Raw genomic sequence first — 57,671 nt, forward strand, 5'->3', positions numbered from 1 at the left:
GGTACTGCACTCGTGAGGGTGTGGGAGAGTAGGACACCGCCGGACAATCTTCCAGTCGAGGGGCGCCCCATCCGGGTCGGCCCTCGACTGCGTAGCGCCATTGGTGGCGCAATCAGGAAGGATGTACCTGTGAGTTCAGGACCGCAGGGCGGAGACCGTCCCCGTCGTTACGAAGACCGCACCGACGGCCCGGCTGGACGCGACCGTGGTGCGCGCCGCGACGACCGGCCCCCGTACCGGGGAGACCGGGACAACGCTGGCGGCGCCCGAGGCGGATACGCCGGCGGTCGTGATGGCGGTTCCCGTGGTGGCGACCGTGCTGGTGCGCCGCGTGACGGCGGTTTCCGCGGCGGCGATCGCGAGGGCGGCTTCCGCGGTGGTGACCGCCGCGAGGGTGGCGGCTTCCGTGGCGGCGACCGTGACGGATCGCGCTCGGGTGCGCCGCGTGAGGGCGGTTTCCGTGGCGGTGACCGCGAGGGCGGTTTCCGTGGTGGCGAGCGTCGTGAGGGTGGTTACCAGGGCGGTGGCGACCGTGGCCGTTCCGGCGCCCCCCGCGAGGGTGGTTTCCGTGGTGGCGACCGTGATGGGTCGCGTTCGGGTGCGCCGCGTGAGGGTGGCTTCCGTGGTGGCGACCGTGATGGGTCGCGTTCGGGTGCGCCGCGCGAGGGCGGCGGCGACCGCGATGGGTCGCGTTCGGGTGCGCCGCGTGAGGGCGGTTTCCGTGGTGGCGACCGCGAGGGCGGTTTCCGTGGTGGCGAGCGTCGTGAGGGTGGTTACCAGGGCGGTGGCGACCGTGGCCGTTCCGGCCCGCCCCGCGAGGGTGGCTTCCGCGGCGGAGACCGCGAGGGCTTCCGGGGCGGCGACCGTCGTGAGGGCGGCTTCCGTGGTGGCGACCGTTCTGAGGGCGGCTTCCGTGGCGGCGACCGTCGTGAAGGCGGTTTCCGTGGCGGCGATCGCGATGCCCCGCGTTCCGGCGCGCCGCGTGAGGGTGGTTTCCGTGGCGGTGACCGCGACGGTGGTTTCCGTGGCGGCGACCGCCGCGAGGGTGGCGGCTTCCGTGGCGGCGACCGTGATGGGTCGCGCTCGGGTGCGCCGCGTGAGGGTGGCTTCCGTGGCGGTGACCGCGAGGGCGGTTTCCGTGGTGGTGAGCGTCGTGAGGGTGGTTACCAGGGCGGTGGCGGCCGTGGCCGTTCCGGCCCGCCCCGCGAGGGTGGCTTCCGTGGCGGCGACCGCGAAGGTGGCTTCCGTGGCGGCGACCGTCGTGAGGGCGGTTTCCGGGGCGGTGACCGTGACGGCGGTTTCCGTGGCGGCGAGCGCCGCGAGGGCGGCTTCCGCGATGGCTCCCGCTCCGGTGCGCCGCGCGAGGGCGGCTTCCGTGGCGGCGACCGCGATGGGTCGCGCTCGGGTGCGCCGCGTGAGGGTGGTTTCCGTGGCGGCGACCGCGATGCCCCGCGTTCCGGTACGCCGCGCGAGGGTGGTTACCAGGGCGGTGGCGACCGTGGCCGTTCCGGCCCGCCCCGTGAGGGTGGCTTCCGCAGTGGTGACCGCGAGGGCTTCCGTGGCGGAGACCGTCGTGAGGGTGGCTTCCGTGGCGGCGACCGCGACGGCTCCCGTACGCCGCGTGAGGGTGGCTTCCGCGGTGGTGACCGTCGTGAGGGTGGTTACCAGGGTGGCGGCGACCGTGGCCGTTCCGGCCCGCCCCGCGAGGGTGGCTTCCGTGGCGGAGACCGCGAAGGTGGCTTCCGTGGCGGCGAGCGTGGTGGCTCGCGCCCGGGCGCACCGCGTGAGGGCGGCGACCGCGACGGCGGCTTCCGGGGCGGTGACCGTCGTGAGGGCGGCGCACCCCGCGAGGGCGGCTTCCGAGGCGGTGACCGTCGTGAGGGTGGCTTCCGCGGTGGGGACCGTGACGGTGGCTTCCGGGCCGACGAGCGGCCCCGTCGCGAGGGCGACTTCCGGCGCGACGACCGTGGCGCGGCCTCCGAGTCGTCCGAGGGTGGGCGCAGCCTGGCCCCGGCGTTGCCGGACGACATCGTCGCGACCGACCTGGACAAGGACGTCCGTGCCGAGCTGCTCTCGCTGAACAAGCCGGTTGCCGAGACGGTGGCCCGGCACCTGGTCGCCACCGGTCAGCTGATCGACGAGGACCCGGCCGAGGCGTTGGCGCACGCGCTGGCCGCCCGACGGCTCGCGTCGCGCATCTCCGCGGTCCGTGAGGCGGTCGGCCTGGCCGCGTACCACGCGGGGGAGTGGCAGACGGCGATCGCCGAGCTGCGGACGTACCACCGGATGACCGGCCTGCAGAGTCACCTGGCCGTGCTCGCCGACTGCGAGCGTGCCCTGGGCCGGCCGGAGCGGGCCATCGACCTGTTCCGCGGCGCCGACCAGGCGAAGCTGGACCAGGCCGTCGCGATCGAGCTGCTGATCGTCGCGGCCGGGGCACGGGGCGATCTCGGCCAGAAGGACGCCGCTGTCGCGATGCTCCAGGTGCCGGACCTCACCAGCGAGGCGACGGTGCCGTGGACGGCGCGACTGCGGTACGCGTACGCCGACGCGCTGCTCGCGGTGGGCCGACGTGAGGAGGCCCGCGAGTGGTTCTCCCGCGCCGCCGACGTGGACACCGAGGGCGAGACCGACGCCGCGGAGCGGTTGCTGGAACTCGACGGCGTCGTCATCGAAGGTGATGACGAGGACGAGGCCGAGGAGATCGCCGCTGGCCCGGGTGCGCCCGGCGCGGTGCCGGCCCAGCCGGACGCCGACCTGACCGCCGGCGACGTCCTCGACGCCGACGACCTCGAGGACGAGGACGACCTCGACGACGAGGACGACCTCGAGGACGACGACGACCTCGAGGACGACGACGACCTCGAGGACGACGACGAGGACGACGAGGACTACGACGACGACGAGGAGGACGGCGTCGCCGGCCGCTCGGACGAGCACGAGGGCGGCGAGGACGTCGCGGGCGACGACGAAGACGAAGACGTCGACGACCGCCACCCGGACGCGGGCGACGTCGCCCCGGCAGCCACCACGGACCGGAGCACGCCCGCCAGCGACGACAGCCGCGCAGGCGGCGCGGTGAACGGCGACGGGACCGCCCCCACCCGGGGTGACGAGCCGGAGTCGACGCAGCGGTGAGCGCGGACGCCGGGAAGCGGCTGATCGACGGGTACACCCTGGTGGTCTTCGACCTGGACGGGGTGATCTACCTGATCGACCGGCCGATTCCCGGCGCGGTCGACGCGGTGGCTCGGCTGCACGCCGAGGGGCGGGCGGTGGCGTACGCCACCAACAACGCCTCCCGCCGCTCCAGCGACGTCGCCGACCTGCTGACCGGGATGGGCGTGCCGGCGCGGCCGGAGGAGGTGCTCACTTCCGCCGCCGCGTCGGCCGAGCTGCTGCGCGAGCGCCTGCCTGCCGGAGCGCCGGTGCTGGTGGTCGGCGCGGAGGCGCTGCGCGCCGAGCTGCGCGCGGTCGGACTGACCCCGGTCACCCGCGCCGACGAGAAGCCGGCCGCGGTGGTGCAGGGCTACGGTCCGCAGGTCGGCTGGGCCGAGCTGGCCGAGGCGTCGATCGCCGTACGGGCCGGGGCGATCTGGGTCGCCACCAACACCGACCGGACGCTGCCCAGCGCCCGGGGCCCCCTGCCCGGCAACGGGTCGCTGGTCGCGGTGCTGCGAACCGCGTTGGAGCGGGACCCCGACCTGGTGGTCGGCAAGCCGGAGTCGGCGCTGTTCGAGACCGCCGCCCGGCGCGGCGACGGCGGCCGAGCCCTGGTCGTCGGGGACCGGTTGGACACCGACATCGAGGGCGCCCGCCGAGCGGGACTGGACAGCCTGCTCGTGCTCACCGGCGTCAGCGGCGTACCCGAGCTGCTCGCGGCCGAGCCACGACGGCGGCCCACGTACGTCGCGCGGGACCTGGCGGGGCTCTTCGACCCGGCGGCGGCCGTGCAGGTCCCGGGCTCGACGAACGGCGGCGGCTGGTCCGTCACCGACCGCGACGGGACGCTGGAACTGGCCGGCGCCGGCCGGGATCTGGACGCCCTCGCCGCGCTCTGCGCGGCGGCGTGGTCGGCTCCGGAGCTGCCGGCGATCCGCGCGGTGGGCCCGGACGCGGCTGCCGCGCTGGAGAGCTTCGGGTTGGCCACCGACGGGTGACGCCGTCGAGCGCGCTCGTCAGAGCAGCTTGCGCAGCTTCATCAGGTCGAACGGGTTGGCCTTGATCGACACCCGGCGGGAGGTGACCGCCTTGGTGACGTCCAGGTCACCTCGGACCAGGGCGAGCAGATCGTCGCTGGACGTGCTCAGCGCGATCTTGGCCTTCGGGTCGTCGCCGTCGGTCAGCTCGACCAGCCGGCCACCGCTGATCTTGCCGTGGAACGCCGTGTCCAGGTCGGTGATCCGGCAGGCCAACGTCCGGTCCAGGTCGATCCGGTCGCGGACCGTCTCGGCGTTGCGGTCCAACCGGGCGGCCAGCTCCTGCAACGCCTGCCGGCACTCGTCCACGCTGGCCACATCTCCCCCTCGCCGATCGCCACGCCGTCCCCGGCACCGTACCGCACGAGACAGTCCGGGGTGCCCGGTAGCGTGACACCTGCAGACCCCGCCCCATGGAAGGACTCAGGCATGCAGGACGCGTGGCGCGCCTACCTCGAACTGGCCCTGGGCCTGGCGGAGGCGCCCCGGAAGAAGGCCCAGGACGCGGTGCGTCGCCTCGTCGGCTCGGGCGGCGCGACCGCCGCCCAGCTGCAGGCCCTCGGCGAGGAGCTGGTCACCACCGGCGCCGCCAACCGGGAGGCGCTGACCAAGCTGGTCCGCTTCGAGGTCGACCGGGCCCTGGGCGCGGTCGGTCTGGCCACCGCCGACGAGGTGGCCGAGCTGACCCGACGCGTGCGCGACCTGGAACGGCAACTGCGCGAGGCGCGCGCCACCGAAATGGCCGCCGGGCCCGCCCCACAGCCGTCCGCGCCCTCGACCGGGCCCGCGCCGCAGCCGGATCCGACCCGCGCGGCGCAGCCCGGCAGCGGCCCGGTGCCGTCGGACGGCCCCGCCGGAGCGCCGGTCTCGGCGCCGGTGGCCAGGAAGGCCTCGGACGGCCCCGCCGCAGCGCCGGTCTCCGCGGTGGCCAAGAAGGCCGTCGCCAAGAAGGCGCTGGCCAAGAAGGCTGTCGCCAAGAAGGCCATCGTGAAGAAGCCGCCCGCGACGATCAGCCGGACCGACGACGACACCCCGCCGCCGGTCGTGCAGGACGACACCCCGACACCGGCGGTCATGCCGGCGAAGAAGGCCGCCCGTAAGCGCCGTCCGGACGGTGACTCGTGAGCGACGGCGCGCGTCCGGGCCCGCCGCCCGGCATCCGCCCCGGCCCGCCGGGAGGCTTCCGGCCCGGCCCGCCGCCGGCCGGGTCGTTCGCCGCCCGGCCCAGCCCGCCGGTGGGCGCCCGCCCCGGCCCGCTGCCCGAGGGCGTCGACGTCGGCGACGACACGGCCCGCCACCCGGCGGTGGACGCGGCCGTGCGGGCCATGGACAACGCGGCGACGCTCGCCCCGGCCGACCAGATCGCGCAGTACGAGGCGGCCTACGAGACGCTGCGCGAAACGCTCGCCACCATCGACCAGACCTGAGCAGGACGACCAGGTCGGACAGACCGGAGAACCACCCATGGCACGTCGCAACCGGCTGGACGCCGAACTCGTCCGCCGCGGGCTGGCCCGCTCGCGTGAGCAGGCCGCCGCGCTGGTCGAGGCCGGCCGGGTCCAGCTGCGCGGAGTGCTCGCGCGCAAGGCCGCCGCGATGGTCGACCCCGCCGATCCGCTGCTGGTCACCGGCGAGGACCCGACCGAGGAGTACGTCTCCCGGGGCGGGCACAAGCTCGCGGGCGCGTTGGCGGCGTTCGAGACCGGTGGGCTACGCGTCGCCGGCCGGCGCTGCCTGGACGCCGGCGCGTCGACCGGGGGCTTCACCGACGTGCTGCTGCGCGCCGGCGCCGCCGAGGTGGTGGCCGTGGACGTCGGCTACGGGCAGCTCGCCTGGTCGCTGCGCACCGACGAGCGCGTCCGCGTCCTGGAACGCACCAACGTCCGTACCCTCGTCGCGGACGCGATCGGCGGGCCGGTCGATCTGACGGTGGCCGACCTGTCGTTCATCTCGTTGCGGTTGGTGCTGCCGGCCCTGGCCGGCTGCACCCGCGACGACGGCGACCTGGCGCTGATGGTGAAGCCGCAGTTCGAGGTGGGCAAGGAGCGGGTCGGCGCCGGCGGCGTCGTCCGCGACCCGGCGCTGCGCGCCGAGGCGGTGCTCGACGTGGCCGCCGCAGCGGCTCAGCTCGGCCTCGGGTTGACCGACGTGGCGGCCAGCCCGCTGCCCGGGCCCAGCGGCAACGTCGAGTTCTTCGTATGGTTGCGCCGGGGCGCACCACCGGCCGACCCGCAGCGCGTGCGGGCCGTGGTGGAGGCCGGGCCGGACGGCCCGACGACGGCCGGCGACGTGCCGGGCGTGGCGGCGGAGGAGGTCGCAGGGTGAACGCGTACAGCGAGCGGCGCACGACGGCACGCGGCCGTGCCGGGGCGGCGGCGACGGCAGTGTGCCGTCCGATGGCGGACGGGCGGCCGCTCCGATGAGCCGCACGGCGCTGCTGGTGACCCACACCGGCCGTCGACGCAGCACCCAGCACGCCCGGTCGGTCGCCGCCGACCTCATCGCCGCGGGCTTCGAGGTGCGGGTCATCGCCGAGGAGGCCGACGACCTCGACCTGCCCGGGATGGTTCCGGTCACCGGCCCGGAGGCCGCCGAGGGCGCCGAGATCGTCTTCGCGCTCGGTGGGGACGGCACCTTCCTGCGCGCGGCCGAGCTGGCCCGCCCGGCGAAGGCGCCGCTGCTCGGCATCAACCTCGGCAAGGTGGGCTTCCTCGCCGAGGCGGAGATCAACGATCTGGACACCGCGGTCCGGGACGTCGTCGAGCGCAACTACACCGTGCACGAGCGGCTCACGCTCGACGTCACGGCCGAGTTCGACGGTGGCCCGACCATCGAGTCCTGGGCGCTCAACGAGATCAGCGTCGAAAAGGGGGAGCGGGCGCAGATGCTCGAACTCCTCGTCGACGTGGACGGCCGCCCGCTGTCCCGCTACGGGTGCGACGGCGTGGTCTGCGCCACCCCCACCGGCTCCACCGCCTACGCGTTCTCCGGCGGCGGTCCGGTGGTCTGGCCGGAGGTGGAGGCCCTGCTGCTGGTGCCGATCAGCGCGCACGCGTTGTTCAGCCGCCCCCTGGTCACCGCACCCACGTCGACGTTCATCATCACCGTCGACCCGTTCACCACCCTCGCCGTGCTCGCCTGCGACGGCCGGCGGGTCTACGACCTGCCGCCCGGCGCCCGGGTGACGGTGCGTCGAGGCGCCCTGCCGGTGCGCATCGTCCGGCTGCGCGCCCGTCCGTTCACCGACCGGCTGGTCGCCAAGTTCGGTCTGCCGGTGCACGGGTGGCGGGGCAGCCGCCGGTGACTGTGGGGCACACCGTCGGTGTCCGGCGGTTGTCCACCTGACGACATGTCGCCGCTGCGGCGGCGCAAGGCTAGTGACCTGGTTGTGCGCTGCGTCGCAGACTCCGATCGGTCCTCATCTACGGATGGCGGGCCCACCGGAGTTTAAGGAGCGCATCGCATGCACTGGTCCCCCCGCTGGCTCAGCGCCGGCGCGGTCGGCGCGCTGGTGGTCGGCCTCGCCGCACCGGCGTCCGCCGAGCCGCCCGTCCCGCCCACCGGCCCGAGCCTGGGCACGTCCGCCCCGGGCGCCGCGCCCGTCCGCATCACCCTCATCACCGGCGACCAGGTCGAGCTGGCGCCGGCCGCGCCGGGCCGGGTCGCCGCCACCGTACGCCCGGGACCCGGGCGTGAGCGGGTCATCTTCCAGACCCTGGAGGTCGACGGCGGGCTGCGGGTGCTGCCCAGCGACGCCCTGCCCTACGTCTCCAGCGGCGTCCTCGACGCCAACCTGTTCGACGTGCAGGAGTTGGCCGCCGACGGCTACGGCGACGCCGCGCAGGGCGCCCTGCCGCTGATCGTGCGCTACCAGGAGCAGGCGGCCGGCCGGGTCCGGCCGCTCGGCGGCGTCACCGACGCCCGCCCCCTGGAGAGCATCAACGGCGCCGCGTTGCGGGTCGGCAAGGCCAACCTCGGTGGACTGTGGAGCACCCTCGCCGGCACGCCGACGAGCCGGACCACGGCCGCCGCGCCCCGCCTGGGCGGCGGTATCGCTTACGTCTGGCTGGACGGGCGGGTGCACCCGACGCTGGAGCACAGCGTCCCGCAGATCGGCGCCCCGACGGCCTGGGCGGCCGGCCGCGACGGCAGCGGCGTGAAGGTGGCCGTACTCGACACCGGCGTCGACGCCACCCACCCCGACCTGGCCGGACGGATCGCCGAGGCGCGGGACTTCTCCGGCAGCGGCAGCGCCCGCGACGGCCACGGCCACGGCACGCACGTCGCGGCCACCATCGCGGGCAGCGGCGCCGCGTCGGCGGGGCTGCGCAAGGGCGTCGCGCCGGGCGCGCGACTGCTGGTCGGCAAGGTGCTCGACGACGCCGGCTCGGGCTACGACTCGGCCATCATCGCCGGCATGGAGTGGGCCGCCCACTCCGGCGCGAAGGTCGTCAGCATGAGCCTCGGCGGCGACCCGACCGACGGCACCGACCCGATGAGCCAGGCGGTGAACGACCTGACCGCCGAGACCGGCGCGCTCTTCGTGGTCGCCGCCGGCAACGCGGGCGCGGCGCGTACCGTCGGCTCGCCGGGCGCGGCCGCGGCGGCCCTCACCGTCGGCGCGGTGGACCGCGACGACAACCTGGCCGAGTTTTCCAGCCGTGGGCCGCGCCTGGGCGACAACGGCCTGAAGCCGGAGATCACCGCGCCGGGCGTCGGCATCGTCGCCGCGCGGGCCGCCGGCACCACCATGGGTACGCCGGTGGGCGACGCCTACACGACCGCGTCCGGCACCTCGATGGCCACCCCGCACGTGGCGGGCGCGGCGGCGATCCTCGCGCAGGACCACCCGGACTGGTCCGCCGGCAAGCTGAAGGACGCGCTGGTCAGCACCACCAAGGCGAACCCGGCGCTGACCGTCTTCGAGCAGGGCGGCGGTCGGGTCGACGTGGCGCGGGCGCTCACGCAGCGGGTGTACGCCTCGGCCACCGCCGACTTCGGCCGGATCACCACCGGTGGCGCGGCGGTGCAGCGCACCGTGACGTACACCAACGACACGACGGGCGCGCAGACCCTGCGGCTGGCCCTGGACCTGCGCAACCTGGACAGCGGCGCGGCCGAGAACGACGGGGTCGCCGTCGCGTCCGGCGAGGTGACCGTGCCGGCGGGCGGCAGCGTGGCGGTGCCGCTGCGCGCCGACCCGGCGAAACTGGCCCGGGGCCCGCACGGGGGATGGCTGGTGGCGACCGGCGCGGACGGCGTCGCCGTGCGCACGCCGGTGGGCCTCACCGTCAGCGGTCCGATCCACGACGTCACGATCAAGGTGCTGGGCCGGCAGGGTCAGTTGACCCTCTCGCCTGCGCTGACCCTCTTCGGTGAGCAGCCCGAGTCGGACTACTGGGGCTGGTGGCCGGGCGAGGGCACCCTGCGGGTCGAGGAGGGCACGTACCTGCTGACCGCGCTGGTCGAGCACGGTGCTCCCCTGGACGAGCAGCTGACCGAGGCCGTCGAGCCGGAGCTGACCGTCGACCGGGACCTGACCGTGGTGCTCGACGCCCGCAAGGGCACGCCGGTGCGGATCGAGACGCCGAAGCCCAGCGAGCAGCGGGCCACGCTCAGCTTCTACGTGCACCGGGTGTTGGGCAACGGCCGGCAGATCGACCACGGCGTCATGGCCTACAGCACCATTCAGGAGGTCAATGTCACGCCGACCCGCCAGGTACGCCAGGGCGAGTTCGAGTTCGCCTCCCGCTGGCAGCTCGTCGCGCCCATGGTGGACGCCACGATCAGCGGGGTGTCCGGCCCGTCGGACATCAACCTGCTGGGCACGTCCCCGGCGCCGACCGGTCGACGGAAGCTGCCGCTGGTCTGGGCCGGCACCGGAACCCCGGCCGAGCTGGCCCGGGTGCGGGGCGCGGCGGCGCTGTTCGCCGCCGACCCGAACCGTAACGAGAATGAGCAGGTGGCCGCGGCGGCGGCGGCCGGCGCCGCGGCGGTACTGATCGTCCGGCCCGAGGACCAGAGCCCGTGGACGGTCTGGCGGCCGGCGGGGGAGCGGCTGCCCATCCCGGCGATGGTCGTCGCGTACGACGACGGGCAGCGGCTGATCGCGGCGGCGCGCAAGGGCCGGGCGACGCTGGACCTGACGCTGACCGTGGACAGCCCGTACCTGTACGACGTGTGGCAGGTGTCGAAGGGCCGGGTGCCGGAGCGGATCGTGCACAGGGTGACCGCGAAGAACACCGCCGAGGTGACCGCCCGCTACGGCGACACGGGCGCGGGCTGGGCCACCGAGGAGCGGTTCGGCTGGCGTCCGTGGCAGGAGTACTCCTGGAACGACGACCAGCGCCTGGTCCGCAACGGGACCACCCGGCAGGAGTTCGTCAGCGCCGGGGACTCCTGGTGGCAGCACCGGGTGCTGCACAAGCAGATGTACATGCAGTGGGGGCAGCTGACCGGTGGGCTGACCCAGGAGCCCCGGCGGTACGCCGCCGACGACCGGGAGACCGAGACCTGGCACGCGCCGGTGGTCCGTCCGGCCGTGCCGGCCAGCGGGGCGCCGGTGCCCACCCGGACGGGCGACAGCCTGGACGTGCGGGTCCCCGAGTTCGTCGACGCCGACGGGCACTACAGCGTGGCCGGCAACAGCGAGGAGGCGGACACCGTCGAGGCTCGCCTCAGCCGCGACGGTCAGCAGATCGCCGACCTGTCCGGCGGCTGGGCGCCGGTGCCGACCACCGCCGGGGTGGCCCGCTACCGCCTCGACGTGACGACGCGCCGGGCCTCGAACGAGTGGCGTTACGCCACCCGCACCGACACGGCGTGGCAGTTCAGCTCGGCCCGGCCGGCGGGTGACGCCGCCGTGCCGCTGTCGCTGCTGCAGGTGGACTACCGGGTGCCGGCCGACCTGCTCGGCACCGTACCCGGCAACCGACCGCACCAGCTGGGGCTGACCCTGCGCCAGCCGACCGGAGTCGCCGCGCCGACGGGCACCAGCCTGACGGTGCAGGTCTCCTTCGACGAGGGCGTCACCTGGCGGTCCGCGCCGACCAGAGGGTCGGGGACCCGCTGGACCGCGACCGTGCCGGCCGGGCGCGCAACCGTGTCGCTGCGGGTGCACGCCACCGACCGCAACGGGAACTCCGTCGACCAGACGGTGCTGCGCGCGTACGGGTTGCGCTGACTCCGAGCGTGTCCGGCCGGGCCCGCCGTCGCTTCGGACGGCGGGCCCGGCCGCGTTCAGAGCCAGCCGCGCCGGGCGACCTGGAACGCCAGCCCGGGTCGGGTGTCCACGCCAGCGGCGTCCATCAGGTCGGCGAGGCGCCGCTGCACCGTCCGGCGGCTCACCCCGAGCTGGGAGGCGATGGACTTGTCCGGTACGCCGGCCACGAACAGCGACAGCAGCCGGGCCTCGTCGGCGTCGGGCTGGTAGCCGTCGACCTGACGGTCGTCGGCCTCGTCGCGCCGGCTCTCGGTCGCGGCGAGCGGGTCGTCGAGTCGCAGCCGGGTGGCCACCCGCCAGTGGCTCTCGAAGAGGGCGAGCAGCGCGTCGAGCAGTTGGCTGCGGCCGATCACCGCGGCGCTCGGCTCGCCGCCGTCGCGGTCGGCCACCAGCGGGCAGATGGCGGTACGCGCGTCCACGATGGCCAGTCGGACCGGCAGCCGGTCCAGCACGCGGGCCTGCTCGCCGGCGGCCACCCCCTTGGCCAGGTCGGCCAGCGCGCCCGGCTCCAGCAGCAGGTCCCGTTCGTAGATGGCCCGGTAGCTCACCCCGCGGGCCAGCGCGTCGAACTCCTCGACGTTCTCCGGGCCGGCCATGGCGAGGGGGTTCGCCCGGCAGAACCACAGCACCTCGTCGCGGGCCGAGTTCTGCAGGTCGCGCAGCCGGTCGCGCAGCACCCGACCGCCCCGGATCACCTCGACCAGGTGGTCCACGTGGTGGCGGCGCAGCCCGGAGCGGTACTCCTCGGCCAGTTGGGTGACCCGGCGCCGGGCCGCCTCCAGGTCCTCCTGGCGGCGCAGCAGCGTCGCGCCGAGGGCGACGTCCGGGGCGGTCGGGCGCAGCGGGGCGTCCGGGTCGTTGTCGGTGGGCTGCACCAGCCCCTTGGCCCGCAGCGCCTCGACCTGCTCGACGACCTGCGCCCGGGGCCGTCGCAGCCGGCGGACCAGCTCGTCGACGCGGGCCGTGGTGAGTTGGAGCAGGCAGCGGTAGAGCTCCTCCTCGGCGGGGGTCAGGCCGATCACGTCCGACACGGGGCAAGACTGTACGTCGGTAAGGTGCGGGCCGTGCCGGGGCCCGGCCGTGGGGCCCGTCGGCTGGTCAAGTGTCGGGCCTCGCGTCTACTGTCGGTGGCTGTGCTGGAAGAGCTGCGCATCACCGGGCTGGGCGTCATCGAGGACACCACGCTGCCGTTGACCGGCGGCATGAACGTCATCACCGGCGAGACCGGTGCGGGCAAGACGATGGTGGTGACCGGCCTCGGCCTGCTCTTCGGCGGCCGGGCCGACGCCGGGCGGGTCCGCGCCCAACCCGGTCGGGCGGTGGTGGAGGGGCGGCTGCGGCTGCACGGGCGGGTCGCCGACTCCGTGCACGCGCGGATCACCGAGGCCGGCGGCGAGCCCGACGAGGACGGCTCGGTGCTGCTGAGCCGCACGGTGACGGTGGAGGGGCGCTCGCGCGCCCACGTCGGCGGCCGGAGCATGCCGGTGTCGATGCTCGGTGAGGTCGGCGAGCAGGCGGTGGCCGTGCACGGCCAGTCCGACCAGCTGCGGCTGCTGCGCCCGGCCGAGCAGCGGGCCGCACTGGACCGGTTCGCCGGCCCCGCCCACGAGAAGCTGCTCGACGCGCTGCGCGAGGCGTACACGGGGTGGCGTCGGGTGGTCGACGACCTGGCCGACCGGCGGCGCAACGCCCGCGAGCGCAGCCAGGAGGCCGACCTGCTGCGGCTGGGCCTCGACGAGATCACCCGGGTCGATCCGCAGCCCGGTGAGGACGACGAGCTGAAGACCGAGGCGCAACGGCTGGAGCACGCCGAGGGCCTGCGGACAGCCGCGCAGATCGCCCAGCAGTGCGTGGCCGGTGGCGTGGAGGTTGCCGACGAGACTCCGGACGCGGCGGCGCTGCTCGGCACCGCCCGGCGGACCCTGGAGGCGCAGTCCGGCACCGATCCGGCGCTCGGTGAACTGGCCGCCCGCCTGGAGGAGGCGGCCACGCTGGTCACCGACGTGTCCGCGGAGCTGTCGACGTACCTGGCGGCGCTGGACGCGGACCCGGCCCGGTTGCAGCACGTCTACGAGCGGCGGGCGGCGCTGCGCGCGTTGACCCGTAAGTACGCCGACGACGTCGACGGGGTGATCGCCTGGGCCGATCGGGCGCGCACCCGACTGTCCGACCTGGACATGTCCGACGACGTGCTCGACGAGTTGGAGCGGGAGGGTCAGCGACTCGCCGTCGAGGTGGCCGACCTCGCCGGCCGGGTGTCCGCTTCCCGGCAGGAGGCGGCGGTCCGCTTCGCCGACCAGGTCACCGTCGAGTTGGCCGGTCTGGCCATGCCGCACGCGCGGATCGAGGTGGCGGTGCTGCCCCGTCCGGCCGGGCGGGCCGAGCCGACGCTCTCGGTCAACGGCGTCGAGGTGGGTGTCACCCCGGACGGTGGTGACGAGGTGGAGCTGCGGTTGCTGGCCCACCCGGGCGCGCCGTCGCTGCCGTTGCAGCGCGGCGCCTCCGGCGGTGAGCTGTCCCGGGTGATGCTCGCCATCGAGGTGGTGTTCGCCGGCTCGGGCGGCCCGCCGACGTTGGTCTTCGACGAGGTCGACGCGGGGGTCGGCGGGCAGGCGGCGGTGGAGATCGGCCGCCGGCTGGCCCGGTTGGCCCGCAGCCACCAGGTGCTGGTCGTCACGCACCTGCCGCAGGTGGCCGCGTTCGCCGACCGGCACCTGGTGGTGGCGAAGGACACCGGCGGCGCGGTGACCACCAGCGGGGTGCGGGTCGTGGAGGACACCGAACGCGCCCGCGAGCTGGCCCGGATGCTCGCCGGTTTGCCCGATTCGGATCTGGGTATCGCCCACGCCGAGGAGCTGCTGGCCGTGGCCGCCAAGGAAAGGCGGTTGTGACGCCGCGTATTGTGAGCGCAAGCACACCGGCTTGTGCCGACGTGTGCTTCCCTGGGTAGGCGGCCCTGCTCAGGCATGTCGCGACAGAAAAGCCTGCCTCACATGCCAGGATGGTCACGATGCGTCTACCCACGTTGCGCCGGAACCGAAACGCGGAGCCGGGCAGAGTCCTCGGCACCGCGCGCCTTGATCGCCGGACGAAACGGCTGGTCGGCCGGCTGCGCCCCGGTGACATCGCGGTCATCGACCACGTCGACCTGGACCGGGTGGCGGCCGACTCGTTGGTCGCTGTCGGTGTCGCGGCGGTGCTCAACGCCAAGCCGTCGGTCTCCGGCCGCTACCCCAACCTCGGGCCGGAGGTGCTGATCGCCGCCGGCATCCCGCTCCTGGACGATCTCGGGGAGGGCGTCTTCGAGCGGATCCGCGAGGGCGACCAGGTCCGGATCGAGGGCAACACCGTCTTCGCCGGCGAGGAGCCGGTGGCGCACGGCACCCTGCAGGACGCCGAGTCGGTCGCCAAGGCGATGTCCGACGCCCGGGAGGGGCTGTCGGTGCAGTTGGAGGCGTTCGCCGCCAACACGATGGACTACCTGCGCCAGGAACGCGACCTGCTGCTCGACGGCGTCGGCGTTCCGGACATCCAGACTCAGATCCAGGGTCGGCACTGCCTGATCGTGGTGCGCGGCTACGACTACAAGGCCGACCTGGACGTGCTGCGCCCGTACATCCGGGAGTTCAAGCCGGTGCTGATCGGCGTGGACGGCGGCGCGGACGCGCTGGTCGAGGCCGGGTACACCCCTGACATGATCATCGGTGACATGGATTCGGTCACCGACGACGTGCTGCGCTGCGGCGCCGAGGTGATCGTGCACGCCTACCCCGACGGGCGGGCGCCCGGCCTGCCCCGGGTCAACGGCCTCGGCGTCCCGGCCATCACCTTCCCGGCCGCGGCGACCAGCGAGGACCTGGCGATGCTGCTGGCCGACGAAAAGGGCGCGTCCCTGCTCGTCGCGGTCGGCACCCACGCCACGCTCGTCGAGTTCCTGGACAAGGGGCGCGGCGGAATGGCCTCCACGTTCCTGACCCGGTTGAAGGTCGGGGGCAAGCTGGTCGACGCCAAGGGGGTGAGCCGGCTCTACCGGCAGAGCATCTCCGGCTCGTCGCTGCTGCTGCTGGTGCTCTCGGCGATCGCGGCGATGGCCTCCGCGGTGGCCGTCTCCACCGTCGGGAAGGCGTACCTGGGTGTGGTCGCCGAGTGGTGGGACAATTTCGTGTTCCAGCTGTACCGGCTCTTCTAGTTCCCGACCGATCAAGAGGCTGCAAGCGTGATCAACTTCCGCTACCACGTGGTGTCCCTCACCGCGGTGTTCCTGGCTCTGGCGATCGGTCTGGTGGTCGGCACAGCCGCCCTCAACGGCCCGGTCGCCGACTCGCTCAAGGAGCAGGTCACCGGTCTGCGCAAGGACAACCAGCAGTTGCGTCAGCAGGTCAACAGCATGGAGAAGCAGCTCGGTCTGGAGGAGGAGTTCGCCGAGCAGGTGTCCCAGGTCGTCCTGCCGGGCACCCTCACCGGGCGCCGGGTGGTGGTGCTCAGCCTGCCCAACGGGCGCGACCACACCGAGGGCGTGCTCAAGAAGCTCCAGCTGGCCGGCGCCACCATCACCGGCCGGGTCGACCTGCAGGACAAGTTCATCAACCCGGACAACAACTCCAACCTGCTGGAGCTGGCCGTCACCGCCGCGCGGCCGACCGCGCAGACCACCGGCCTGCCGGGCAACGGCCACGGCGTGGAGACCTCCAGCGCGCTGCTGGCCAGCGTCCTGCTGGACCGTGCCCAGGGCACCGCGCCGGTCAGCGACGCCGACCGGCGGGCGGTGCTCGCCGCGTACAACAACGCCGGCTACCTGACCACCGACAACAACAAGGTCACCGGGCCGGCCGAGGCCGTCGTCGTGGTCAGCGGGCAGCCGTACGTCGACAAGGACTCCGAGAAGCGGGACGAGTCGGTCGTCAAGATCGCCGAACAGTTCGACCGGACCGGGTCGATCGTGGTGGGCGGCAACGGCTCCGCCGGTGGCAACGTGGTGTCCGTGGTCCGCGGTGACCCGGTGCTGTCGCAGACCATCTCCACGGTCGACAACGCCAACACCGTGCAGGGTCAACTGGTCACCAGCCTCGCCCTGGTGCAGCAGCTCACCGAGAAGAAGGCCGGCCAGTACGGCGTCGGCGACAATGCCGCGTCCCTGCTGCCTAGACTGCCCCAGTGAGCGAACGACGTACCCCGGTGTCCGGAACCGACGCGCCTGAGCGGGCGACCCTGCGCCCGAGCGAGGTGGCGGCGTGAGGATGCTGGGCCGGCTGCTGATCGCCGGGGCCGGTGCCGCCGCCGCCCGGTACGCCCTCCGCGAGGTGCGGACCGCCCCGGTGGGGCCGGCGCTGGAGCGCACCAACTTCCGGGGCCGGACGGTGACCCTGGCGGCCGGGCCGGCGCTCGCCGCCGGTGCGACAGCCGCGGGCGTGTTCGGCGCCACCAGCGCCGCCTCCGGTGGCGCCGCCCTGGTCGCCGGCCTCGGCGCCGGCGGTGTCGGGCTCTATGACGACGTGGTCGGAGCACGTCCGGAGCAGAAGGCGGCCAAGGGCTTCGCCGGGCACCTCGCCGCGCTGCGTGAGGGCCGCGTCACCGCCGGACTGGTGAAGATCGTCGGGGTGGGCGCCGCCGGGCTGGGCGCGGCCGCGCTGCTCGCCGCCGACCCGCGGGTCGCCGCGCACCCGCGCCGGCAGCGCCACGGCGCGCTCGGCCGGGGGATCGACGTGCTGCTCGGCGCCGGCGTGATCGCCGGCACCGCCAACCTGCTCAACCTGCTCGACCTGCGGCCCGGCCGGGCCATCAAGTCCGGGCTGCTGCTGGGCGTGCCGCTGGCCGGTGGCCCGCACGGGGGGATCGCCGCCGGCGCGGCCGGCGCCGGCGCCGGCCTGCTCCGCGACGACCTTTCCGAGGACGTCATGCTCGGCGACAGCGGCGCGAACGCGCTCGGCGCCCTGCTCGGCGTGGCGCTCGCCGCCCGCAGCGGCCCGCTCGGCCGGGCCGGTCTGCTGGCCGTGCTGGCCGGGCTCACCGCCGCCAGCGAGAAGGTCAGCTTCACGGCGGTGATCCAGCGGACCCCGGGCCTGCGGCAGCTCGACGCACTGGGCCGACGCGCCGACTGACGTGACCAGACCGGCACCCCTCGCCGGCGTCGGCCGGCTGGCCGGGGCAGCCGCGCTCATCGCCGTCCTCACCGTGCTCAGCCGGCTCGCCGGCTTGGGCCGTACCGCCGTTTTCACCTGGAGCCTCGCCCCGACCGACCTGGGCGGCGCCTATGTGGTGGCCAACGCGGTGCCGAACTTCATCTTCGAGATCGTCGCCGGTGGCGCGCTGGCCAGCCTCGTCGTACCGCTGCTGGCCGGGGCGGTCGAGGCCGGCGACCGCACGGCGGTCGCCCGGACCACCGGCGCGCTGTTGACCTGGACGCTGGCCCTGCTGGTGCCGCTCGCGCTGGTCGTGGTGCTGTTCGCCGGCCCGGTGGTCGAGTCGCTGGGTCACCACCTGACCGACGCCCAGCAGCAGAGCGGCGTACGGATGCTGCGGGTCTTCGCGCCGCAGCTACCGCTGTACGGCGTCGGCATCGTGCTCACCGGGGTGCTCCAGGCGCACCGGCGTTTCGCCTGGCCGGTGCTCGCCCCGCTGCTGTCCAGCCTCACCGTGATCGTCGTCTACCTGGGGTTCACCGCCACCCAGGGCCGGTACGCCACAGTCGCCGGGGTGAGCCCCGGCGGCGAGTTGCTGCTCTCCGCCGGCACCACCCTGGGCGTGGTGACGCTGTCGCTGTCGCTGCTCGTCCCGGTGCGCCGGCTGCGCCTGGGGTTGCGGCCCGGGTTCGGGTTCCCCGCCGACGCGCGGGCCCGGGTCGGCGCGTTGGCGGTGGCGGGCGCGGTCACCGTCACCACGCAGCAGATCGCCCTGATCGTCAGCCTGAACCAGGTCACCGCGGGCGCGCGCAGCAACCCGGGCGTCTACAACCTGGCGCAGACCGTCTACCTGCTGCCGTGGGCGGTGCTGGCGGTGCCGCTGGCCGTGGCGGCCTATCCGACGCTCGCGGCGGCGCGGTCGGCCGGCAACGAGGACGGCTACCGGGCGACCCTGGCGCCGGCCGTGCGCGGGGTGCTGCTGTTCAGTTGCCTCGGCGCGGCCGCGCTGGTCGGGACCGCGGGGCCCGTCGGGCACTTCTTCTTCCCCGCGTCCACCGCGCCGACCGCCGCCGCCGCGATCATCGGGTACGCCCCGGGCCTGGTCGGCTACGGCCTCTTCGCGATCCTCACCCGGGCGCTCTACGCGCGCGGGGAGACCCGGGCGGCGACCGCCGCGACCGCCGTCGGCTTCCTGGTGGTGCCGCCCGTCGTCCTGCTGCTCGGTGCGATCCTGCCGTTGACCGACCGGGTGCTCGCCGTGACGTCCGCCAACTCGGTGGGCATGGTGGTGCTCGGCGTGTTGCTCGTCACGGCGGTGCTGCGCAGCGCCGGCCGGCCGGCGCTTGCCGGCGCGGCGCGCGCCGGTGCGGCCGGTGGCCTCGCCGGGCTGCTCGCCGCGCTCGCCGGGCTGGGCGTGAGCCGCTGGCTCGACAGGCTGGACGGCGGCACCCCGACGACGGCCGCGGCACTCGGTCAGGGCATGCTGTCCGGGGTCTTGGTCGGTGTCGTGTTCCTCGTCGTGGTCTGGTTCGTCGACCGGCGGGACGTACGGCCGCTACTGACCGGGGTGGTACGCCGCCTCGGCCGGCGAGGGCCGCGGGGCCGGGCCGGTACGTCGACGCCGGGCGCGGTCCCCCCGGAGCGGGGCGACGGGAAGGAGACGGCGGTTCGGTGAGCGTTGTCAACACCAACCGGCGGTGGCCGGCATGACGGAGACAAACGGCTGGTCGGGCTCCGTGGCGCTGCTGCTGGCTTCCAGCACCGGCGGGGTCGGCCAGCACGTCCGCTCGGTGGCGCGCGGGCTCGTCGCGGCCGGTGCCACCGTGCTCGTCTGCGGGCCGGCGGCCACGCAGGAGCAGTTCGACTTCACCGGCGTCGGCGCGCGTTTTGAGCCGGTGGAGATCCCGGCCAGCCCGACCCCCGCCGACGCGCGGGCGGTGCTCGCCCTGCGGCGGGCGCTCGCCGCGGCCCGCGTCGACGTGGTGCACGCCCACGGCCTGCGCGCCGGTCTCGTCGCCGTGCTGGCCCGTCCGTCCGCCCCGCTGATCGTGACCTGGCACAACGCGGTCCTCGTGGGCGGCCTGCGCGGCGGGGCCTCGCGGCTCGTCGAGCGGGTGGTCGCCCGGGGCGTCCGGGTGGCTCTCGGCGCCTCCACCGATCTGGTCGAGCGGGCCGCCGCGCTGGGCGCCGCCGACGCCCGACTCGCCCCGGTCGCCGCCCCGACGCTGCCCGCGCCGCGTCGACGCCGCGCCGCCGTGCGCGCCGAGTTCGGCGTACGACCGGAGCAGCCGTTGCTCGTCTCGGTGGGGCGGCTGCACCCGCAGAAGCGCTACGACGTGCTGATCGACGCGGCCGCCCGCTGGCGTACGCGTACCCCGCCGCCGGTCGTGGTGATCGCCGGGAGTGGCCCGGCGTACCTGCCGCTGGCCGCGCGGACCTCGGCAGCCCGAGCCCCGGTGACCCTGCTGGGGCACCGCACCGACGTGGCCGACCTGCTCGCCGGCGCCGACCTCGCGGTGGTCACCAGCGACTGGGAGGCCCGGCAGTTGTTCGCCCAGGAGGCGATGCGGGCCGGCGTGCCGCTGGTGGCGACCGCGGTGGGTGGCCTGCCGGAGCTGGTCGGCGATGCCGCCGCGCTGGTCCCCGCCGGTGACGTGGACGCGGTCGACGCGGCGGTGCGCGCGCTGCTGGACGACCCGGAGGCCCGGGCCGAGCTGGGCCGGCGCGGCGCCGAGCGGGCGGCGACGTGGCCCACCGAGACGGACACGGTGGCCGTACTGGCGGCCCTCTACGCCGAACTGACCGCCCGTTCGACTCCTCCGGCGGCCCCCGGCTCCGACGCGCCGATGACGGGACACCGGTGATGCTGCGTCGACTCGCTCCCGCCCTGTTGACCGTGCTCGTGGTGGTGTTGGGCGTCACCGCGCTGTCCGCCCGGCCACCCCAGGGCACCCCGCAGCGCACCGCCGACTTCGTGGTGCTCGCCGGGATCGCCGGACTGCGCTGGGAGGACGTCGACCAGCAGAGCACCCCGACGCTGTGGCGGATGGCCCGGGACGGCTCGATCGGCTCCCTGTCGGTGCGGTCCGCGCACCGGCCCACCTGCCCGGTCGACGGGTGGCTGACCCTCGGCGCGGGGAGCTTCGCCGCGTGGAACGGCACCCGGCCCGACGGCGGCTGCCCGCCCGCCGGCGTGGCCGTGGAGCAACCGGACGGGATCGGCGCGAACCTGCCCGACCAGGAGAGCGTGGTCCAGTACAACCAGCAGCGGCTGCCCTGGGGCACCATGCCCGGGTCGCTGTCGGAGTCGGTGCGCTGCTCGGTCGCCGTGGGTCCGGGCGCCGCCGTGGCCGCCGCCCGCCCGTTCGGCCGGGTCGACCGGTACGCCGCGGGGCTGCCGGCCGATCCGCGCCGGCTGCTCGGCTCGTGCGTGCTGAGCATCGTCGACCTCGGCACGGTCGAGGGGACCGACCCGGTGGCTCGTGCCGAGCAGGCGCGGGCCGCCGACGCCCAGTTGGCCCGGGTCCTGGCCGCCCGGCCGGAGCGGTCGCTGGTGTTGGTGGCCGGAATCTCCGACACCGAGCAGCCGTCGCGGCTGCACGTGGTGGTCGCGGACGGGCCGGGCTGGGAGCGGGGTTGGCTCACCTCGGCCAGCACCGGCCGCGACGGTTACCTGCAACTTGTCGACCTCGCGCCGACGGCGCTGACCGCGCTGGGACGGCCGATGCCGGAGCGGTTGTTCCTCGGCCGGCCGGCGGTCAGCACCGGCGGCCGCCCGTCCGACCTGACGGAGGCGATCAACGCGCCGGCGGACGCCGACCGGGAGGCGACGGCCCAGCGGGCCGTCTCCGGCCGGTTCTTCGCCCTGCTCGCCGGGCTTCAGGTGCTGCTGGCCCTGGCGGTGCTGCCGTTGCTGCGCCGGGCCCGACCACACGCCGGCCCGGCCGGCCCGACCCCGGTCTCCGCCCGCGTCGTGGCGGTGGTGGAGTTGCTGCTGGTGGCGGCCGCGTTGGCCGTTCCGGCCGCGCTGCTCGCCGACGCCGTGCCCTGGTGGCGGGGCGAACACCCCGGATGGATCTTCGGCGCGGTCACCGCGCTGCTGGTCGCGGGGGGCACCGCGGCGGTCCGGTTCGCCCCCGGGTACGCGAACACGCTCGGCCCGTTCGGCGCGGTGGCCGGCCTCACGACCCTGACCGTCGGGCTGGACGTGCTCACCGGGTCGAGCCTGCAGCTCAACAGCGTGGTCGGCTACTCGGCGTTGCAGGGTGGCCGGTACGCCGGGCTGAGCACCGTCGGGCTGGGAGTGTTCCTCGCCGGCGCGCTGGTGACCGGCGGGTGGTTCGGCCAGCGGGTGCACCGCCGCTGGCGGCCGGCCGTGATGGTCGCCGTGGGCGGTCTCGCCGTGGTGGTGGTCGGCAGCCCGTACCTGGGCGCCGACCCGGTCGGCGCGATCGCGCTGACCGCCGGGCTGAGCGTGGCCGCGGCGATCAGCGCCGGCGGCTGGCTGACCATCACCCGACTGGCGTGGGCCACCATGGCCGCCCTGGCGGTCGGCATCGGCTTCGCCGTGGTCGACCTGCGACGGCCTGCGGCCGAGCGGGGGAGCCTCGGCCGGTTCCTGTCCGCGGTGGCCGACGGCACCGGCGGGTTCACCGTGCACCGGTCCAGCACGGCGAACTTCGAGACGTTGGTGAACAGCCCGTTGACCGTGCTGGCGCTGGCCGGTGGGCTGCTGGTGTGGTTCGCCCTGCTGCAGCCGTGGGGCGGGCTGCTGCGGCTGTTCGGCATCTACCCGGCGATCCGGGCCGCGCTGGGCGGCACGGCGGTCGCGGCGGTGCTGGGTGGCGTGCTCGACGGCGCGGCGCTGGACGTGGCGGGCGCCGCTGCCGCCCTGGTGGTGCCGATGGCCGCGCTGGCGTCGCTGCGCGTGCTCGGGCATGCCGCCGACCGGACCCGCCCGAACACGGGCCGTTCCCGGGAGAACGGGGCCGACGACGACTCGGGCTCCGGTGGCGACGGGCCGGCCGGTGGAGGCGACGGTCCGACCGGTGGCGGTGGACCGCTGGGCGCGGGTCACCCCCGGCCGATCGGCGTCCCGCCCGCAGCGCCCCCACGAGTGGTCGTGCTGCCCCCGGGCCCGGACGCGCCCGTGGGCACTCCGGTGGTCGACGGGCCCGCCCAGTCGCCGCCGGAGCGTCCGGCGGCGGACGCGGCGACCGGGGCGCCCTCCGCGCCGGCGCAGCGACGATCGGCGGACACCCCGGCCGCGCCGGTCACCCGGCCATCGACCGAGGTTGCCGCTTCCTGACCGTCGGGCGTCGCCAGGGTGGCCCGTTCCTGTCGCACCCGGGGTGCGGCCTGCGAGTACCCGCCGCAGAGGTGTTACCGTGGAATCCCGTGGATCGCGTGATCACTTTGCTGATCGAGCACGGCGGTCTGCATGACCGCGACAGACGACACGGGAGCAGGCCTTGGCCCCATCAGCACGGACGACCAGGCACATTTTCGTCACCGGGGGCGTCGCCTCCTCGCTGGGTAAGGGCCTCACCGCCTCCAGCCTCGGCAACCTGTTGACCGCGCGCGGGCTGCGCGTGGTGATGCAGAAGCTCGACCCCTACCTCAACGTCGACCCCGGGACGATGAACCCGTTCCAGCACGGCGAGGTCTTCGTCACCGAGGACGGCGCCGAGACCGACCTCGACGTCGGGCACTACGAGCGTTTCCTGGACCGGGCCCTGTCCGGCAAGGCGAACGTCACCACCGGCCAGATCTACTCCGACGTGATCGCCAAGGAGCGCCGGGGGGAGTACCTGGGCGACACCGTCCAGGTCATCCCGCACATCACCAACGAGATCAAGTCGCGGATCCTGGCGATGGCCGACCCGGACGACGACGGCGTCCTGCCCGACGTGGTCATCACCGAGGTCGGTGGCACCGTCGGCGACATCGAGTCGCTGCCGTTCCTGGAGGCGATCCGCCAGGTGCGCCACGACCTGGGCCGGGACAACTGCTTCTACCTGCACGTGTCGCTGGTGCCGTACCTGGCGCCGTCGGGCGAGCTGAAGACCAAGCCGACCCAGCACTCCGTGGCGCAGCTGCGCAACATCGGCATCCAGCCGGACGCCATCGTGCTGCGCTGTGACCGGGAGATCCCGGTGAAGCTCAAGGAGAAGCTGTCGCTGTACTGCGACGTCGACGCCGAGGCGGTCGTCGCCGCGCCGGACGCCCCGAGCATCTACGACATCCCGAAGGTGCTGCACCGCGAGGGGCTCGACGCGTACGTGGTGCGCCGGCTCGGGCTGTCGTTCCGGGACGTGGACTGGGCGAGCTGGGACGACCTGCTGGAGCGGGTGCACCGGCCCCGGCACACGGTCACCGTCGCCGTGGTCGGCAAGTACGTCGACCTGCCGGACGCGTACCTGTCGGTGAGCGAGGCGATCCGGGCGGCCGGTTTCGGTCACCGGGCGCGGGTGCAGCTGCGCTGGGTGCCCAGCGACGAGTGCGTCACCCCGGCCGGCGCGGCGGCCGCCCTGGCCGGCGTGGACGGCATCCTCATCCCGGGCGGGTTCGGGGTCCGTGGCATCGAGGGCAAGATCGGCACGGCCCGGTACGCCCGGGAGAACGGCATCCCCCTGCTCGGCCTCTGCCTCGGCCTGCAGTGCATGACGATCGACGTGGCCCGGCACCTGGCCGGCCTGGACGGCGCCAACTCGCTGGAGTTCGACGAGCAGGCCGCGCACCCGGTCATCGCCACGATGGCCGACCAGGAGGACATCGTCGCCGGCAAGGGCGACCTGGGCGGCACCATGCGGCTCGGGGCGTACCCGGCGACGCTGACCGAGGGCTCGATCGTCGCCGAGGCGTACGGCAGCACCGACATCAGCGAGCGGCACCGGCACCGCTACGAGATCAACAACGCCTACCGGGACGCGCTGACCAAGGCGGGCCTGCACATCTCCGGCACCTCCCCGGACGGCCGGCTGGTCGAGTTCATCGAGCTGGACCGGGATCTGCACCCGTTCTTCGTGGCCACGCAGGCGCATCCGGAGCTGAAGAGCCGTCCCACCCGCCCGCACCCGCTGTTCGCGTCGTTCGTCCGGGCCGCCGTGACGTACTCGCAGGCCGACCAGTTGCCGGTCGACCTGGAGGCCGCGTCCGAGACCCCGTCGGAGGCCCCGTCGGCGCGCAAGGCCGCCCGCAACGGCGCCGCGACGAAGGCCGCGTCGGCCTCGTGAGCGAGCGGAGCGAGCGAACCAGCAGGCTCAGCAGCGGGGCGACGGCGTGAGCGACAGTGAGCACCGCTACGAGGTGCGCTCCCGCGAGGAGCGCTACCGGGGTCGGATCTTCGACGTGGTCACCGAGGAGGTGACCATGCCGGGCGGCGGGACCGCGCTGCGTGACCTCGTCCGGCACGTCGGGGCGGTGGCCGTGGTGGCCCTCGACGACGCCGGTCAGGTGGTGCTGATCCGGCAGTACCGGCACCCAATCGGCCGGCACCTGTGGGAGCTGCCCGCCGGGCTGATGGACGTCTCCGGCGAGGAGCTGCCGGCCGCCGCGCTGCGGGAGCTGGCCGAGGAGGCCGACCTCACGGCCGGGCGGATCGACGTGCTGGTCGACCTGCACAGCTCGCCGGGGTTCACCAACGAGATCGTCCGGGTGTTCCTGGCCCGGGACCTGGCCGACGTGCCGGCGGGGGAGCGTCACGAGCGCCGCGACGAGGAGGCCGACCTGCAGATCGTCCGGATGGCCCTCGACGAGGCGGTCGACATGGTCCTGGCCGGCGAGATCACCAACGCGTCCGCGGTGGCCGGCCTGCTCGCGGCGGCCCGCGCCCGGGACACCGGCTTCGCGGCGCTGCGTCGGGCGGAGGCGCCGCTGCCGCGCTGAGCGCCGCCGCCGGTCCTTCCCGATCGGTGGGTACGCGAGAAGGGGCCCCGCGGTCAGCCGCGGGGCCCCTTCTCGTGTCGCGGTGTGGCCGGTCAGTCCCGCAGCGGGCGACCCTGCGCGTCCGTGCCGCCGTTGACCAGGATCAGGATGCCGTCGATGACGCCCCAGAGCGCGCCGACGCCGCACGTCACCAGGCTCACGACGAGCTGGAGAACAGCGATCTTGGTGTGTCCGGTGTAGAACCGACCGGCCCCGAAGGTGCCGAGCAGGATGCCGAGGATGCCCGCGACGACCTTGCTCTTGTCGGAGTAACCCGGGGCGTACCCGGGCTGGTATGGAGGAGTGGTCATGGGCGGACACACTAGTGATCCACTCGCCGGCTGTCCGCACCGCCACACGGCAGATGGGACGATAATGGGCGAACACTGTCCTGACGGCTGAGGTGACGTCCCAATGCCGGCCCGTTCGGCGCGCTGACACTCCGTCAGGTCACCCGGGCACCGGATGCCACTGTGCTGGCTCCCGGCGGGGCCGGACGCGCCTAGACTGCCGCCGGCGGGACCGGTGGACCGTGGCGGCAATGGGGCCGTCGCGGCACCGAGCAGTCGGGGGGAAGCAGCCCCGAAGAGAGGTGTCTGCATCGTGAAGGTCGGAATCCCACGCGAGGTCAAGAACCACGAGTACCGCGTGGCGATCACGCCAGCGGGCGTCAACGAGTTCACCCGCAGCGGCCACCAGGTCTTCGTCGAGTCCGGCGCCGGAGTCGGCTCCAGCATCACCGATGAGGAGTTCGCCGCGGCGGGCGCCAAGATCCTGGCCACCGCCGACGAGGTGTGGGACACCGCCGAGCTGGTGCTCAAGGTCAAGGAGCCGATCGCCGAGGAGCACCACCGGATGCGCGAGGGGCAGGTGCTCTTCACCTACCTGCACCTGGCCGCCTCCAAGTCGTGCACGGACGCGCTGGTCGACCGCAAGGTCACCGGCATCGCGTACGAGACCGTCGAGCTGCCCGACCGGTCGTTGCCGCTGCTCGCCCCGATGTCAGAGGTGGCCGGCCGGCTCGCCCCGCAGGTCGGCGCGTTCTACATGATGCGCACCGGCGGTGGGCGCGGCGTGCTGCCCGGCGGCGTCTCCGGCGTGTACGCGGCGAAGACCGTCGTCATCGGCGCCGGCGTCTCCGGCATGAACGCCGCCGCCATCGCCCTGGGCCTGCAGTCCGAGGTGCTGCTGCTGGACAAGAACGTCGCCCGGCTGCGCCAGGCCGACGCCATCTACCGGGGTCACCTGCAGACCGTCGCCTCCAACGCGTACGAGATCGAGCGGGCCGTGCTCGACGCCGACCTGGTCATCGGCGCGGTGCTGGTGCCCGGCGCGAAGGCCCCGACGCTGATCTCCAACGAGCTGGTCTCCCGGATGAAGCCCGGCAGCGTGCTCGTCGACATCGCCATCGACCAGGGCGGCTGCTTCGAGGACTCGCGCCCCACCACGCATGCCGACCCGGTCTACAAGGTGCACGAGTCGATCTTCTACTGCGTGGCGAACATGCCCGGCGCGGTGCCGAACACCAGCACCTACGCGCTGACCAACGTCACCCTGCCGTACGCCCTGGAGTTGGCCAACCACGGCTGGCGCGAGGCGCTGCGTCGCGACCCGGCCCTCGCCCTGGGTCTGAACACCCACGACGGCCAGGTCACCTACGGTCCGGTCGCCGAGGCGCACGGCATGCCCGTGCTCCCGCTGGCCGAGGTCCTGGGCTGACCGACTCCACGGCCGAACGGGCCGGTGCGGGCGTCGAGCCCGCGCCGGCCCTGCGCCGTGCCGTCCGCGGCTACCTCGACCACCTCACCGTCGAGCGCGGCCTGTCCGCGAACACCCTCGCCTCGTACCGCCGGGATCTGGAGCGCTATCTCACGACCCTGGCCGACGCCGGCGTCGCCGACCTCGCGTCGGTCGGCGCCGGCGTCGTCGAGTCGCACCTGGCCCGGCTGCGCGCCGGAGACGACGACCATCCGCCCCTCGCCGTGTCGTCCGCCGCCCGCGCGGCCAGCGCGGTCCGCGGCCTGCACCGCTTCGCGCTGCGCGAGGGGCTGGCCGGCGCCGACCCCAGCCGCGACGTCCGCCCGCCCACCCCGCCGCGCCGGCTGCCCCGCGCGCTGGGAGTCGACGACGTGGTCCGGCTCCTGGAGACCGCCGGTGCGATCACCGCGACCGGCGAGGACGCGCCGCTCGCGCTGCGCGACCGGGCGCTGCTGGAATTCCTCTACGGCACCGGCGCGCGGATCTCCGAGGCGATCGGCGCCGCGATCGACGACCTCGACGCCGACGAGGGCACCGTGCTGCTGCGCGGTAAGGGCGGCCGGGTGCGGCTGGTGCCGATCGGCGGGTACGCCGTCGAGGCGGTGCGCGCCTACCTGGTCCGGGCCCGCCCCGCTCTGGCCGCCGGCGGTAAGGGAACCCCCGCCGTCTTCCTGAACGCGCGCGGCGGGGCGCTGTCCCGGCAGGGCGCCTGGGCCATCCTGCGCCGCGCCGCCGGGCGGGCCGGCCTGCCGGTCGAGGGCGCCGCGGCGGTCTCCCCGCACACCCTGCGCCACTCGTACGCCACCCACCTGCTCGACGGCGGCGCCGACGTCCGGGTGGTCCAGGAGTTGCTCGGCCACGCCTCGGTGACCACCACCCAGGTCTACACCCTCGTCACCGTCGAGCGGCTGCGCGAGGTGTACGCCACGGCCCACCCGCGCGCCCTCGGCTGAACCCCGGCCGTCGTCGGCTTCGACACGCCGGGCCGGTGCCGAACGCCCTGCTGGTCGGTGGCGTACAGTCGGCATCGGCGCGGACCTCCTGGGGCGACACGACCGGGGTGCGCAGCGGCGCCGCGAAGGACGTCGGACGGCTCCGACGCCGGGTGGGTCGTCGGGAGGGGGCAACGAGCACATGGCTGGCAACGGTGACCGTGCCGAGACCTGGACGTCGGAGCTCCGCGAGCAGCAGGCCACGCTCGGCGCGGACCTGGGTCCCGCGGACCCGGCTGCCTACACGATGCGCAAGCCGATCCCCGAGCCGATGCCCACCGACCGGCACGGCCCCGCGCGCATCATCGCGATGGCCAACCAGAAGGGTGGCGTCGGCAAGACCACGACCACCATCAACCTGGGCGCGGCGCTGGCCGAGTACGGCCGCAAGGTGCTGCTCGTCGACTTCGACCCGCAGGGCGCGCTCTCGGTGGGCCTGGGGGTCAACCCGCACAACCTCGACCTGTCCGTCTACAACCTGCTCATGCAGGACGACGTGACCGCCGAGGACGTCCTCATCAAGACCGACGTCGCGGGTCTGCACCTGCTGCCGGCCAACATCGACCTCTCCGCCGCCGAGATCCAGCTCGTCAACGAGGTCGCCCGGGAGATGGCCCTCGCCCGGGTGCTGCGGACCGTCCGCAAGGAGTACGACTACATCCTGATCGATTGCCAGCCGTCCCTCGGCCTGCTGGCGATCAACGCGCTGACCGTCGCGCACGGCGTGCTCATCCCCCTCGAATGCGAGTTCTTCAGCCTGCGCGGCGTCGCGCTCCTGCTGGACACCATCGACAAGGTGCGCGAGCGGCTCAACTTCGACCTGGAACTCGAAGGCATCCTCGCCACCATGTACGACAGCCGCACCACCCACTGCCGGCAGGTGCTCCAGCGGGTGGTCGAGGCGTTCGGCGACAAGGTCTACCAGACGGTCATCACCAAGACGGTGAAGTTCCCCGAGTCCACCGTGGCCGGTGCCCCGATCACGACGATGGACCCGGCGTCCTCCGGGGCGCGCAACTACCGTCAGTTGGCCCGTGAGGTGATCGCCGCCCAGTCGGAGCGGTAGCCGGAACGCCCCGTGTCCGTGTCGTGGACTACGGTCGTGCGGTGACCGCGCCACCCCTCGACCCGCCCGAAGCCGCTGCTGCGGCCGTGGTCGACGGCGTGCCGCCCGCCTCCCCGCCGGCCGACCCGGCTGCCACCGGCTTCACGGTGCGGCTGGCCAACTTCACCGGCCCGTTCGACCTGCTGCTGCAACTGATCGGCAAGCACAAGCTCGACGTCACCGAGGTGGCCCTGCACACGGTCACCGACGAGTTCATCGCCTACATCCGCGCCATGGGCGACAGCTGGGACCTCGACGAGGCCAGCGAGTTCCTGCTCATCGCCGCGACCCTGCTCGACCTGAAGGCGGCCCGGCTGCTGCCCGCCGCCGAGGTGGAGGACGAGGCGGACCTGGCCCTGCTGGAGGCGCGCGACCTGCTCTTCGCCCGGCTCCTGCAGTACAAGGCGTACAAGGAGGCCGCCGCCCACATCGCCGAGCTGGAGGCGGTCGGCGGTCGCCGGTATCCCCGGGCGGTCAGCCTGGAGCCCCGCTACGCCGAGGCGCTGCCCGACTTGGTGCTCGGCATCGGCCCGCAGCGACTGCTGAAGCTGGCCGTGCGGGCGATGACCCCGAAGCCCGTGCCGGAGGTGTCCATCGCCCACGTGCACATGGTCCGGGTCAGCGTCCGCGAACACGCGGCGATCCTCGCCTCCCGGCTGCGCCGGGCCGGCACGGCGACGTTCTCGCTGCTGTGCGCGGACTGCGAGGCCACCCTGGAGGTGGTGGCACGGTTCCTGGCGCTGCTGGAGCTGTACCGGGAGGGCCTGGTGGCCTTCGTGCAGGAGCAGGCCCTGGAGGAGCTGACCGTGCGCTGGACCGGCCCGGTCGACGGCGAGACCGAACTGCACGTCGACGAGTACGCCGGCACCCCCGCCGACCCCGACCCGCCCTCGGGGCCGGAGCCGGCGGCGGAGGCCGGGCCTGGATCGGCGGGGGAGGCCGGGCCTGGATCGGCGGGGGAGGCCGGCTCGGAGTCCGCGGGCGCGGGCGGAACGGGAACGACGGAGGGTGAGCGGGATGAGTGACGAGGAACGCCGGGACTCCCTGGCCGACCAGGCCGCCGCCTGGGTCCCGCCGTGGAATCGTCCCCGCCCACCGGCCCCAACCCCTGCCGAGGCGCCCGAGTCTCCCGAGGCTGCTGGGTCTTCCGAGGAGGCCGAGCCCTCCGACGCTGCTGAGACTCCCGACGCTGCTGAACCTGCCGAGGCTGCCGCCGCTCCCGCGTCCGCCGGTGCACCCGAAGCGCCCGCGCAGCCCGACACCCGCACGGTCGCCGGGGCTCCCAGCGCCGTCGGGGTCGACGGGGAACGCGACACCGACCAATCCGCAAAATCACCTGGGGCGGTCACCGTCCCGCCGATGTCCGCCGAAGATCTGGGAAGCAAACCGCCCCTCCATGAGCCGGAGTCTGCCGAGTCGGCCGAGTCCGCCGAGTCGGGCGAGCCCTCCGAGCCTCGTGAGACGGTCGGGGTGGCCGAGACTCCTGCGGCTCAGGTGGGGGAGCGGGCTGGGGGCGTACCTCGGCGGGAGGTTGTGGGGCGGCGGCGGGTGACGGCCGCGCCGGAGCCCGCGCCCGACCTGCCCGACGCCGAGCTGCGCGGCGCGCTGGAGGCGATCCTGCTGGTGGTGGACGAACCGGTCAGCGAGCTGGTCCTGGCTCAGGTGTTGGAGCAGCCGGCCGAGCGGATCGGGCCGATGCTCGACGAGATCGCCGCCGGTTACACGGCCGCCGGGCACGGGTTCGAGCTGCGCAGGGCTGCGGGCGGTTGGCGGTTGTACACCCGGCCGGAATACGCTACGTACGTCGAGCGGTTCGTCCTGGACGGGCAGTCCGTGCGGCTGACCCAGGCGGCGTTGGAGACTCTGGCCGTGGTCGCGTACAAGCAGCCGGTGACCCGGTCGCGGATCTCGGCCATCCGGGGTGTCAACTGCGACGGCGTCATCCGTACGCTGGTCACCCGCGGCCTCGTTGAGGAGTGCGGCGCCGAACCGGACAGCGGGGCGTTCCTCTACCGGACCACCACGCTGTTCCTGGAGAAGCTCGGGCTGAACACCGTCGACGAGCTGCCACCTCTCGCACCCTTCCTGCCCGACGACGTAGAAGAGCTTGCTGATGCGACCCGATAACCGTTCCCCGAAATCCGACGCCCCCGTCTACGAGGGGGCGGAGCGCCTGCAGAAGGTGCTCGCCGCCGCCGGCGTGGGCTCCCGGCGTGCCTGCGAGGACCTGATCTTCCGACGCCGGGTGACCGTGGACGGGCGGGTCGCGAAGCTCGGCGACAAGGTCGACCCGGCCACTGCGGTGATCCACGTGGACGGCGAGCGCCTGCAGGTCGACATCCGCCTGGTCTACGTGGCGATGAACAAGCCGCGTGGGGTGGTCACCACCATGGCGGACGAGAAGGGACGCACCGAGCTGGCCGACTTCATCGGCAGACGGCTGGATCAGCGGGTCTACCACGTCGGGCGGCTCGACGCGGACAGCGAGGGCCTGCTGCTGCTCACCAACGACGGCAACCTCGCGCACAAACTCATGCACCCCTCGTACGAGGTGCTGAAGACCTACCTGGCCGAGGTGGTCGGGCCGATCCCGCGCAACCTCAGCAAGCGGCTCCTCGCGGGTGTCGAGCTGGAGGACGGACCGGTCAAGGTCGACTCGTTCAAGGTGGTGGGCACCCTGGGCAAGAGCGCCCAGGTGGAGCTGAGCCTGCACGAAGGGCGCAAGCACATCGTCCGGCGGTTGATGGACGAGGTCGGGCACCCGGTCACCCGTCTGGTGCGTACCTCCATCGGTCCGATCCGGTTGGGCGACCTGCGCACCGGGCGTCTCCGGCGCCTGACCAACGCCGAGGTCGCCGCCCTGTTCAACGCGGTGGGTGACTGACCCCCGAGGTTCGGGGTACGGCTGCCGGTAGGCTCGCGACGGCCGGAATGCGGCCGCCGGAGGTGGCGTGGGTCGCCTCGGGCGGCGGCGCGCGTGGGTCCGCCACGGACCCCGGGCATGATTGATGACGATTGACAAACCGCTTGCGGCGCCAGAGCACCGGGCGATCCGTGAGGTACGGGCTGAGGAGGACACGGTGGAGGAAAACGTACGGGCCGGGCGATGTGTGGTCGCTGTGGACGGGCCGTCCGGTTCGGGTAAGTCCACCGTGTCGCGGCGGCTCGCCGCCGCCATCGGCGCGCGCTACCTGGACACCGGGGCGATGTACCGGGCGATCACGTGGGCCGTGCTGCGCTCCGGCGTGGACCTCACCGACGCCGCGTCGGTGGCGAAGGTGGCCGGCGAGGTGGACCTGCGCATCGGCACCGACCCCCAGGGGTACGGCGTGACCGTCGACGGTGTGAGCGTCGACACGGACATCCGCGGCGCCGAGGTGACCGGGGCGGTCTCCGCCGTCGCCGCGGTGCCGGCGGTCCGTGAGCTGCTGGTCGCCCGCCAGCGCGAGATGATCGTCAACGCCGGTCGGATGGTGGTCGAGGGCCGCGACATCGGCTCGGTCGTGGCGCCGGACGCCGACCTGAAGGTCTTCCTCACCGCCTCCGAGGCGGCTCGTGCCGCCCGGCGCAGCGCCGAGGACGCCGCTGACGTGGCGGCCACCGCCGCCGACCTGGCCCGCCGGGACCGGCTCGACTCGACCCGCAAGGTCAACCCGTTGGCCCAGGCGCCGGACGCCGTCGTACTGGACACGACCGAGCTGGGCATCGACGAGGTCGTGCTCCGGCTGCGTGACCTGCTCACCGAGCGGGGCGTGGCATGAGCGATCCAGGTGGATGGGTTGAGTTGCGCGAGCCCGACGTCGCCGTCGAGGAGCCGACCGGCCCGCAGCCGGTGGTGGCCGTGGTGGGTCGTCCGAACGTGGGCAAGTCCACCCTGGTCAACCGGATCATCGGCCGTCGACAGGCAGTCGTCGAGGACGTCCCCGGCGTGACCCGCGACCGGGTGCCGTACGACGCGCAGTGGAACGGCCGGTCGTTCACCGTGGTGGACACCGGCGGTTGGGAGCCGGACGCGAAGGACCGGGCCGCGGCCATCGCGGCGCAGGCCGAGACGGCAGTGGTCACCGCCGACGTGGTCCTCTTCGTGGTCGACGCCATGGTGGGCTCCACGGACGTGGACGAGGCAGCGGTGAAGATGCTGCGGCGCAGCGCCAAGCCGGTGATCCTGGTGGCGAACAAGGCCGACAACACCGCCATCGAGATGGAGGCCACCTCGCTGTGGTCGCTCGGCCTCGGCGAGCCGTTCCCGGTGTCCGCGCTGCACGGACGCGGCTCCGGTGACCTGTTGGACGCCATCCTCGCCGCGCTGCCGGAGGCCCCGGAGATCGTGGAGAACCGGCCGCGCGGGCCGCGCCGGGTGGCGCTGGTCGGTCGGCCGAACGTGGGCAAGTCCAGCCTGCTCAACCGGTTCTCCGGCGAGGAGCGGGCGGTCGTCGACTCGGTCGCCGGCACCACTGTGGACCCGGTGGACAGTCTGGTCGACATCGGCGGTCAGACCTGGCAGCTGGTCGACACGGCCGGTCTGCGCAAGCGGGTCGGCAAGGCCAGCGGCACCGAGTACTACGCCAGCCTGCGTACCGCCGGCGCGATCGAGGCCGCCGAGGTGGCCGTGGTGCTGCTGGACGCCAGCGAGCCGATCAGCGAGCAGGACCAGCGGATCCTGACGATGGTGACCGAGGCGGGCCGGGCGCTCGTCATCGCGTTCAACAAGTGGGACCTGGTCGACGCCGACCGCCGGTACTACCTGGACAAGGAGATCGACCGGGAGCTGCGCCGCATCCCCTGGGCGATCCGGCTGAACCTGTCGGCGATGACCGGCCGCGCGGTGGACAAGCTGGCCCCGGCCCTGAACAAGGCCCTCGCCAGCTGGGAGACCCGGGTGCCGACCGCGCACCTCAACCAGTGGCTGACCGCGCTGGTGCAGGCCACCCCGCACCCGGTGCGCGGCGGACGCGCGCCACGCATCCTGTTCGCCACCCAGGCCGGGGTGGCGCCGCCGCGGTTCGTGCTCTTCACCACCGGCCCGCTGGACGCCGGATACCAGCGCTTCGTCGAGCGCAAGCTCCGCGAGGAGTTCGGGTACGAGGGCAGCCCCATCGAGATCTCGGTACGCCCCCGCAAGAAGCTCGGCCCCGGCGGCCGAGGCAAGGCGCACGGCTGACCCTGCACGCCCAAAATGCCGGATGGTCCTCCGAGGCCATCCGGCATTTCCCTACCCCACCATCCTAGGACGCTCTAGGCGGTGTGCGGTGGTTCGCGACCCGCACGACCCGGGTGGGGCCTGTGCGGCCGACCGGCAGGCGCTGCGCTAAGCTGTACCGGCTGTCGCAGGGGAAACCTTGCGGGGGCGGGACGTGGCGCAGCTTGGTAGCGCACTTGACTGGGGGTCAAGGGGTCGTCGGTTCGAATCCGGCCGTCCCGACAGGCAAATAGCCCTGACCAGCGGAAACGCTGGTCAGGGCTTTAAGTTTGTCTATGGGGTTTTTAACCGTCCCCCGAAAACCCCCCGTTTACCGGGGCCGGCAACCAGGTTCGTCATCCATGCGCATCGTTAGGCAGGGCGGTTGTGGGATGTTGCCGCCTCCCATAGTCGGTGCCGAGACGTTCGAGGATGTCCGAGACGTCCGGGGCTTGGGCGGGCTTGGCGATGTAGTACGTGGCGGTGACCTCCTCGCTGGAGTGCCCGAGCTGGGCTGCGGCGCTTTTCGTGTCGGTCTCTTCCTTGATGAGGGTGGCCACGGTCTTGCGGAAGGTGTGGGGGGTGACCCAGGCGAGGTCGGTGTCGGCGCGAGCTTCACGCCACTGACGGCGGACGTTGTTGGGTGACAGCCAGGTGCCGCGTCGGGAGGCGAAGATCGCCGGGCTGCGACTGACGGTCAAGCGGGCCCGCGTCCCCCGACCCGGCGAGCCCGACGCTCTCACCGCCAAGGAGCAAGGCGCGGTCGAGCGCGCCGCCGACCGCCGCGGCGTCCGCGACGCCGCCATCGTCGCCGTGCTGCTCTACACCGGTGCCCGAGTGCAGGAGTGCGCCCGCCTCGACGTCGACGACCTCGCCATCACTGCCCGCACCGGCACGATCCGGCTGCATGGCAAGGGCGACGAGGTCCGCCAGGTGCCGGTCCCGGCTGCGGCCCGCGACCGACTCAGCGCTTGGACACGTCACCGCGGCGCCGAGCCGGGACCGCTGTGGATCGGCCAGCGTGGTCGGCTCACCGCCTCCGGTATCACGCAGATCGTGCTCACCGTCGGCGCCGCCGCAGGCCTGTCCGGCCTGCGGCCCCATCGACTGCGCCACACCTACGCGACCCGGCTACGCCAGGGCGGTGCCGATCCCGCGCAGGTTCAGGCCCTGCTTGGTCACGCTTCCCTTGACACCACCGCCCGCTACTTCCGCGCCGGCACCGCTGAGCAAGCCGCCGTCGTCGAGCGAGTCTTCAACTAAGGCTCTTGAGCCTTGGCGGCGCGTCAACACCGCAGGGTGCTGGGTGGGGCCCGGTGTGAAGTGGCGCCGGAAGTTCGCAGCTCCTCGTGCGTGTCGCCGTAAGCCCGCCGGTAGCTTCCGGACCAAGAACAACCCCAGGGCTGGTCAGAAACGTGATGACGATCTGGGCTCAGGCGTTCGTGCGGGGTCCCCTGACCAGGGCTGGAGTTGTTTTCTCGCTGGAAACTACGGCGAGGCCTTATGGGCATTGACCAGGAGGCAGCACCGTTGAGGGGTGCTGCCTCCTGATCGTGTGGGCTTACCGGTGCTCAGAGCCGCACTGATCCCAGCGCCGAGTCCGGATCAGCAGGCTGGTACGCGGTCGTCGACGAGCGGCGTTCCGCGCAGTGATCCCGATGTCTGCCCGTTGTTGTAGAACGCGTCGCCGGACGCGTAGTACATGCCGTTCCATGGGGGCGAGGCGATGCGGTACCACCAGGTGTTGCCGTTTGCGACCCGGAAGCCGGTGACCTTGCAGGCTACCTGAACCGTGGAATTGCCGGGGATCAGCGGGCCGGCGTCGCCGCCAGCGTTGCCGAAGTCGGTCCACGTGCTGGTCGGTCCGCCGGTCGTCTCGGCGCGGGCGGCCGGCTGTTGTGCGGCCGGGTCGGCCGGTCGTTGCGTGGTCGCCGGCTCCTGCCAGTTGTTGATCAGGCGAACGGCCCCGTACATGGTGTCGGCTTCCTTGAAGCAGGCCTGCAGATTGGCGTACTGGGTCCAGTCGCTGAACCGGTAGTTGCAGATGGCCTTCATCTCGGCGCGGAACCGGTCGTCGACCCACTTGCGGGTGTTCTCGTCACGGGCGAGAGCGAGACCGTTGCCGAGGTTGCGGTATCCGAAGTCGTGTTGTTGGCAGGCCTGGTCGAAGAGCTTGCGCCAGCTCGCGAACGTGGGCGGGCTGCAGCTGTCCGTTCCCCAGTCGAACCTGTTGTAGGGCGACGGCTTGCGACAGTCGTCGTCCGGCATGCAGCCGGCTCGGGCGAAGTCAGTCTTGCGCTGCATGAATTGGCCGTTGCCCAGGTTCACGGTCTCGACGACGTAGCGGCGCTGCTCCGTGCGGTCCGCCGTGGTGTCGGCGTGCGCCGACGAGACCATGCCGGCGAGCACAGCGGTCAGCGTGGCGGCGAACGCCGTCGTTCGCGCGCCGATCCTGACGGGGGTGGCGGCATGCGACGGCGCGCGATGCCGGCGTGGCGCGTGGCGTGGTGTGATCGTCTGCATGAGGTCCCTATCTGGGCCGCAGGTGGGAAGGTGAGTGTGGCGTCGGCGAGGCGGCCGGTCGAGCGAATTACTCGTTCGACTCACGGCGCCGCGCGGCTGGGTCGGTGGGCCGGCGGCCGGTCCGGCCAGGAAGCCGGACCGGCCGTACGAGCTTCCAGCCCTGGCCCGGGTCAGGCCTTGATGGTGATGCAGGCGATCGAGCGGTCGGACGACCCGGGCCAGGTGTAGGCGCCGCAGATGCCGGAGTCCGTCTTGATCCACTTGTTGATCGGCCACGTCACCGTCTCGCCGTTGCCCGACCGGTACCACGCGACGCCGGTGGGACCGTCGCCAGCCCAGCCCTCCAGGAAGCCGGAGGAACCCTGGCGAGGCTTCTGGATCTTGATCTGGCTGACCCACTGGGTGTGGTCGGCGCGCTTCTCGCCAGTGTCGACCCAGATGCAGGTCCCCGGGTAATCTACGGACCAACTCTGGGCGCATCCGTTGACGGTGCCGGCGGCCGCCGGGTTCGCCGTGCTCACGGCGGCGGCCACGGTGATCGCCGTCACAACTGCCGCCTGGCCGCCCGCGCGCAGTGCGCGCCGTGCTGTCCTGTCCATCTGATCGGCTCCTATCGGGTGGGGGGTTCGCCGTTCGCGTCCCCCTGCACCACGAACTTTCGTCGTCTGGAGCCGCCGGTACAGCGGACAAATGTCGCTTCCGGACGGTCAGGCCGTTTGGTCGCGGCAGCCGTTGGCCGCAGCCCTTGCGTCGTCGGCATCGTCACAGGCCAGGCGCCGGTAGGGGCGGTCGCTGTAGGACGACACGACCGTCAGACCCCATTGCTGCTGGTTGCCGCCGCAGCCAACGCGAGCCTGGTAGGCATCGGTGAACTTCTGCTTGAAGGTGTACCGGACGGACGTCGCGCTCCCGGCGTCGCCCCGCCGGGCGAACCCCGAGCCGCCGGAGCGAGACTCGATCCAGACGCCGACCACCGGGTTCCCGGAGGTGCAGAACACGTCGATGGTCACGTCGCGGTCCGCCGACGCGGGCAGGGTCGCCGCAAGCGCGACCCAGGCGGCCGGGAGCACGACGAGGGCGGCGCGGGGAATCCAGGTCTCCCGTCGCCGCCGGCCGTCGCGGTCGGCCGCGGTCACGGGAAGACCTCCCGCACCGTGTCGTCCAGGAAGAACTCCCAGTTTTGGCTCGCGTAACGGACGAGTTCCGCGGTGGGCGGCCCCTCGTCCGAGCAGCCCGGATCGAAGGCAACCAGCCGGCTGCGCATCTCCTCGACACTGCGTCGCACCGCGCCGCTCTTGACGCCGACGGCCTGGCCGATCCGGGCATGGTGGTGCATGCCCAGCGCCATCGCGCGCCACATGGCCCGCCGCGGTTCAGAGGAGAAGAACGTCTCCCGCAGCGTCGGGGCGGATCTCGGCGGCAGGTGCATCCGCAGGATCGGGTCCACGTATTCGCGGCCGGCCACCACCGCCCGCACCGCCGCGGCGAGCTTGCCCTTGTCCTTGGGGCACATTCCGCGGCACGCGAAGTGTTCGTGGGCGAAAGTGATGTGCAACCGCCGGTTGGGCTCGCCCGAGGTCCACAGCACCGCCGGCGTCCCGGCCGTGCCGGCCGCCCGCAGCAGCGCCAGCCCGCTCAGGTGCAGCCGAGCGTCGGTCAGCCGCACCCTGCCCTCGCGCCGCCGCCGCTCGAATTCATCGGAGTGCGACTGGAAGAGCATGTCGACCACCACGGCGTCGAAGCGCTCCCGCCGCAGGCGATCCAGCGCCGCGACCGGATCAGGGACCACGACCGGCTCGCACGGCATCGCCTGGGCAAGCTCGGTGTGCGCCATGACGCCCGCAATTCCCATGTCCTCCACCACCAGAATCCGCACGGCAGTCACCTGCGCGGTTGGAGCGGAAGCGTCAGGCGCACGGCCGCGCCGCCGTCGGGCGGGGCGGGCAGTAGCCGCAGCTCGCCGCCCCGCTCGATCAGCCGGCGGCGTAGCCGCTGCAGGCTGCTGCCCGGCGCGTCGAACCGTTCGGGGTCCAGGCCGGGACCGTGGTCGCGCACGTCAAGGGTCATGGTCGAGTCCACCACGGCGAAGTCCACCTCCACTGATCCGCCGCCGTGCACGACGACGTTCTTGAGCAGGTCGGCCAGTCCCTGGTCGAGCAGTACCGCGTGCTCGCGGGGAACGGTCAGGCCGCCGAGGGCCGGTCCGGACAGCAGCCGCAGCCGGTCGCCGTGTGCCCGAATCGCGTTCTTGAAGATGTCGACCGCCCCGGCGTGCTCGTCCTGCAGCAGCAGCTGCCTGCGCCGAGTGGCGATGACCAGTCGCAGGTCCTGGGCGACCCGGCGGGCGTCACCCCCGGCCTCAATCTGTTCGGCGGCCCGCTCGGCGTGGGTGTGCAAGTCGCCCAGAGTCGCGGCATAGCCGGCCGCCAGGCCCTCGGTTTCCACCTGTACGGCGATGCGGCACAGCCTGGCCATCCCCTTACCGACCAGGAACCACACCAGGGCCCACCCGGCGTAGAGCGCAACACTGCGTACGTGCGCGGCGGTGAGCTGCCATCGGTGCATCAGCCCGAGGATCAGCAGGGGATGCAGCACGATGGCCACGATCAGCGCGGCCTCGATCAGCCTGCGCCGCCAGAGATCGCGGAACCCGCCCCACGGGTAGAACGCGAACACCGCCAGCGGGATCAGCGCGTAGTTCCCCATCGGAACGCCAACACCGGAGGCCGCAAAGTCACCCGGTGCGAGCAGGTGGGCGAGCAGCATCTGCACCACGAAGATCATCACGATCCACGCCGCCGCCCAGGTGCGGCCCCGGGTCAACGGCCCCCGGTGCCGCAGCACCATGCCGGCCAGGACCAGGTGCACCACGCCGAGCGCCAGCACCACCGGCACCCCGAAGGATCGGTACCGGTCGTTGACTGCGCTGGCGATGAGATTCGTGGCCTGCAGCAACAGGGCCACCGCTTCGAACGGCCGGATCAGCTTGTAGGTGGTGGTCGCCAGCAGTTCGACGCTCGGCGACCACCGCGCGGAGATCCTCGCGATGGTGTCGGTCACGCCGGCCTCGTCCCTGGCTCGGGCGTCGTCCCTGGCTCGGCGACACGGGCCGAGCCGCCAGGCCGTCCACGCGGGCCGCGACAGAGTAGCCGGACAGCAGTGCTGAGGCGGACGGGCCGTGCCCGCCGGGGTGGGCCTGCGGCGCCGCCCGCCGCTTTCCCCGCCGCCCGGATCGGGCGGACATCATCCGTCATGATCCTCCTCCATGGTCGAGAGTGGCCCGGACATGGTGCTGGAGTGCGTTAACGGCCTACAAGGGCCAATTGTCGCTGGACGGGTTGCTAACGGAACGCGTCGGCCTCGTCGGGCTTGCCGACCAGGTGGCAGAACTCCACCTTCTGCGGCACCCACTGCTGCGGCGTGAGTAGGAACGATGCCGGATCGGTACCGGCGCGAGCCGGGCACGAAGACGTCGCCTGAGCGCAGCCCGTCGCGTAGGCCGTGGCGGACGTGGTGTCACCGGGCAGTGCCGGGCTGGTGAGGGAGCGCTGGCCGGTCAATGGCTGGGCTCGTCCTCGGGGTGCTCGGCAAGTCCGCCGGGCGCTGGATCGCATCGCGAGTGCTGCCACGCAGTGCCAGGGCTGCCACCCGGGCACGATCGGCAGGCGAGCTGGTCAGCAGCGGCGCCGCTGCAGCGTCGATGGCGTCGAGCACCCTGTGCCAGCCCGGATCGATGACCCGGCGTAGCTGCAGGGAGTTGCTGAGGTACCAGGCACGCTCGGTGGCTGTCCAGGGGCGCTCGTGTTCCGCGGTCACGGCGGCCGCGAGTGCAGGTGGGCGCTGCCAGGTGCTGGTGGCGGTGGTGGTGTTGGCGTAGACGACCTCGCCGTTGCGCCGGAACGCGAACGCGACGTGCGCCAGGTCCTGGGTGTCGACGGCGTGGGCGCCGCGGATGACGCCGCGGTAGCACTCGTCGTGGACGGCGGTGTCGATCAGTCGGCCGCGGCCGACCTCCTGGACCTCGCTCCAGTACCGGTGGAGGATGCCAAGGCGGCTGAGGGCTTCAGGTACCGCGACGATCGCAACCTCGACGCGGTACCCGGCGTCGTGGAACCGGCGGGCGATGTCCTCGAACTCACTGGGGTAGCGCATGGCTGACTCGAGGACGACATGGCAGCGGTTGTCGATCGAGTACTGCTGGGCCTTGTTCCACCAGCGTTCCCCGTCCGGTCGAACCTTGGCGCTGGCCGTGGTCTCGTCCTCGGTCTGCCACCGGTGGAAGCTCGGGTGCATCGGGTTGTAGAAGTCCATGTTGATGTTGATGAAGCCGCTGCCCGCGCCCAGTGCTTGCTTCACCATCGCGGTGACCGCCGTCTTGCCCGCGCCGGTCTGCCCTCCCACGATGACGACCACTGGCCGCTGCTGGGACGGGGCGCCGGTGAGGAACATCGGAACGATCTGCTCGCGGAAGATCCGCTCGTTGGCGTCCTCGGACAGCACGCCGTCAGGGAACTCGGTCAACGGGGTGCCTCACGCAGAACCGCGACACACTCCTCACGAAGCCGGGCGACTTCGTCGATGTCGGCGGGATCGAGATCCCGCAGTGCCTGCGCGAGACGGCTCTGGGACGTGATGACCTGCTCCAGGACGCCCTGGTCACCGCCGGTCTGCTCCAGCTCGTAGCGGCGAGCGGACTGGGCCGCGAGGACCTGGGCGATCAGATCGCGGGTGATCTGGTGATCGTGTAGCTGCTCCGGGGTCAGCGGTGATGGGGTGAGGCGCCCCAGTACCGACTCGTCACTTGCCGACGAAGGCATGCTCGTCCTTCCCTGACTCGAGGTGCGGGGTCGCGGCGAACTCCACCAGCGTGAGACCGCCGGCGGTGCCGTCGTACCGGGTGATCGACGTGTTCGCCACGGGAGTCGTCGCAACGATGGCGGCGATCTCCTCGAAGGTGAGGCCTTCGATGAGGTGGCGCATGACCACGACCACGGCGTCGTGGGCCACGAGCAGGACGCGCCGGCCCGCGTGCTTGGTGTTCAGCTCTGCCAGCACGGCCGCCAGGCGTCGAGCGATGTCGGCGAACGACTCACCACCGGGAGGCTGATAGGAGAACTCGCCTTCGGCCGCGAGCCGGGCTGCCTCCGCGGGGAACCGTTGAGCGATCATGGCGGGCGTCAGTAGCTCCAGGTCGCCCATGAGCCGGTCGCAAAGGCGGTGATCGACGACAGCGGTGGGGTAGTCGACACCCGCCTGCGCTGCGGTTTCTGCCGCTTGTGACCAGGTCTGCGAAGCACGGACGTAGGGGGAGCAGACCACGACCTGGGGCTGGCGGTGAACAGGTAGAGCGGCGAGCCAGTGACCGAGGCTGGCGGCCTGCTTCCATCCCAGCGACGACAGCTCGATGTCGGCGTCTCGACCGGTTAGGCCGTGGTCGGCCAGCCCTCGGGCGTGCGCGTCGGCGAAGGCCACGTTTGCCAGGCTCTGTCCGTGCCGGATGAGGGTCAGCTCGGCGACGGTGTCCATGTCTCCATTGTCCGTGGTGAGGGCCAGTCGGGTTGGCCCGGCGCCGGCGATGCCATGGAATCAGGTGCTGTCGGCGTCGGGGAGTTGAGCGAGGACTTCTGGTGGAGCCAGCTCGACGGGCAGGGGGCGGGGTTCGGTGTGCTTGTTCGGGCCGCACCGGTTGAACGGTCCGTACTCGGCGGTCAGCGCGGCCAGGTGTGGGTCGAGGTGGTCGCGCCACCAGATGCTCATGCCGGTCTGCGGGTCGCTGACCCGCAGCGTCTCCCAGGCTCGCCACAGCGCATACAAGCGGGAGATCGCCTCGGGGTGCGCCCACCAGCGGGGGCACCAGTTCAGCCCGGAGTCCGGCCCGGAGGCGAGGCGCCGCTCGACGACGTGGGCGAGGTAGTCCCCGACGAACGCCTCCACGTTGCGGTACACCGGCTCCGCAGCGGCCTGCTCGTTGACGGGCGGCTCGGGAGCGGGCGGTGCCGAGTCGCCGGCGAGCTGGCCGAGCAGCGCACTGAGGTCGGCTACGGCTTCGGCGGCCGGGTCGGTGGCGGGGGTGGTCATACGAGGGGCTCCGGTGGGACGTCGGGGGTGAGGGTCCAGTCGGTGCGGCCGGTGGGGTCCCAGCGGGCGATCGAGGCGCGGATCGCCGCCGCGTAGGGACCGTCCTGCCAGGGGGCGGTGCGGGCGAGCGCGGGCGGAGCGCCCGAGGCGTAGACGACCATCCGGCCGCGAGGGAGGGCGTGTAGGTCGGATACGTCGAGGATGCGTTGGCGGCGGGTGGCGTGCGAGACCGACCGTTGGCCCCATCCGGATCCGCTGCTGCTGGTCGACCGGGTGGTGACGTCGTGTTCGCCGATGAGCTTGGACAGCTCTTCGAGCCAATCGGGGTCGGCGACGCCGCCGCCGTAGGTGCGGACGTTGGCGGCGGACCAGAGTTTGCGCATGCCCTCGCGTCCCCACACGTCGACGCCCTGGGGGTAGGACTGGAGGATGGTGATGATCGGCAGGCCGTGGGAGCCGTAGTAGGAGTAGAGGTTGGGCAGTTGCCGCAGGCGGCAGATGTTCGCGGCTTCGTCGAGGATGCTCAGCAGGGGCGGGTCCAGGCGTCGGCCGGCTGAGGCGCGGGCGCGCAGCTCGCCGGCGCGCAGGACGGCGTCGGTGAGGGCGGCGACGAGCGGGGCGGGGGAGCCGGGGCCGCCCTGGGAGAGCAGGTACAGCACGTCGGTGCTGACCACGAACGCGGTCGGGTCGAACTCGCGGACCCCGCCACGGGTCGGTGGTGTCACCCAGGCGGTGACGGCGGGCTCGGTGAGGCACATGAGCATCTTCTGGGCGCCGGCGTAGATGCCGCCCCGGGTCTTGTCGGGCATGTTGACCACGCCGGAGACCGCGTCGGCGGGCAGCGCGAAGCCGTGCTCGCGCAGCAGCATCGCCGGTTCGTCGTCACGGGGGCTGACCGCCCACCGGTACGCGGCGAGGATGTTCCGGCCGGAGCAGGCGGCGGCCAGCGGCGCAGGCCGACGGCAAGGTCCGTGACGACGGGGACCGCCCCGGCGTCACCCTTGACGGTGAATGGCGGGAGACGGGCGGCGGCAGGGAGGAGGGCGCTCGCGGCGACCGCCCCGAGGCCTGCCAGACATCTGCCGGGCCCGGTGGTCGCGATGTGAGCGGGGCGAAGCTCGCGGCCCAGGCATTCCCTCAGTCGACCGCGGCCGCTGTTACCGACGCCGCGTCGGTGGGCCGGCCGACCGAGGTGCCGCCGGCACCGCCGCGGTCCCCTTCTGCGGGCATGATCGCCGAGGCTCCGAGCCGGTAGAGGCCGTGCCGAGGCCGCCACATCTGCCCCGCCAGCACCAGTAGCACCAGCCCGCCGGTAGCGTTGCTGGTGACTGCCACCCTGAACAGGGGGTATCCTGCGGGCATGGCCAACAGCAGCCCCGACACCGGCGCGCGCAGCGAGGACGTCCTCGCCGCTGCCGGCATCGTCGTCACCCCGGAGGGCAAGGCCCGCGCCCGGGAGCGGCTCAGCGAGGCCAAGCGGCGGTGGACGCCGGAGCTGGACGCCGAGCTGCGCGCGCAGCTCGGCCTGCCCGCCCGCGCCGCGTGAACGAACGCCCCGTCCGTATCGTCCTCGACGCCTCCGCCGTCCTCGCGTTCTGCCGCGAGTCGATCCATGTGGGCGAGGTGATCGCCGAAGTCGCCGACGAGGACTGCGTCGTCGGCGTGCCGGTGATGTGCCTCGCGGAAGCGTCCCGTGGGGCGGCCGACGCGGACCGGCTCGATCTGCTGGTTAACCACCCGGCCGTCGAGGTGCTCACCGTCGACCCGCTCAGTTGGCGGGCCCTGGCCGTTGTCTACGACACGGTCGGCCGGCTCGACGCCGCGAGTGCGCTGCTCGCCGCGGTCGACAGCGGCGGGTACGTGCTGACCGGGCAGCCGGGCCTGTACGCCGGGCTCGCCGGCGGTGGCCCGATCATCGTGTTCTGACCCGGAGACGACGACGCGCCCGCGCCTGCCCAGGGTGCGGGCGCTTCGCTCTGCGCTTGCCTCACGGGGTAGCGATTGGGTGATCACGGAAAATCTGTGACCGACGGCATGTAGCGGATGACGGAGTTGAACGCGGTGCGGGCCGAAACCGCTCGCTGCCGCCAGCCGCGGACGCCGCGGACAGCGCCCACGGACGTCGGCGGCCGCGGCACGGCGGAGCCCCCAGCCGCCCTATCGGACTGACCGGCCGCGTGCGCGCAGCCGAGTTCGTTGACTGAACGTCAACGACCTCGGCTGCGGGCGACCTTACTGCGGCAGGGATTTCTATCCGGTCACTTGAACTGCTCCCAGGGGCCAACCGAGGTCGACCGGGCGCGTAGCATGCCGAAACGGTCGCCGGTCCATTGGCGCTCCGCGGCGACGTACCGGTCGTTCGCGCGCGCCTTGATCGAGATGTAGTCGGGCCCGGACCCGTACCAGGTGATTGTGTACTGCTCCCAGGTTCCGATGGCTTCACTCCGGGCTCGCAGCATGCCGTAGTCGTTGGACTTGTAATCCTTTTCCGTGGCGACGTACAGCTCTCTCCCGCTCGGTTCGTAGAGCGGGGTGATCACGTAGTAGGCGCCGTCCCAGCACATCCCAAATGTTTCCCAAGGCCCCACGGTCTGGGATCTTGCCCGTAGCATGCCAGCGCCGCTGCCAGTCCAGCCGAACTCGGCCGACACGTAGAAATTGCCCGACTTGAAGGTAACTGACTCACAGACCCACGATGCGGCCAGGCCGGCGGCCTTCGCAGCAGCCTTGCGGGCCTCGAGCTGCGCAAAGGCTTGTGAGGCCGGGACTGGAGTGGCAGCCGCAAGAGCGGCTAGGTCGACCTGTGGGGCTGAGGGTGCGGGTGCGGCGCTCGCTGCCGGAGCCGCGCCCGCAATCGCGTAGACGAGAACCGTGGCCGCAGCAGCCAGTGCGGCTACCGCTCGCGATAGACGGTGGGGTCTCACATGATCTCCCTCGAAGGCTGGGGCGAATGGGCCACTGGGCTCGATGCGGGGGGGCGCCGCCGGCGCGCTTCCGCCCCCCACCACCGCGGGGACCAGCCTCTTTAGGTTCCTACGCATGTCCGTGCACCTTCCGGTCGCGTCGCGGCCGGTCCGGCCGCGAGTCGAGTTGCCGACATCACATTGAGAGGTGTCGCTGTGCCAACGATGATCTGCGCGGAAGGTCGACGGATTCCTGCCGGAACCTCAATCCGCCGGTGCCGAGGGGTTGGGGCGACCGGCGACGGGGCGGACGGCGGCAGATGGAGATACGGATCCTCGGGCCGGTCGAGGTCTGGGCCGGCGGCCGGCTCGTCGAGGCCGGCGCGGCCCGGCAGCGCGCGGTCCTCGCCGCGCTGGCCGTCGACGTCGGCCGGCCGGTCCGGGCCGAGTCCCTCATCGACCGCGTCTGGGACGACGCGCCACCGAACCGGGTCCGGCACAACCTGCACGTCTACCTGGCCCGGCTGCGCCGGGTGCTGACCGCCGCCGGCGCTCCGGCGGCTACCTGCTGGACCTGCCGCCGGAGACCGTGGACGGGCAGCGGTTCCGGGTGCTGCGGCAGCGCGCCTGCGAGCTGGCCGACGACGACCCGCGCCGGGCGGAGCTGCTGCACCGCGCCCTGCAGCTGTGGCGAGGTGAACCGCTGGCGGGCCTGCCCGGCGACTGGGCGGCCCGGGTACGGCAGGAGTGGCGGCGCCAGCACACCGACGCGACCGTGCTGTGGGCGCGGGCGCTGCTGCGCCAGGGTGACCCGGCCGCCACGCTGGACGCGTTGACCCGGCTCGCCGACGAGCAGCCGCTGGACGAGCCGGTCGCCGCGGCGCTGCTGCACGCCCTGGCCGCCGCAGGCCGGGGCGCGCAGGCGCTGGAGCACTACGCCCGGCTGCGCGACCGGCTGGCCGAGGCGCTGGGCGCCGACCCCGGGGCGGAGCTGCGCCGGCTGCACCAGGCGATCCTGCGCGGCGAGGTCGGCCCCGCGGTCGTACCGCCCGAGCCCGTCGCGGCGCCGGAGCCCGTCGCGGCGCCGGAGCCCGCGGGTCCGGTCCCTAGGACCGACCCGGTCCGGCCGGCGCCGGCGCAGCTCCGGTGACGCATGGGGTCGGCTTCATCGCCGCTCGCGCCTGCGCACTCGCAAGCTCCCGCCCAGTCGCGACCGACGATGAAGACGACCCCTTGTAGGTGCGTCCGTGGCGGCCACCCCACGGACTTCTCAAACTTTTCTGTGAACCTTTTCCGCAGCTCAAACCGGTCGTGCGCGTGGGGTGTCCCCCCGATGTGGACCTACAGCCGGGCGTCATTCACCACCTGAATCGGAGGTCTTCGTGACACCGTCGCCCCCCGGCCCACTGCTGACCGTCCGTGCCGCCGTCGTGCTGCTCCTCGCACTCGTCGTCGGCGTGCTCGCCGGCGGGCTGTCGTACCTGACCGACCATTCTGTCCCATCGGCTGTGCTCTGGGGCGGCGGTGCTGCCGGGGGTGCGCTGATGATGTTCCACACCATCGTGGGGCGGTGAACCCCTCAGCGGACGTGGTCGTTATCGGCGGCCCGGTGGGCGGTGGCCGGGGCGGGCGAGATGGGCGCAGCGGCCGAGGCGCCTGTCGACGCGCGAGGTGTGGGAAGGAACGCCTTGGCGGCGACCGAGGCCGCGTCGACCGTGGCAGAGGGGACAGCTTGGCGCTCCGCTGCCGGGATCGGCGTGAGCTTGTCCCAGACCAGGTTGGTCAGGCCCTCGCGGAACGCCTGATCGCCGTGGAGGTCGGCGAGGCGGACCACGTGGGCGGGGTCGTCGAGCTGCGCGATGGCGGTGGTCATCGCGGCGGCGAACGTCGTGCTGAAGGCGGTCTGGTCATCTGCGCGCGCGGCGGCCTGGACGGCGTCGACGCGCAGGGCCTGCTGAGTGCAGGCGTCGAGCAGCGCCCGATCCGCCGGCGTCGTGGCCGCGATGATGGCGGCCGGCGCCAGCGGGGTGACTGCCTTGGACTGGTCCGCTTCGCTGCCGCGCTGCGTCGCCGAGCCCGCAGCCGACGCCGGCGGCGGTGTGGCCCGGACTGCCTGGTGCACGGCTTGCCCGGCGGCGCTGTAGAGGGCCTGGCGCCAGGCCGGGTCGTCGCACTTGAGCATCACCGCGACGGCCATCTCCGTGTTACCGGGGTCCGCGAGGGCGTGGGTGAGTGCCTTGTCGAACGGGGCGGAGAAGGCGTCCAGGTCGGTGGTGCGGGCCGCGTCCTGGACGGTGCCGCGGCCGGCGACGTGCTGCACGCGCCGGTCCAGCCACGCCTGTTCGTCGGGGGTCAGGCTGTCGCGCAGTTCCGTCGGCATCCAGTTGTCGACCGTGACGGGTACGGCGGGCGGGGCGGCCGAGGGTGGTGGGGTGGTGTCGGCCATCAGGTCGATGACCGCGTTGATCGCGCGGAGCCGGCGGCGGGTGTCGAGTAGCTCGTCGCGGCGGGGGAACGGCTGGTCGAGCTGCTCGGTGGCCCGGGCGATCTCTTCGTGCTGGCCGGCGATGCGGGCCTGGACGGTGGTCCGGGTGCTGTCCAGGTCGGTGAGCTGGTTCTCCAGGCGGCGGACGAGGCCGGTGGGGTCGCCCTCCACGGCGGAGGTGAGGCCGATGGTGGTGGAGGAGTCGGGTATTCCGTCGAATCGCAGGGCGGCGAGCATGCCGTCGCGGCCGGACCAGAACACCGCGTCGACGCCGAAGCCGCCGAGCTGGGCGACGCCGGCGGCTTCGCGTCGGTCGGTGGAGGCGACGCCCTGCGCGGTGGCGGTCAGGGCGTGTTGCAGGGCTCGGCCGGCCTCGGCGCGTTTGGTGAACCGGTGCCCGGCGACGGTCATGGCGAACTTCTCGCCGCGGGTGTCCTGGCGTCGGGCGATGACGTCGTCGAGCACCTCGACGCGGCGGGTGTCTTTGGTGATCCACGCCTTCAGCTCGCCGACCGGCCGGCGTAGCGCCGCCTGGGTGTTGTGGTGGGTCCGGTCGGCGCGTTCGAGGCGGGTGAGGTCCTGGGCGACCTGCTCGCGGTCCATCAGCAGCGGGTTGCCGGTGGCGATGGCCTTGATCTGGTGCGCTTGCAGGGTTTCGTCGCTGACGTCCTCGATCTCGTGGGCGGAGGTGCCGCGCATGATCTGGTCGATGAAGGTGCCCTTGCGGGCTACGGTCTGCCAGGAGAAGGCGTCGAAGCTGCCGGCGACGACGTAGCGGTAGATGCTGACCTCGGGGTTCTGGTTGCCCTGGCGCAGGATGCGTCCCTCGCGCTGGGTGACGTCGGCCGGGCGCCACGGGCAGTCCAGGTGGCTCCGTTGCGTTGAGCAGTCGCCAAGATCGAGGCAGACTTGAGCAGTGAAGTCGTCGACCCGACCTGACCCATGGCCGCCTCCGACGTCCGCGTTCGCCGGCTTCCGGTTCCCGCCGGAGGTGATCGTGGTCGCGGTCCGCTGGTATCTGCGGTTCAACCTGTCCTATCGCGATGTTGAGGAACTGCTGGCCGAACGTGGGGTCGAGGTCGATCACGTCACGGTCTACCGGTGGGTGCAGCGGTTCACGCCGCTGCTGGCCGACGCCGCCCACTTCTGCCGGCACTCACCAGGCGACAGGTGGTTCGTCGACGAAACGTACGTCAAGGTCAACGGAGTGTGGCGGTACGTGTACCGGGCGGTCGACCAGTACGGGCAGGTCATCGACGTGCTGGTCTCGGCCCGCCGAGACTCCGGCGCGGCCCGGCGGTTCTTCCGACGAGCGCTGTCGACGTTGAAGGTGACACCCGGCGAGGTCGTCACCGACGCCGCGGCGGTCTACCCCGGCGTGCTCGACGAGCTGATCCCGTCCGCGTGGCACCACGTCGAACGGTACGCGAACAATCCGATCGAAGCTGATCACAGTCGGCTCAAACACCGGTTGGGATCGATGCGCGGGCTACGGACGGACAAGACAGCGCAGGTGATCATCGCCGGGCACGCATTCATGCAGAACCTACGACGCGGCCACTACGAACTCGCCGTCGACGCCCCGCCCACTCTGCGGGTCGCCGCTGCGTTCACCGAACTCGCCCAGGCGATTTGACCGCGGACCCGACCCGGGTTCAACACGTCCGCCGATCCGATTACGCAACGGCGCCTCTTCGTCCGCCTGCGCAACCACGGTGACCGGAAGCTGTACTGCGTCCTTTTGGATCTAACCGAGCGGTTCCGGGTGCACGCCGAGCTCCTTCCGGGGGACTTCGTCGCTCCCGGTGGGCGGACGGCGGCCTTGCGGGGACGCCGAGTCCTGGCAGCCCTGCCACCCGGGTCGGTACCCGAGCCGGGTGCCCGAGTGCGGGACTGGCTCAAGCTGGTGGTGGCGGAGGAGCAGTTCAGCCAAACCCTTTGAGCTGCCAGCGCTCGGCGCACCGCGCGGGGTCGACCGCGGGCCGCTGGCCATCCGCGGGTTTCTCGACCGGGTCGGGCGCGCCGTGCAGCATCGTGACCTGGTGGCGTCCGCCGAAGACGGCGCGTACGACTGGACGACGGTGACCGTCCCCCTCGAGGTGGAGGTGCCCCAGGGCTGAGCGGTCGCCTCAGGGTCCTCGCAGGATCACCGCCGTCCCGTACGCCGGGTCGGTGAGGTCCAGGTCGCTGCGCCTCCGACTGCGTCGAGGTAGCCGTCATACTCATGCTTTTGCCGCACCGAAGCGGAACACGGCGAAGCAAGCGAGCTTGAGGTCTCGGTCGGCGCGCCGACCCTCGCTGCCTCCAAGAAGGGGGCGTCGCCGGTAGCCAGGAAGCCGCACAACAGCTCGGCTTCCAGTGGCCACCGAACCGAACGCAGAACGCACGTCAATTCAATAGTCAACACAGCCGCAGTTCAGCGGTCATCCTGATCATGTAGTTGGGGTTCAACTCGGGCCACCGACACGTACCCCCATGCCTGCGGTAGGCGGATCCCGACGGATGGGGGCACGTCGTTCTCTTGGTGACGGGAGGCCCCGATGGTTGGGCGCGGGCGCGGTCGGACCCTGGCGACGCCCTGTCGGTCTGCCCCCGTTTACCCCCCGAAAACCCCCATCTGCGGTTGACAATCAGTGACAAGAGGCGATCGGTCTCTGACCGTGTCTGTGCAGCTCAGCTCTTATTTCTGACAGTCAATGACAAGATCGAGATAGCTACGGACGGTAACAAGGGGTTTTGACAAGCAATGACAAGCCCTGAACGAGGCTCAACCTGAGGTTCTCCTGGGTTCAAATCTCCCCGATCCCCACGAGGGCTGGCCTGGCAGAAAAACCCCCGCGGTCACGGTAGCCGATACGTGCATGTGGAGTGAAACAGGAGTCTCAGGTCGGAGCACCTCGCCGGCCTGCGCGGCATGGCCCAAACCCTCTGAGCTACCCGCGGAAACTCTCCGCGGAACCCGGGGCGTTCAACTGAGCTGCTTGCGAGCTAGCCGGCAACAGCATACAAATGATCAGTGCACTGGGGCGGGGCTCGCTGTGGTTGTCTTGTGTCCCCACGCTTGGAGGCTTTGGCCCATGATCCGCTTGCCATGTCCAAGATGGACCTAGACTAGCGCCCGTCTCCTCGGCTTCCTCAGCGCGTTCGATCCAATCGGTCAGTACCTTTCACGAGCATTGGCAGGGGCTCTGCCGAGCCCGAACAGGCAAGGTCGCCGGTCGCGTTAGTCGTTGTCCGGCGCTGGAGTTCCGGCCGCTTGCCGGATTAGGTCCAGTAGAAGCTGCTGGTGCGCGGTCTACGCATCGTCTCGGCTTTCCGCATCGTGACCAGCGCGGCCGGAACCGTCGGTCTGCTCCCCGGGTCCCAGACGCCGCTGGTCCGCTAATCCAAGGAGGGGAGATCGCCGCCCCGATTGCGTGCCGCCTGAGCGACGCCGCCGCCATGATCGCCGGCATCGCACTGTCGATCAACGGCGGCTGAGCAGCCGGTTAGTCATCCGCCTGGGTGCAGAGTTTTCTGGACCCAGAGGACCATTCCCTTGGTGAGTTCGGACAGGGGCTGAACCTGTCGGACCCTCTGCCTCCGCTGAGATTCGGTCAGTTTGCGGGCCAAGCCCTCATCCCAGTACTCCTTTATGACCTCGGCGATCAGGTCGTACAGCTCGGGTGAGGGCGGCGGTACAGGTGTGGGCAGCGGCAAACCGCTGACGTCGAAATCCTGGTGAGGTGGATCGCTGGGGTCGTCGTCATAGACCACGGCAACTCCTCGAAGGCGTAGGTGCACCAAGCGTAAGGACATCGGCGCATGCCGAATACCGACCGATATCTGCCGTGGTCGTGCCAGGAAGTGGCAGAAACCTGACCTGCTGGTGAGTCGACGGACCGGTGGGCGAGCACAAGTGCCTACGCTGTAGCCCGCGCGGCCGAGAAGGGATGTCCATCACCGGTGACCGTCCATGTCGCGGTCCTCGACCCCCTGCCGATGTATAAGCAGGGAGTGGCCGCGACCCTGTCCGCGATCGGTCACATCGTCGAGACGCCTGAAGACCCGCTGGCATGGGTCCGCCGGTCTCCGGGCGCGGTCGTGCTGTTGACGTTGATCGGGCACGGCGACTGGGATCTGCTGTTCCGGCTGGGGGAGGAAATGTCACCCCATTCGGTGATCGCTGTGGTCGAGGACGACGTCGTGGTCCTCGGCGTTCGGGCGGTGCGTGCCGGTGCCCGCTCGGTGATACCGCGCTGTGTCACCAACGAGACGTTGCGACGCACGATCGAGGCCACGCTCGACGGTCAGGCGGTCCTGCCCGCCGGGGTGGCGGTGGCGCTGGCCTCCGGCGAGGAACACTCGCTTCCCCCGGCGGAACGGTTGGAGTGGCTGCGTCAGCTTGCCGAGGGAGTCACCGTGGCGCAGCTCGCCCAGCGGGCCGGGTACTCCGAGCGCGCGATGTTTCGCCTGTTGCAGGCTCTGTACAAGGAGATCGGTGTACGCAGCCGCCTTGAGGCCATCATGCGGGCTCGTGATCGGGGTTGGTTGCCGAGAGCTCGTCCAGCACCGGCTGCAATGGACCCCGGGGGCGGCCGCGGAGGTCGATACGGCTGACCAGGAACCGCAGGAGTCTGCGTAGGCCCTCGCTCTCCGGTGCCCCGGACCGTGACTCCCGGAAGGCCTGCACGGCGTCGTCGACCGGAACGTCGCGGTCGAGAACGTCATCGCACATCGCGAGTGCTCGGAAGTCACCGGCCGCGAAGTCGCGGGGATCGTGCCGGTAGCGGTCGCCGGACTCGGCGGCCAACTGCCGAAACCGCATGCTGGCGATGGCGGGGCGGCGCTGGCGCCGGGCGACCACTGCCTCGAGCGCGAGCACGACCAGCGAGTGGCCCGGGCGCCGGTAGCGTCTGACCGAGAGGATCTCCTGTGCAGCGACGCCCAGTTCGCCGTTCTCCAGGTGCACGAGACAGAGGGTCGTTCGAGCTCGGGTCAGGATGGCCGGGTCGTGCAGCTGCTGGGCCAGCTCGACCGCCTCGGCAGCACGGGCGTGTGAAGCCGTCTTGTCGCCTTCCCAGAACAACAGGTCAGCCTCGCCGTCGGCGAGCGCCGCCCGATGCCAACGGCCGGCGCTGTCGTTCGCCCAGCGCTGCGCCTCCTCGATCCACCGGCGGGCGTCGGGCAGTTGGGCGAGCTCGGCATGCCAGCGGGAGAGCTTCAGGGCGAGGGTGACCCTGCGGGCCGCAGCCCGGCGGGCGGTCGGCGTGTCGGGGTAACCGTCCTCCGAGGGCAGGCGGTATGCCGTCTCGACGTGATGGATGGCTTCCGGGAACCGTCCCCAGCGCCGGTAACAGTCGGCCAGGCCCTCGAGCCCTCCCATCCGGAGGACCGGATCGCCGAGCTGCTCGGCGCCGTCGAGCACCGTCCGATAGCGCGCGAAGGCCTCCTCGGCATCGTTGTCGAGCCAGGACATCGCGGCCAAGTTGGCCCCGATCCTGAGCTTCGCCACCTCGTGCCGGTCCTGTTCGGCGTGGGCGAGTGCACGCTGATAGGCGGCCCGCGCCTCGGCGAAGCGTCCGCGCGAACGGTGGATGCCGCCGATTGCACTCTCGTTGGCCATCTCGAGGTACGGGTGGCCGAGACGACCGCGCAGCGTGTCGCGGGTGTCGAGCAGCAGGAAGGTGTTGTTTCCCTCGCGAAGCCGGTCGTGGGTGTTCTCCAGCAGCTCGTACGCCGACTCGAACTCGCCCGCCTCGATCAGCGCCCGCAGCTCGGCGAAGTGAACTGCAAGATCAGCCACGGATCGTGGATTCCGGTTGCGCATCTCCTTGAGACGGGCCGCCACGTCGGACGACAGGTCCCGAGCACCTCCGTCCATACGCTGGAGAATCGCGTCCGCGTCGGCGTCCGTGAGCTCGTACCGGTCGCCGTCCCGCCGCACGAGCATGCTGTCGGTCAGTCTCTCCAGCGCGTGGAGAGTCTCCTCGTCGGCCGCATCGTCGAACAGAGCCAGAACGTGCTCCTCGGCGACCGGGATCCGAAAGGCCGCCAGCGCCTCCAGTACCCGGCGAGCCGGTGGCTCAAGGTCGTTGAGCAGCAGACTGAGCAGGGTTCCGGGCACCTCCCTCGGTGCGAGGCCGGACAACTCGTCGACCAGCGCGCGCAGCCGGACGCGGTGAAGGGACAGCACGCAGACCGCGTGGAACAGGTTGGTGAGGCGTGGGTTGCCCTGTAGTACCCGGTAGAGCTGGCCGAGCCCTTCGTCGTCGAGGCGCCGCACGCGCGAGGAGCCACCGGGGCGCTCCCGCAGCAAACCCACAAAGTGGTCGTAGTTCAGGCGCGCGATAGCGATCGGTGGTTCAGTCACGGCCCACGTGCCGTCTGACGGGGAGGTCGGCACGACGCTGGTGACCAGCACGACCGAGACACGGTGCTCTGGTCGCGCGCTCAGCGACTCGAAGGCCTCGTCCAAGGCGCCGTCGGTGAGTACGGCGCCCGGCCCCAGCAGGTGCTGCGCATCCTCGACGACGATGACGATCGTCTTGTCTCCGATCGCGTCCAGCGCCGCCTCCAATCGGGCTGACGAAGACTCACCCGGCCGCAGTTCGGCCCCCGGGGCGGTACCACCCTCGATGCACTCGATGAGGGTCTTCGTGTCCAGTAGGGCCCCGTCGACGGCTGGTGTGCGGAACACCTGGACCTGGCTGCCGTCCAGACCGCTCAGTACCCTGCTGACCAGCGTCGACTTGCCGACCCCGCGCGGCCCGACCACAACGACCACGCCGTACGGCCCGTCGACCAGCCGCTTGCGCAACGCCACCCGTGCCGGTTCGTGGAAGGCCGGGACCGCACTGCCGCCCGTCGTTCGTCGGGGACGGGAGCGCGATGCGTTGGCGTCGGCTCCCGGCAGGATGAACTCCAGGGGAAGTTGCAGCCGGTCGGTGTCCTCGATCTCGTCACGGGGGAGGAGTTTGGTGGCGGCATGCGCGGCGAGCCAGAAAAACCACTGGCGGTCGGCCGGTGTGAGCAGTGACCGACCGGAGAGGATCAGCCCGATCGCTGTGAGACAGACGAGCCGTTGTTTCGGCCAGTCGCCCAGCAGACCGTTTTCGTCCGCGTATTCGTGTTCGGCGCCGTAGATGCCGGAGATCAACTGGCGCATCTCCCGGTCGAGCTTCGAGGAGAGCTTTCCATAATCGGTCTGCGGATGCAGCAGCGCGTCCCTCAGCGCGGCCTGGTTCAATGCCTTCTGCTCGCGCAGGCGCATCGCGATGGTGGTGCACATCAGATAGCACGGATCCCACGCCAGGAGCCCGCGCGGGCGGTATCGCGAGAGGTCGATCAGCCAGTAGTGAGGCGGATCGCTAGCCTCCGTGGCCACCAGCAGGTTTCCCGGATGCAAGTCACCATGGGTATGCCCGCGGAAGGGATACAGATTGACGAGGTCACCGAGCGCGCTGTGGGTGGCCAATGCGAAGGGATTGACGAGGTCCCCGTCCGGGTGACGCAGCCAGGTCTTCGGAGCGGAGACGAGGCCGGCATAATTGTCCGCCCAGGTGTGCAGGATCCCACCCGGCTCGATCCGGTCTCCCAGCAGCTCCTTCAGGACCCGCCCGGCGGTCATCGGACCATTCGTCACCGTGTTGGCATTCCAGTCGAGGAGCAGCGACCGGATGATGGCCTTGCAGGTCGCCGCTGGATCATTGTGCTTTTCGAAGATCTTGTCGAATCCGATGGTGTGGTCGAAGCCGCCCCCCGCGACCTGCTGGAAGGTGATCCATCCGCCTCCCATCAGAGGCTTGACGGGAAAGTTGTAGCGCACCAGATGGTCGAGCCTGAGCGGCTTAACGTGCCACTCCGCCAGCTGATTCGCTTCGAGTTCAGTGAGAGCCCGCTCCGGCGCAGTGTCCACCTTGATGATGGTTCCTTTGCTGGATCCCGTCCTCCCCTGTGCGTACACGCCGAACACCCGGGCCGACGTGAAACCCGAGGCCGACCAGTTGACCGGGGTCAGACGGACGCCGGTGTCCTGCGCCCACGACCTGAGCGCGGCCTTCGCTGGTTCCGAATCGAGCTGGTCGAGGATCTGCTCGAGCCCATGGTCGCGCTCCATCGCATCCTCCTGATGTCCGAAGGGGCGGGGGGATCAGGGTTGTGGGGCGGTGATCAAGCTTTCGACGGCGGCCATGGCGGCCTGGACCGGGCGGATGAAATCGGGGCGGAACTCGGAGTGCTCGTACGGGCCGATGAAGTCGGCGAGCTTTGGCGGGGTGGGGATCTCGGTTGTGCCGGACGGGACGCGCGGCATCACGGTTTCGTACTCGGTGACCAGCTCTCGTAAGTAGTCCTCGGTGGACTTCAAGGAACGGACGAGCTCAGGTGCGCCATGGAAGACTTCGCCCTCAGCGTTCACATTGCGGATCATGAGTTCGAGGCTCAGCTGCGCGTCGAGTAGGAGTTGGAGTTGCTCGTCGTACGTGACGACTCGCAGTTTTCCGTCTCCCGCTGTGGTGTGGATCTGGGCTCGGGCGCGCAGCAAGCGGCGTGCGCGTTTGACCGCGTTGTACAGCACCACCAGTTCGGCCAGGTAGCGCTGGCGGGTTTCGCGGATGGCGGTCGCGCGATCCTCGGCCAGCTTGAGTTGCTCGGCCCGTTGTTCGGCCTGACGGTTGAAAGCCTGGTAAAGCAACGAGACGCCGCCACCTAGCACGACCACCAAGAGGAACTGGAGCAATGTCTTGTAGCCATCGGCGCCGACCACTCTGGCGGCGGATTCGTGCCAGATGATCAATATCGCTGCGGCGGCCATGGCGATCAACGCGCCTGACGCGAGCGCCAACGTGAGGCGGCGGGGCAAGGAGCCTTCGAAGCGATCGATAGTGCTGAGCTTAGCCGGAGTTTGTTGCTACGCCGCGCACGTGGCAGTTCGACCGGGCACGGCAGGGGCCGCCGTGCCGGTGACCTCAGGATTTCAGGGCGGCGGCCGTGGCGGCGAGGTCCACACCGAGCAGCTGGCTCAGCTCGCTGACCTGCGGAGGTGGGGTGCGCAGCGGACGACGGGTGCGGGCCCCGGAGGGGGGCCCGCCCACCGCACCGGCGACGAGGGAGAGCGGCGTACGCACGGAAGACAACTCGTACACCGACCACATCGCCGTGCGCGAGTCGACCAGCAGCATGATCCGGTCGTCGCAGGCGAC

The 57,671-nt window shown here is 72.2% G+C and carries 52 protein-coding genes, 1 tRNA gene and 1 pseudogene (1 of these 54 running past the window's edge); 33 read left to right on the forward strand and 21 right to left on the reverse strand.

What is annotated here, in order from left to right; translation table 11 throughout:
• The first annotated feature begins 2,100 nt into the window (after positions 1 to 2,100).
• Entirely contained in the window at positions 2,101 to 3,138 is a 1,038-nt protein-coding gene (locus ABZT87_RS29195) for a hypothetical protein (RefSeq protein WP_355139510.1), read from the forward strand.
• Positions 3,135 to 4,160 carry an HAD-IIA family hydrolase gene (locus tag ABZT87_RS29200; protein ID WP_354861615.1) on the forward strand — a complete coding sequence of 342 codons (1,026 nt, stop codon included), beginning with the start codon at positions 3,135 to 3,137 and terminating at the stop codon, positions 4,158 to 4,160. The genes ABZT87_RS29195 and ABZT87_RS29200 overlap by 4 nt, the downstream gene beginning before the upstream one ends.
• An 18-nt stretch (positions 4,161 to 4,178) precedes the next feature.
• Here the strand turns inward: ABZT87_RS29200 and ABZT87_RS29205 are convergent, their stop codons facing one another.
• Entirely contained in the window at positions 4,179 to 4,517 is a 339-nt protein-coding gene (locus tag ABZT87_RS29205; protein ID WP_354861616.1) for an SCP2 sterol-binding domain-containing protein, read from the reverse strand.
• A gap of 111 nt (positions 4,518 to 4,628) precedes the next feature.
• Between ABZT87_RS29205 and ABZT87_RS29210 the strand changes: the two genes are divergently transcribed.
• The 5 genes from ABZT87_RS29210 to ABZT87_RS29230 all read left to right on the forward strand — a co-directional run bounded on the left by ABZT87_RS29210 (position 4,629) and on the right by ABZT87_RS29230 (position 11,382).
• On the forward strand, positions 4,629 to 5,324 hold the full coding sequence (locus ABZT87_RS29210) for a hypothetical protein (RefSeq protein ID WP_355139512.1): 696 nt from the start codon (positions 4,629 to 4,631) through the stop codon (positions 5,322 to 5,324).
• Positions 5,321 to 5,626, forward strand: coding sequence for a hypothetical protein (locus ABZT87_RS29215; RefSeq protein ID WP_355139514.1), 306 nt, complete (start codon positions 5,321 to 5,323; stop codon positions 5,624 to 5,626). The genes ABZT87_RS29210 and ABZT87_RS29215 overlap by 4 nt, the downstream gene beginning before the upstream one ends.
• A gap of 37 nt (positions 5,627 to 5,663) precedes the next feature.
• Positions 5,664 to 6,524: a TlyA family RNA methyltransferase gene (locus ABZT87_RS29220; RefSeq protein ID WP_355139516.1), complete on the forward strand. Its 861-nt coding sequence runs from the start codon at positions 5,664 to 5,666 to the stop codon at positions 6,522 to 6,524.
• 94 nt (positions 6,525 to 6,618) lie between these two features.
• On the forward strand, positions 6,619 to 7,503 hold the full coding sequence (locus ABZT87_RS29225) for an NAD kinase (protein WP_355139518.1): 885 nt from the start codon (positions 6,619 to 6,621) through the stop codon (positions 7,501 to 7,503).
• 159 nt (positions 7,504 to 7,662) lie between these two features.
• The gene (locus tag ABZT87_RS29230; RefSeq protein ID WP_355139520.1) at positions 7,663 to 11,382 is read left to right on the forward strand and encodes a S8 family serine peptidase; all 3,720 of its coding nucleotides are present in this window, start codon (positions 7,663 to 7,665) and stop codon (positions 11,380 to 11,382) included.
• Positions 11,383 to 11,438: 56 nt separating this feature from the next.
• Here ABZT87_RS29230 and ABZT87_RS29235 read toward each other — a convergent pair whose 3' ends face one another.
• Positions 11,439 to 12,452 carry a helix-turn-helix domain-containing protein gene (locus tag ABZT87_RS29235; RefSeq protein ID WP_355139522.1) on the reverse strand — a complete coding sequence of 338 codons (1,014 nt, stop codon included), beginning with the start codon at positions 12,450 to 12,452 and terminating at the stop codon, positions 11,439 to 11,441.
• Positions 12,453 to 12,554: 102 nt separating this feature from the next.
• On the opposite strand from ABZT87_RS29235, the gene recN reads away from it, so the two are divergent.
• From recN to ABZT87_RS29280, 9 genes are all read left to right on the forward strand, one after another.
• Complete coding sequence (gene recN, locus ABZT87_RS29240; protein ID WP_355139611.1) at positions 12,555 to 14,312, forward strand: DNA repair protein RecN; 1,758 nt, start codon at positions 12,555 to 12,557, stop codon at positions 14,310 to 14,312.
• A gap of 119 nt (positions 14,313 to 14,431) precedes the next feature.
• Positions 14,432 to 15,610 carry a putative cytokinetic ring protein SteA gene (gene steA, locus ABZT87_RS29245; protein WP_234591007.1) on the forward strand — a complete coding sequence of 393 codons (1,179 nt, stop codon included), beginning with the start codon at positions 14,432 to 14,434 and terminating at the stop codon, positions 15,608 to 15,610.
• Between the two features lie 27 nt (positions 15,611 to 15,637).
• Positions 15,638 to 16,579: a copper transporter gene (locus tag ABZT87_RS29250; protein ID WP_355139524.1), complete on the forward strand. Its 942-nt coding sequence runs from the start codon at positions 15,638 to 15,640 to the stop codon at positions 16,577 to 16,579.
• A 73-nt stretch (positions 16,580 to 16,652) separates the two neighbouring features.
• Entirely contained in the window at positions 16,653 to 17,519 is an 867-nt protein-coding gene (locus tag ABZT87_RS29255; RefSeq protein WP_355139526.1) for a hypothetical protein, read from the forward strand.
• A gap of 1 nt (position 17,520) precedes the next feature.
• A complete protein-coding gene (locus ABZT87_RS29260) occupies positions 17,521 to 19,215 on the forward strand; it encodes a lipid II flippase MurJ (protein ID WP_355139527.1) in 1,695 nt (564 codons plus the stop codon).
• A 31-nt stretch (positions 19,216 to 19,246) separates the two neighbouring features.
• Positions 19,247 to 20,404 carry a glycosyltransferase family 4 protein gene (locus ABZT87_RS29265; RefSeq protein ID WP_355139529.1) on the forward strand — a complete coding sequence of 386 codons (1,158 nt, stop codon included), beginning with the start codon at positions 19,247 to 19,249 and terminating at the stop codon, positions 20,402 to 20,404.
• Positions 20,404 to 22,848 carry a hypothetical protein gene (locus tag ABZT87_RS29270; protein ID WP_355139531.1) on the forward strand — a complete coding sequence of 815 codons (2,445 nt, stop codon included), beginning with the start codon at positions 20,404 to 20,406 and terminating at the stop codon, positions 22,846 to 22,848. The genes ABZT87_RS29265 and ABZT87_RS29270 overlap by 1 nt, the downstream gene beginning before the upstream one ends.
• Positions 22,849 to 23,011: 163 nt before the next feature.
• Positions 23,012 to 24,775: a CTP synthase gene (locus tag ABZT87_RS29275; protein WP_355139533.1), complete on the forward strand. Its 1,764-nt coding sequence runs from the start codon at positions 23,012 to 23,014 to the stop codon at positions 24,773 to 24,775.
• Between the two features lie 46 nt (positions 24,776 to 24,821).
• Positions 24,822 to 25,427, forward strand: a complete 606-nt coding sequence (locus ABZT87_RS29280; RefSeq protein WP_355139535.1) for an NUDIX hydrolase — start codon at positions 24,822 to 24,824, stop codon at positions 25,425 to 25,427.
• A 92-nt stretch (positions 25,428 to 25,519) separates the two neighbouring features.
• On the opposite strand, the gene ABZT87_RS29285 is transcribed toward ABZT87_RS29280, so the two are convergent.
• Entirely contained in the window at positions 25,520 to 25,825 is a 306-nt protein-coding gene (locus ABZT87_RS29285) for a TM2 domain-containing protein (RefSeq protein WP_354859378.1), read from the reverse strand.
• 244 nt (positions 25,826 to 26,069) lie between these two features.
• Between ABZT87_RS29285 and ald the strand changes: the two genes are divergently transcribed.
• The 9 genes from ald to ABZT87_RS29330 all read left to right on the forward strand — a co-directional run bounded on the left by ald (position 26,070) and on the right by ABZT87_RS29330 (position 34,743).
• Positions 26,070 to 27,185, forward strand: a complete 1,116-nt coding sequence (ald, locus tag ABZT87_RS29290; RefSeq protein WP_354859379.1) for an alanine dehydrogenase — start codon at positions 26,070 to 26,072, stop codon at positions 27,183 to 27,185.
• Positions 27,182 to 28,177, forward strand: coding sequence for a site-specific tyrosine recombinase XerD (locus ABZT87_RS29295; protein ID WP_355139613.1), 996 nt, complete (start codon positions 27,182 to 27,184; stop codon positions 28,175 to 28,177). Before ald ends, ABZT87_RS29295 begins: the two co-directional genes overlap by 4 nt.
• A gap of 181 nt (positions 28,178 to 28,358) precedes the next feature.
• Positions 28,359 to 29,282 carry an AAA family ATPase gene (locus tag ABZT87_RS29300; RefSeq protein WP_030334877.1) on the forward strand — a complete coding sequence of 308 codons (924 nt, stop codon included), beginning with the start codon at positions 28,359 to 28,361 and terminating at the stop codon, positions 29,280 to 29,282.
• Positions 29,283 to 29,323: 41 nt separating this feature from the next.
• Complete coding sequence (locus ABZT87_RS29305) at positions 29,324 to 30,346, forward strand: segregation/condensation protein A (RefSeq protein WP_355139537.1); 1,023 nt, start codon at positions 29,324 to 29,326, stop codon at positions 30,344 to 30,346.
• 523 nt (positions 30,347 to 30,869) lie between these two features.
• On the forward strand, positions 30,870 to 31,448 hold the full coding sequence (gene scpB, locus ABZT87_RS29310) for an SMC-Scp complex subunit ScpB (RefSeq protein ID WP_355139539.1): 579 nt from the start codon (positions 30,870 to 30,872) through the stop codon (positions 31,446 to 31,448).
• Positions 31,435 to 32,205, forward strand: coding sequence for a pseudouridine synthase (locus tag ABZT87_RS29315; RefSeq protein ID WP_234581858.1), 771 nt, complete (start codon positions 31,435 to 31,437; stop codon positions 32,203 to 32,205). Before scpB ends, ABZT87_RS29315 begins: the two co-directional genes overlap by 14 nt.
• 196 nt (positions 32,206 to 32,401) lie before the next feature.
• On the forward strand, positions 32,402 to 33,082 hold the full coding sequence (gene cmk / locus ABZT87_RS29320; protein ID WP_355139541.1) for a (d)CMP kinase: 681 nt from the start codon (positions 32,402 to 32,404) through the stop codon (positions 33,080 to 33,082).
• Positions 33,079 to 34,482: a ribosome biogenesis GTPase Der gene (der, locus tag ABZT87_RS29325; protein WP_354859389.1), complete on the forward strand. Its 1,404-nt coding sequence runs from the start codon at positions 33,079 to 33,081 to the stop codon at positions 34,480 to 34,482. Before cmk ends, der begins: the two co-directional genes overlap by 4 nt.
• Before the next feature lie 187 nt (positions 34,483 to 34,669).
• Positions 34,670 to 34,743, forward strand: a tRNA-Pro gene (locus ABZT87_RS29330).
• Between the two features lie 113 nt (positions 34,744 to 34,856).
• Here ABZT87_RS29330 and ABZT87_RS29335 read toward each other — a convergent pair.
• Positions 34,857 to 35,201, reverse strand: coding sequence for a tyrosine-type recombinase/integrase (locus tag ABZT87_RS29335; RefSeq protein WP_355139543.1), 345 nt, complete (start codon positions 35,199 to 35,201; stop codon positions 34,857 to 34,859).
• Here ABZT87_RS29335 and ABZT87_RS29340 point away from each other — a divergent pair.
• On the forward strand, positions 35,155 to 35,763 hold the full coding sequence (locus ABZT87_RS29340; protein ID WP_355139545.1) for a tyrosine-type recombinase/integrase: 609 nt from the start codon (positions 35,155 to 35,157) through the stop codon (positions 35,761 to 35,763). The two genes, ABZT87_RS29335 and ABZT87_RS29340, sit on opposite strands and share 47 nt — an antisense overlap.
• Before the next feature lie 342 nt (positions 35,764 to 36,105).
• Here ABZT87_RS29340 and ABZT87_RS29345 read toward each other — a convergent pair whose 3' ends face one another.
• The 11 genes from ABZT87_RS29345 to ABZT87_RS29395 form a co-directional block, all read right to left on the reverse strand.
• On the reverse strand, positions 36,106 to 36,909 hold the full coding sequence (locus tag ABZT87_RS29345) for a phospholipase A2 (RefSeq protein WP_355139547.1): 804 nt from the start codon (positions 36,907 to 36,909) through the stop codon (positions 36,106 to 36,108).
• Between the two features lie 284 nt (positions 36,910 to 37,193).
• On the reverse strand, positions 37,194 to 37,622 hold the full coding sequence (locus ABZT87_RS29350) for a hypothetical protein (protein WP_355068816.1): 429 nt from the start codon (positions 37,620 to 37,622) through the stop codon (positions 37,194 to 37,196).
• Positions 37,623 to 37,730: 108 nt separating this feature from the next.
• Positions 37,731 to 38,159, reverse strand: coding sequence for a hypothetical protein (locus tag ABZT87_RS29355; RefSeq protein WP_355068814.1), 429 nt, complete (start codon positions 38,157 to 38,159; stop codon positions 37,731 to 37,733).
• Positions 38,156 to 38,899, reverse strand: coding sequence for a response regulator (locus tag ABZT87_RS29360; protein WP_355068812.1), 744 nt, complete (start codon positions 38,897 to 38,899; stop codon positions 38,156 to 38,158). The genes ABZT87_RS29355 and ABZT87_RS29360 overlap by 4 nt, the downstream gene beginning before the upstream one ends.
• A gap of 5 nt (positions 38,900 to 38,904) precedes the next feature.
• Positions 38,905 to 40,083, reverse strand: coding sequence for an ATP-binding protein (locus ABZT87_RS29365; RefSeq protein ID WP_355068811.1), 1,179 nt, complete (start codon positions 40,081 to 40,083; stop codon positions 38,905 to 38,907).
• Positions 40,084 to 40,539: 456 nt separating this feature from the next.
• A complete protein-coding gene (locus ABZT87_RS29370) occupies positions 40,540 to 41,523 on the reverse strand; it encodes a zeta toxin family protein (protein WP_355139549.1) in 984 nt (327 codons plus the stop codon).
• A 17-nt stretch (positions 41,524 to 41,540) separates the two neighbouring features.
• On the reverse strand, positions 41,541 to 41,840 hold the full coding sequence (locus ABZT87_RS29375; RefSeq protein WP_355139551.1) for a hypothetical protein: 300 nt from the start codon (positions 41,838 to 41,840) through the stop codon (positions 41,541 to 41,543).
• Positions 41,821 to 42,549, reverse strand: a complete 729-nt coding sequence (locus ABZT87_RS29380; protein ID WP_355068809.1) for a histidine phosphatase family protein — start codon at positions 42,547 to 42,549, stop codon at positions 41,821 to 41,823. Before ABZT87_RS29380 ends, ABZT87_RS29375 begins: the two co-directional genes overlap by 20 nt.
• Positions 42,550 to 42,609: 60 nt before the next feature.
• The gene (locus tag ABZT87_RS29385) at positions 42,610 to 43,101 is read right to left on the reverse strand and encodes a DUF4913 domain-containing protein (RefSeq protein WP_355068807.1); all 492 of its coding nucleotides are present in this window, start codon (positions 43,099 to 43,101) and stop codon (positions 42,610 to 42,612) included.
• Positions 43,098 to 43,970, reverse strand: coding sequence for a TraM recognition domain-containing protein (locus ABZT87_RS29390; protein ID WP_355139553.1), 873 nt, complete (start codon positions 43,968 to 43,970; stop codon positions 43,098 to 43,100). The genes ABZT87_RS29385 and ABZT87_RS29390 overlap by 4 nt, the downstream gene beginning before the upstream one ends.
• A gap of 268 nt (positions 43,971 to 44,238) precedes the next feature.
• Positions 44,239 to 44,436, reverse strand: coding sequence for a hypothetical protein (locus ABZT87_RS29395; RefSeq protein WP_355068803.1), 198 nt, complete (start codon positions 44,434 to 44,436; stop codon positions 44,239 to 44,241).
• A 25-nt stretch (positions 44,437 to 44,461) separates the two neighbouring features.
• On the opposite strand from ABZT87_RS29395, the gene ABZT87_RS29400 reads away from it, so the two are divergent.
• Both ABZT87_RS29400 and ABZT87_RS29405 read left to right on the forward strand, forming a co-directional pair.
• The gene (locus ABZT87_RS29400; protein WP_355068801.1) at positions 44,462 to 44,647 is read left to right on the forward strand and encodes a hypothetical protein; all 186 of its coding nucleotides are present in this window, start codon (positions 44,462 to 44,464) and stop codon (positions 44,645 to 44,647) included.
• Positions 44,644 to 45,027 (forward strand): hypothetical protein, encoded by a 384-nt coding sequence (locus ABZT87_RS29405; RefSeq protein ID WP_355068800.1) that lies wholly within the window; start codon positions 44,644 to 44,646, stop codon positions 45,025 to 45,027. Before ABZT87_RS29400 ends, ABZT87_RS29405 begins: the two co-directional genes overlap by 4 nt.
• A gap of 332 nt (positions 45,028 to 45,359) precedes the next feature.
• On the opposite strand, the gene ABZT87_RS29410 is transcribed toward ABZT87_RS29405, so the two are convergent.
• Positions 45,360 to 46,025, reverse strand: coding sequence for a hypothetical protein (locus ABZT87_RS29410; RefSeq protein WP_355068798.1), 666 nt, complete (start codon positions 46,023 to 46,025; stop codon positions 45,360 to 45,362).
• Between the two features lie 299 nt (positions 46,026 to 46,324).
• Between ABZT87_RS29410 and ABZT87_RS29415 the strand changes: the two are divergent.
• From ABZT87_RS29415 to ABZT87_RS29425, 3 genes and pseudogenes are all read left to right on the forward strand, one after another.
• Positions 46,325 to 46,543: pseudogene (locus ABZT87_RS29415) on the forward strand (winged helix-turn-helix domain-containing protein); the annotation flags it as partial.
• Positions 46,544 to 46,593: 50 nt separating this feature from the next.
• Positions 46,594 to 47,154, forward strand: a complete 561-nt coding sequence (locus ABZT87_RS29420) for a bacterial transcriptional activator domain-containing protein (RefSeq protein WP_355068797.1) — start codon at positions 46,594 to 46,596, stop codon at positions 47,152 to 47,154.
• A 232-nt stretch (positions 47,155 to 47,386) separates the two neighbouring features.
• A complete protein-coding gene (locus ABZT87_RS29425) occupies positions 47,387 to 47,578 on the forward strand; it encodes a hypothetical protein (protein WP_355068795.1) in 192 nt (63 codons plus the stop codon).
• 5 nt (positions 47,579 to 47,583) lie between these two features.
• On the opposite strand, the gene ABZT87_RS29430 is transcribed toward ABZT87_RS29425, so the two are convergent.
• Positions 47,584 to 49,518, reverse strand: coding sequence for a hypothetical protein (locus tag ABZT87_RS29430; protein WP_355139619.1), 1,935 nt, complete (start codon positions 49,516 to 49,518; stop codon positions 47,584 to 47,586).
• Between ABZT87_RS29430 and ABZT87_RS29435 the strand changes: the two genes are divergently transcribed.
• Positions 49,406 to 50,125 carry an IS6 family transposase gene (locus ABZT87_RS29435; protein ID WP_355139555.1) on the forward strand — a complete coding sequence of 240 codons (720 nt, stop codon included), beginning with the start codon at positions 49,406 to 49,408 and terminating at the stop codon, positions 50,123 to 50,125. The two genes, ABZT87_RS29430 and ABZT87_RS29435, sit on opposite strands and share 113 nt — an antisense overlap.
• Positions 50,126 to 51,981: 1,856 nt before the next feature.
• Here ABZT87_RS29435 and ABZT87_RS29440 read toward each other — a convergent pair.
• The gene (locus tag ABZT87_RS29440) at positions 51,982 to 52,245 is read right to left on the reverse strand and encodes a hypothetical protein (RefSeq protein ID WP_355139557.1); all 264 of its coding nucleotides are present in this window, start codon (positions 52,243 to 52,245) and stop codon (positions 51,982 to 51,984) included.
• Between the two features lie 189 nt (positions 52,246 to 52,434).
• Between ABZT87_RS29440 and ABZT87_RS29445 the strand changes: the two genes are divergently transcribed.
• Complete coding sequence (locus tag ABZT87_RS29445) at positions 52,435 to 53,088, forward strand: DNA-binding response regulator (RefSeq protein WP_355139559.1); 654 nt, start codon at positions 52,435 to 52,437, stop codon at positions 53,086 to 53,088.
• Here ABZT87_RS29445 and ABZT87_RS29450 read toward each other — a convergent pair.
• The 3 genes from ABZT87_RS29450 to ABZT87_RS29460 form a co-directional block, all read right to left on the reverse strand.
• On the reverse strand, positions 52,994 to 56,587 hold the full coding sequence (locus ABZT87_RS29450; RefSeq protein ID WP_355139561.1) for an AAA family ATPase: 3,594 nt from the start codon (positions 56,585 to 56,587) through the stop codon (positions 52,994 to 52,996). The genes ABZT87_RS29445 and ABZT87_RS29450 overlap by 95 nt on opposite strands.
• A 33-nt stretch (positions 56,588 to 56,620) precedes the next feature.
• A complete protein-coding gene (locus tag ABZT87_RS29455; protein WP_355139563.1) occupies positions 56,621 to 57,292 on the reverse strand; it encodes a hypothetical protein in 672 nt (223 codons plus the stop codon).
• Between the two features lie 145 nt (positions 57,293 to 57,437).
• Positions 57,438 to 57,671: the end of a hypothetical protein gene (locus tag ABZT87_RS29460; protein WP_355139565.1), read on the reverse strand. The gene runs 2,406 nt beyond the window's last position; only the last 234 of its 2,640 coding nucleotides appear in the window; the start codon falls outside the window, past its right edge; its stop codon occupies positions 57,438 to 57,440.

This window comes from Micromonospora sp. NPDC005237, from assembly GCF_040607775.1.
GTDB lineage: Bacteria > Actinomycetota > Actinomycetes > Mycobacteriales > Micromonosporaceae > Micromonospora.

Coding starts and splice junctions, on each gene's coding strand:
- ABZT87_RS29210 (WP_355139512.1), top strand. CDS start 4,629: ATGCAGGACGCGTGGCGCGCCTACCTCGAACTGGCCCTGGGCCTGGCG.
- ABZT87_RS29315 (WP_234581858.1), top strand. CDS start 31,435: ATGCGACCCGATAACCGTTCCCCGAAATCCGACGCCCCCGTCTACGAG.
- ABZT87_RS29350 (WP_355068816.1), bottom strand. CDS start 37,622: ATGGACAGGACAGCACGGCGCGCACTGCGCGCGGGCGGCCAGGCGGCA.
- ABZT87_RS29380 (WP_355068809.1), bottom strand. CDS start 42,549: ATGGACACCGTCGCCGAGCTGACCCTCATCCGGCACGGACAGAGCCTG.
- ABZT87_RS29385 (WP_355068807.1), bottom strand. CDS start 43,101: ATGACCACCCCCGCCACCGACCCGGCCGCCGAAGCCGTAGCCGACCTC.
- ABZT87_RS29230 (WP_355139520.1), top strand. CDS start 7,663: ATGCACTGGTCCCCCCGCTGGCTCAGCGCCGGCGCGGTCGGCGCGCTG.
- der (WP_354859389.1), top strand. CDS start 33,079: ATGAGCGATCCAGGTGGATGGGTTGAGTTGCGCGAGCCCGACGTCGCC.
- ABZT87_RS29400 (WP_355068801.1), top strand. CDS start 44,462: ATGGCCAACAGCAGCCCCGACACCGGCGCGCGCAGCGAGGACGTCCTC.
- ABZT87_RS29450 (WP_355139561.1), bottom strand. CDS start 56,587: ATGGAGCGCGACCATGGGCTCGAGCAGATCCTCGACCAGCTCGATTCG.
- ABZT87_RS29270 (WP_355139531.1), top strand. CDS start 20,404: ATGCTGCGTCGACTCGCTCCCGCCCTGTTGACCGTGCTCGTGGTGGTG.
- ABZT87_RS29225 (WP_355139518.1), top strand. CDS start 6,619: ATGAGCCGCACGGCGCTGCTGGTGACCCACACCGGCCGTCGACGCAGC.
- ABZT87_RS29300 (WP_030334877.1), top strand. CDS start 28,359: ATGGCTGGCAACGGTGACCGTGCCGAGACCTGGACGTCGGAGCTCCGC.
- ABZT87_RS29390 (WP_355139553.1), bottom strand. CDS start 43,970: ATGCTGCTGCGCGAGCACGGCTTCGCGCTGCCCGCCGACGCGGTCTCC.
- ABZT87_RS29265 (WP_355139529.1), top strand. CDS start 19,247: ATGACGGAGACAAACGGCTGGTCGGGCTCCGTGGCGCTGCTGCTGGCT.
- ABZT87_RS29375 (WP_355139551.1), bottom strand. CDS start 41,840: ATGCCTTCGTCGGCAAGTGACGAGTCGGTACTGGGGCGCCTCACCCCA.
- ABZT87_RS29220 (WP_355139516.1), top strand. CDS start 5,664: ATGGCACGTCGCAACCGGCTGGACGCCGAACTCGTCCGCCGCGGGCTG.
- steA (WP_234591007.1), top strand. CDS start 14,432: ATGCGTCTACCCACGTTGCGCCGGAACCGAAACGCGGAGCCGGGCAGA.